Here is a 47,472-nt window from a genome sequence, read left to right as displayed (position 1 = left end):
CCGTCAATCTGGTCATACGCGCGGAACTCGCCGAAATACTTCGTGATCGCAGCCGTCAGCGTCGTCTTGCCATGGTCAACGTGGCCAATCGTGCCAATGTTAACGTGCGGTTTCGTTCTCTCAAACTTTGCCTTTGCCATCGCCCTATTGCCTTCTTGGGTGGGTCCGTATCGCGGCGCACCTAGGGCATCGGGCAGGGAAAATCAAGCGTCAGTTCGCCTCTTGCGCCGCCTCGGCGATATCCGTTGTCGAAGACGCGTCAATCTCCGGCGCGTCGACCGAGATATCATAGGGTACTCGAACCTGCCCTTCGCGGGGAGCGAACCAGGACGGATTTTCCCGGAGCCACTCCTCGATCGCCTTGGCGACCTCTTTAGCGAGGTTTTCCAACTGCTCGTCCGCGGACCGGACATAGCCCGAACCGATGATCGGGGCCGCGTTTCTCAGACCCTCGCTCGCGACGATGCGGAACGGCTCTTCGTTCAGCTTCTTGCGCGTGTCGTTGTCGAACACCGTGACGTCGACAATCATCGCGGAGCGCGGTGCATAGACGACGGGAATGCCTGGCGCTGCCAGGACGACGCCGCCGATAACGATCCCGAGATGGTACAGACCATCGCCGTCATAGCGGCGCAACCGCTCCGCCACGGCGTTCTGGACGGCGGCTTCAAGCTGATCCTCGGTGAAATCGCGCGAGAAGGGACCCTTGGTGACGTTGTCCGCAATCGCGATGTTATGGCCAAGGCGGAACTGGCCCAGTGGCTCGGGTGCAAGCGTCAGATCTTCCTCCGCCGCGCAAGCCGCCAGTACCAGAACGCTCATCGCTGCAAAAAGCTGCTGTCTCATATTGCCCCCTCGGATGCCCAACTTGGTGGTAGCGCGACGAAGAGAGGGCTGCAATGCCACTAATCGCCCCGGCAGCTGGCCTTCAGAGTCTCGAACTGCGCTTCCGTCAGAGCGGGAGACGGGTTGCCAACCCTTTCGCTCTGACGCCGTGCTTCGGCCATCCGCTCCGAGAGCGAGGGGTGGGTCACGATATGAGAGACCAACCCGTCGACATCCCCGTGGCGGTCACGCAAGCGCCCGAACAGATCGCCCAGCGCACCGGGATCGATACCTTCGGCGACCATGCGCTCGAAGGCGTACGCGTCCGCCTGCAACTCGGCCTCGCTGCTGTAGCTGGAATCGAGAAGCTGATCGGCGAGGATGACGATCAGGCCGCCTCCGGCGAAATCTCCCAGCAGCAGCCCCAGAAGTCCGACCGAACCGACCGAGCGCAGCATCAGCCGGGTCGGGTCCCGGGCAACGACATGTCCGACCTCGTGGGCCATGACCGCCGCCAGTTCATCCGGGCTTTGCGCCGCGTCGATCATTCCTCGGAAGAACACGATGTGACCGCCGGGTGCGGCGAAGGCGTTGACCATCGGATCGTCCAGCACGATCACCGTCAGCGGCGCGTCATATGCCGCACGGTCGACAAAGCGCTCGGCCAGCGCATTCCAGATCGCCAGCGCGTCCTGTGTCTCGCAGCGAGCAATGCCGCCGGAACCGCCGAAGACCATCTCGATCTGTCGCACTGTCGCTTTGCCCAGTTGGGCTTCGCGCTCGGCCGGGATCAGTCCGGCCAGCGTGTTGGCCATCTGCGGCAAGAGTACGAAAAGGATCACCAGGAAGGCCGCCAGCGCGCCGATCGCGCGTGTTGCCAGCCGGAACCGCGCGCCTTCGCGCAGATCACGGCGGAACAGGTCGGGACGCGAGGTGCGGATCCAGTCGCGAAGCGCCGGATCGGCGATGACAAGGCGCGCAGGATCCCGCGGGGCCTCGTCCTCGGTATCGGCGACGACCGTCACCACAAGCGTCTTCACGTCGGCCCGGTCCGAAAGCGCCCGAAGCCGGTCCAGCGGCCAGCGCCGCGGAAGGCCAGGCGTCGTGCCGTCAAGGATCAGCGCCGCCGGAGTCCGCCAGTCGACGCTGACCGAGACCTCGTGCCGCGAGGACGTCTGCCCGTCGAAGAAAACAGCGGCAACGGGTCCCTCGGGAGGGCGCATCAGATCGCGCCGCCCACATCCAGTGCGTCCGCGAAGCCCTCGGCATCGGCGCCGTCGTCATGGGCGCGCTGGCGGATGACGCCAAGACCTCTCGTGTCTGGCAGGCTCAGCGTTTCGACCACATGCCGGATGACCGGCTGGGTGACGAGGGCCAGAGAAAGCGCCCCGATGACAAGGAAAGCCGCGAGATAGAACAGCACCGCAAACACCGCGATCGCGCCCGAGGGAACGGCGCCATTCGACAAGGCAGCGCCGAAGATCACTGTTCCCGCAGCTCCGAAAAGAACGGCCGCGGCGACCCCGATCGCAAGGCCGCCAAGAAGGACGATTCCGATCAGGGTTCGGGTGCTGGGATTGGCGCGAAACTCGATTCCGCCACCAAGGGCCTTGTTGTCGGTCAGATAGGCGAAGGCCCGGACGCGGTAGTACACAAGTCCGACAGCACCCCAGATATACCCGACAACAAGGAGAACCACGCCAATGGCGGCGTTCTCCATGGCCAACAAGGCCCCCCCAAGAAGCACGATGCCGATGGCGATGAAAATATGCTTCATGGCAGAATAGAGAGCGGTCCACTTGCCGCCCTGCGTGAACTGTGCCGACCCGTACCAGCTGCGATCCGTCATGTACTTTTCGAGATAGAAGGTCTGTCGCGGCAGCAGGAGGCCAAGCGTCGATATCGTCAGGAGCCAGTGACCGATCGCACGAAACGCATAGCCCCATGCACCCTTTTCCATGCCAAAGCGGATGCTGCGCCAGCGGGTGCGTGCCAGCTTGTAGCGGCGTGCGCGATAGGTCGCGAAGAACCAGAGCGGAGCGACGGCGAAAATCGTCAGGTAGGTCGCGCCCATCTGGGCCACCATCTCCTCGATCGAGGCCGGCTCGGAGAACATGTTCATCCCGAAGAAGAACAGCACCATCTGGACCACCGCCAGGTAAAGCGCCAGGACAACGATGGCGACCAGAAAGCCCAGCAGCTTTTCAAGCCCGGTGCCGGTATATTCGAAGGAGTCGCCCTCCAGAGAGACGGAAGACCAGATGTACTTTCGGATCCGGGTCTTGGCCCAGAAACGGTAGATGCCGACCGTCAGCAGAGTTAGAAGCGAAGTCACGAAAGCGAGGCGAAAAATGCCCGGCCCGTCGCCCGAGTACTTGCCTGCGAGGGCTTTGTCGAAATTCTGATCCATAATGAAATTCCAGTCAAAATAGCTGTGCCAGACTACCTGAACGGGAAAATGCGGTCAAAATTTGTTGTTTTGAGGAAAGCCCCGTGGTGCCATGCGTCCGGCACTGGCGCGCGCGCCGGTCCACTCGTCCAGATCGGTGACAGTACGGGTCCGTCCCGCGGGATCGAGCCAGCTGAGGCCGTCGGCAAGCGTGAAGGTCCGGGCATCGGACAGCCCGCCGTCCTTGTATTTCTGAAGCCTGACACCCTTGCCGCGGCCCATTTCGGGCAGATCGGCGACCGGGAAGACCAGCATCTTGCGGTTCTCGCCCACGACCGCCACCTGGTCGCCATCGACCGGACGGCACACGGCGGCGCGCACGTCGTCCTTCACGTTCAGCACCTGCTTTCCGGCACGTGTCTGCGCCACCACGTCGTCCTCGGCAACGACAAAGCCGTCGCCGGCACTTGACGCGACCAGCAGCTTCGCACCGGGACGGTGGATGAACAGATCGACGATTTCGGCCTCGTTCGGCAGGTCGACCATAAGGCGCACCGGCTCTCCCATGCCGCGCCCTCCGGGCAGGCTGGACGCCGACAGCGTATAGAACCGCCCGTTCGAGCCGAACATCAGCAACCGGTCGGTCGTCTCGGCGTGGAAGATATGGCGCGGGCCGTCGCCATCCTTGAACTTCAGCTCGCGGGTCAGGTCGATGTGGCCGGTCATCGCCCGGATCCAGCCCATCTGGCTGCAGACAACGGTGATCGGCTCCCGTTCGATCATCGCTTCCAGCGGCACGTCCTCGACCTCGGCGGCTTCGGCGAAAGTCGTTCGCCGCGGATCTGCGAATTGCTTCTTCACGTCGCGCAACTGGTCGCCGATCGCCTTCCACTGGCGGTCCTCGCTTTCCAGAAGGTCCTGAAGATCGGCCCATTCGGCCTGCAATTCGTCGCGTTCGCGCTTCAGTTCCAGTTCCTCAAGACGGCGCAGCGACCTGAGGCGCATGTTCAGGATCGCGTCGACCTGAACCTCGGACAGTTCGCCATCGCCTTTGGGCGGCGAGACATAGTCGGCCTCCGAGGTGGCGCGCACGAAGTCGCGGCTCCAGTCCTCGCGCATCAGCGCGGCTTTCGGTTCGTCGTCGTAGCGGATGATGTCGATCACACGATCCAGGTTCAGGAAGGCTGTGATAAAGCCTTCCAGCACCTCGAGGCGGTGTTCGATCTTCTCGATGCGATGCTCGGAACGACGCCTAAGAACCTCGCGCCTGTGATCCAGAAACGCGCGCAGCACTTCTTTCAGCGAGCAGACCTTCGGCGTCACGCCGTCAATCAGCACGTTCATGTTCAGGCTGAACCGGCTCTCCAGGTCCGAGTTGCGGAACAGCATGTTCATCAGAACGTCCGGATCCACGTTCCGCGACTTCGGTTCCAGAACGATCCGGATGTCGTCGGCGGATTCGTCCCGCACATCGCCAAGGATCGGAACCTTCTTGGTCTGGATCGTCTCGGCGATCTTCTCGATCAGGCGGCTTTTCTGAACCTGGTAGGGAATTTCGGTGACGACAATCTGCCACTGGCCACGACCAAGATCCTCGACCTCCCAGCGCGCGCGCACCCGGAAACCGCCCCGTCCGGTGCGATACGCCTCGGCAACCGCCTCGGGCGGTTCGATGCAGATGCCGCCGGTCGGGAAATCCGGTCCCTTGACCATCTCGATCAGCGTGTCGTCGCGAACCAGTTCGCTGTTCTTGGCCTTCGCGAGGTGGATCGCCGCGTCACAGAGATCGCCGATGTTGTGCGGTGGAATGTTGGTGGCCATGCCCACGGCGATTCCCGAGGAGCCGTTGGCCAGGAGATTCGGAAAAGCCGCCGGCAATACGACCGGCTCGGTCAGGGTGCCGTCATAGTTCGGGCGGAAATCGACGGCGTTCTCGTCCAACCCTTCCAGCAACGCCTCGGCGGCTGCGGTCATCCGCGCTTCGGTGTACCGGCTGGCGGCCGGGTTATCACCGTCGATATTGCCGAAGTTGCCCTGCCCGTCCACCAGCGGGTAGCGCACGTTGAAATCCTGCGCCAGACGCGCCATCGCATCGTAGATAGCGGCGTCGCCGTGCGGGTGATAGTTGCCCATCACGTCGCCCGAGATCTTCGCCGACTTCCGGAAGCCTCCCGAAGAGCTGAGTCGCAACTCGCGCATGGCGTAGAGGATTCGCCTGTGAACCGGCTTCAGACCGTCCCGCGCATCGGGCAAGGCGCGGTGCATGATGGTCGACAAGGCATATGTCAGATAGCGATCGCCAATGGCCCGGCGAAGCGGCTCGCTGGTATCACGGGGCTCGATATTGGGGTCGTCACTGACTTCGGTCATAGATGATGTGATAGCGCCGTGATCGGACAGGGTAAAGCGGTCGTGGCATGAAAGACACTGCGAAAATTTCCCCCTCAACCGGGCTCTCGAATCTGATAGAAGCTCACATGCCCGGGGTGTAACCCCGCGGCAATTCCGGGGGGAATTTGATATGTTCAAGTATTTGGTGGCCTGCCTGGCCGCGCTCTATTGCGTTTTGATCCTTTTCGGCAACGAAAGCCGCAGACCCGAAGTCGCACGGCAGTCACAGGATGATGTGACGGGATTTTCGCTCGCGTCTTTCAAGCTGCCCGAAGTCGAGGCGCCCCGGCCCCTGCTTTCCAGCGGAATAACCGAAGCCCAGGCCGTTCAGATCGCCATGCAGGCCGGCCGCGATCACCGGGCGAACCGCGTGCCGTCAAACCTGCGTGGCGTGGTCGCCGCCATCGAGCCCCGGAATGACGTGAACGAAGCGGCGGCAGCGGAGACGGCCGAGCTTTGGTACGTGACGGGAACGCGCGTCAACCTGCGCTCGGGTCCGGGCACCGGGAATGCGGTCGTCGGCCAGATGGTTCTGGGCGACGCGGCCGAAGTTCTGGACGACCAGAACGGCTGGTACCAGGTCCGCGCCGAAGACGGCCGCGTGACGGGCTGGATCTTCGGCGAATTCCTGACGGACAGCCAGCCGGGCTGACGCCTAGCTCGGAGAGCCGGTCGGATAGCTTGGCCAGGTCTCGGGAAACGACACCCAATCGTGCTTTTCCTGCATCCAGATCGCGCGGATCGGATCCGGCACCGGCGTGTCGAAGCAGCCATAGGCTACACCAATGTGATCGGGCCGCATTTCCAGCGTCCAGTACAGGCTGGTGCCGCAGTCGGGGCAGAAATGGTTTTCCAGCATCCGGCCCGACTCGGCCTGCCGCGCCCAACTGTTCGACCGCCCGCCGATCGACAGCCCATCCTTGCGAAAATACATCCCAACCCCGAACGGTGCCCCAGTCCGCTTCTGGCAAGCCTTGCAGTTGCAGGCGATGACAAAATCCGGGTCGTTTTCCGCATCCAGTGTCAGTTGCCCGCATTGACATTGGGCGTGATGCTTCGTCATGTCGCCACTCCTTGCAATCAGGTTCAGCCTAGATGTCCGACACGCGAAAATCCATTCTCATCACCGGATGTTCCTCGGGCATCGGCTACGATGCCGCTCACGGGCTGGTCCGGCGTGGCTGGCGCGTCTTCGCGACCTGTCGCAAGCCAGAAGACAGCGCCCGGCTTGAAGGCGAGGGGCTGGAAAGCTTCCCGCTCGACTATGACGATCCCGACAGCATCGCCGCCGCGCTGGACGAGACCTTGTCCCGGACCGGCGGCACGCTGGACGCGGTGTTCAACAACGGCGCCTACGCGATCCCCGGACTTCTGGAGGATCTGCCCCGCGACGCCCTGCGCGCGATCTTCGAGACGAATTTCTTCGGCCAGCACGACCTGACGCGCCGCGTCATTCCCGTGATGCGCCAGCAAGGCCACGGCCGGATCCTGATGAACTCGTCGATCCTCGGCTTCGCAGCGCTGAAATGGCGCGGCGCCTACAATTCGACCAAGTTCGCGATGGAGGGCTGGGCGGACACGCTGCGCCTGGAGCTTCACTCCAGCAACATCAAAGTCATCCTGATCGAGCCGGGTCCCATCACCTCCGATATTCGCAAGAATTCCGTTCCGCATTTCGAGAAATGGATCGACTGGCGCAATTCGGCCCGCGCCGGACACTACGAGTCCCGGTTGAAACCGCGCCTCTACAGCACCGATGCAACGCGGGACCGGTTCGAACTGCCTGCCAGCGCCGTGACGGCGGTGGTGCACGACGCGCTTACGCTGCGCACCCCTAAGGCCCGCTATCGGATCACCACGCCCACCAAGGCCGCCGCGATCGGCAAGCGGATTTTCTCCACCCGGATCATGGACCGCATCCTTGCGAAGGTCTGACGCATTTCCTTTTTCCCTTTCCCGCCCTAGGTGACACGCCATGCTGAATGATCCGCTTTTCATAATCGTCGCCATCGCCGTCCTGATCGTGCTGGGCATCCTGCTGACCGGTATCGGCGGCTTTGCACGCGGCGGCGACTTCAACAGGAAACACGCCAACCGGATCATGCGGTACCGGATCTATGCGCAGGCAGTCGCGATCGTGCTGATCCTGATTTTCGTACTCGTGCGCCGGGGAGGCTGACATGGTAGTCCTGAACAAGATCTACACCAAGACGGGCGATGCAGGCGAAACCGCGCTGGGCAACGGCGCGCGGGTCGCCAAGCATTCCATGAGGGTGACGGCCTATGGCACGGTGGACGAACTGAACGCGACCGTTGGCGTCGCCCGGCTGGCCACCGAAGGCGATGTCGATACGATGTTGTCGCGAATCCAGAACGACCTGTTCGATCTGGGCGCCGATCTCTGCCGGCCCGACATGCACAAGGACGGCGAAGCCGGCTATCCCGTCTTGCGGATGGTTCCCGAGCAGACGAAACGCCTGGAAGCCGAGATCGACGCGATGATCTCCCGGCTGGAGCCGCTGCGCTCGTTCATCCTGCCCGCCGGAACGCCTCTGGCCACGCACCTGCATGTCTGCCGCACGGTTGCCCGCCGGGCCGAACGCCTGACGGTGGAGCTGGCGACCATGGAAGAAGTGAACGAGGCCGCCGTGACCTATCTGAACCGCCTTTCCGACTGGTTCTTCGTCGCGGCTCGCATTGCCAACGACGAAGGACGTGGCGATGTGCTTTGGGTCCCGGGAGCCAACCGCAGCTGAAGTCAGGCCGGCGGCTCCCACAGTTCGACCGGATTTCCTTCGGGATCGTGCAGGTGCGCGAACCTGCCGATCCCGTCCATCGTCTGCTCGTTGAAGATATCGATCCCTGCCGCCCGAAGCTGCGCCAGCATCGCATCCATGTCTGCGACCCGGAAATTCAGCATGAACGGCTTGTCCGCACTGAAATAATCCGTGTCTTCCTGGAACGGAGCAAAGACAGTGACCCCTTCCTTCGACACCCATGGCGGTGTCTCCATGCTTGTCGGTGCCTTCGGCACACCCAGATGCGTCTCGTACCATGCCGCCAGCGCGTCCGGATCCCGGGCCCGAAAGAAGAAACCGCCGATTCCCTGAACTGTTTCCATCAAAGCCTCCAATTTTTGGGATCATAACACGTAACGCGGCGTCCTTGAGCCAAGGCGCGTCGATTTTGCACTGTTTTCTGCGGCGCGGCTTCGCTATCCCTGCCCGGGAAACCGAGAGGGAGTTTGCGCAATGAAGGTGCTGGTGCCTGTCAAGCGCGTGATCGACTACAACGTGAAGGTCCGCGTGAAGGCGGACGGAACGGGTGTCGATCTCGCCAACGTCAAGATGTCCATGAACCCGTTCGACGAGATTGCCGTCGAAGAGGCGATCCGCCTGAAGGAGGCCGGAAAGGCCGAGGAAATCGTCGCCGTCTCGATCGGCGTGAAGCAGGCGCAGGAAACCCTGCGTACCGCGCTGGCGATGGGCGCAGACCGGGCGATCCTGATCGTCGCCGCCGATGACGTGCACACCGACATCGAGCCGCTCGCCGTCGCCAAGCTGCTGAAGGCCGTGATCGACGAGGAACAGCCGGGGCTGGTTCTCTGCGGCAAGCAGGCCATCGACAACGACATGAACGCCACCGGCCAGATGCTGGCCGCGCTGACCGGCTGGAGCCAGGCGACCTTCGCCTCGAAAGTCGAGATCGAAGGCGACAGCGCCACCGTCACCCGCGAAGTCGACGGCGGTCTGCAGACCATCAAGGTCACGATGCCGGCCATCGTTTCGGTCGATCTGCGCCTGAACGAGCCGCGCTATGCCTCGCTGCCGAACATCATGAAGGCCAAGAAGAAGCCTTTGGACGAAAAGACGCCCGCCGACTACGGCGTCGACGTCACGCCACGGCTGGCCATCGTCAAGACGACCGAGCCCGAAGCGCGCAAGGCCGGCGAAATCGTGGGCTCGGTGGACGAGCTTGTGGCGAAACTCAAGGAAGCGGGGGCTGTGTGATGGCTGTACTTCTTCTTGCCGAAGTCACCGATGGTGAGCTGAACGTCGATGCGACATCCAAGGCCGTGACCGCCGCCAGGATGCTGGGCGACGTCACCGTGCTCTGTGCGGGGGCCTCTGCCGCCGCTGCGGGCGGTGCCGCGTCGAAGATCGACGGTGTGTCGAAGGTTCTGGTGGCCGAAGACGCCTCGCTGGGTCATCGCCTGGCCGAGCCGACCGCCGCGCTGATCGTGTCGCTTGCCGGCGATTATTCCCACATCGTCGCCCCGGCGACGACCGATGCCAAGAACGTCATGCCGCGCGTGGCCGCGCTTCTGGACGTGATGGTCCTCTCGGACGTCTCCGGCGTTGTCGATGCCGACACGTTCGAGCGCCCGATCTACGCGGGCAACGCCATCCAGACGGTGAAGTCTTCGGACGCCAAGAAGGTCGTGACTTTCCGGACCTCGACCTTCGAAGCCGCAGGAGACGGCGGATCGGCTCCGGTCGAGACGATCGGTGCTGCCGCGAACCCCGGCCTCTCGGAATGGATCGAAGACAAGGTCGCCGCCAGCGACCGCCCCGAACTGACCAGCGCCGGCATCGTGGTGTCCGGCGGTCGCGGTGTCGGATCGGAAGAGGACTTCGCCCTGATCGAGAAGCTGGCCGACAAGCTGGGCGCCGCCGTCGGCGCGTCGCGGGCCGCCGTGGACTCGGGCTTTGCACCGAACGACTGGCAGGTCGGCCAGACCGGCAAGGTCGTCGCGCCCGATCTTTATATCGCAGTCGGCATCTCGGGCGCGATTCAGCACCTTGCGGGCATGAAAGACTCCAAGATCATCGTTGCGATCAACAAGGACGAGGAAGCGCCAATCTTTCAGGTCGCCGACTATGGCCTTGTTGCCGACCTGTTCCAGGCCGTGCCGGAACTGGTCGAAAAGCTCTGATCCGAGAGCAACTCGCCGAATGAACCGGCCTCGACCTTCGGGTCGGGGCCTTTTTTTCCGGCAAGGATCGGCAGCACGCTGTTGGCCAGCGCGTTCGCGACGGTTTCATGCAGTTCCGGATCGGCCGGGCCGCCTAATTCATACGCCACCTCGGTAACACCCGAAATGGCCGGGGCCAGTTCATCCAGCATTGCGCGCGTCACGAACATCGGTTCACGGCTGGATGTCGTCTCCGCGCAGTCCTGAGGACTGCGTTCGGATATCCAGAGCAAATGCACGTCACCACGGATACAGCTCACGATCCGTTGCATCCGCCGGACCCACGCCCAGCGCAATTCCTCGACGATAATTGAAAAGCGCTCCTCAGATGTCCGCTCTAGCGTCTCCAGAAGATGGCCCGTGAAATTGATCTCGGCGAAATCCACCTCGGGATAAATTGCCCTCAGCGCAGTGGAACTCGCCAGAAACCGGTCATTCCGTCGCGGGTGAACGTAATAAAGGCGATTCGACATGTTCTGCACGCCCATCACCTGGATCACGGTCAGATGCGCGTCCGAAGCGATATCCAGCAACCATCGCTCCTTGCTGAAAAGCGATGCCCCGGCGTGCATCACACCCAGATTGGCGACCGGCATACCGATGCGTTCGGCCAACAAGGCTGGATAAGGGTGTTCGACGAACTTGCCAAAGGTCTCGCTGCCGCCAAGAACTGCGACGAAGGGTCGGCCAGGATCGCATGCCGGCCCGCGAAGCATCAGTCGCGATCCCTCAATGCCCCAATGATCGTTTTCGTCGCGCCACAGCGCGTCTGAATCTGCATACATTTTCCCACCCCGGAAAACACTCTGCCCGCAGCTTGCCCGCTTCCGGTTTCGAAATGCCTAAGCTTCGAATTTTAACTGACCGCGAGGGCGCCTCGCCCCTTGCGCCGGAAAGCGGCCAGAGCCTATGGTCGCGCCGAACCGAAAGGATGCATCATGGACATCACCAAAGTCGGCGTTATCGGTGCCGGACAGATGGGCAACGGAATTGCACATGTCTTCGCTCTCGCGGGCTATGACGTGCTGATGACCGATGTCAGCCGCGACGCGCTGGACAAGGCGCGCGAACTGATCGAAGCCAACATGGACCGCCAGGTGGCACGCGGAAAGATCTCCGAGCAGGATCGCAACGCCGCCATTGGACGCATCTCGACGACCATGACTCTCGCGGATCTGGGAGCGACCGATCTCGTCATCGAGGCCGCAACCGAGCGTGAAACCGTCAAGGCCGCGATTTTCGAGGATCTCGTCCCGCATCTCGGCCCGAACACGATCCTGACCTCGAACACCTCCTCGATCTCGATCACGCGGCTGGCCAGCCGCACGGACCGGCCCGAGAAATTCATGGGATTCCACTTCATGAATCCGGTCCCGGTGATGCAACTGGTCGAACTGATCAGGGGCATCGCGACCGACGATCCGACGTATGAAGCGCTGAAGGGCGTCGTGGAACGGCTTGGCAAGACCTCGGCGACCGCCGAAGACTTCCCAGCCTTCATCGTGAACCGCATCCTGATGCCTATGATCAACGAGGCGGTCTATACGCTTTACGAAGGCGTGGGCTCGGTCGCATCCATCGACAGCGCGATGAAACTCGGCACCAACCACCCGATGGGTCCGCTGGAACTGGCAGATTTCATCGGTCTCGATACCTGCCTGGCGATCATGAATGTGCTGCACGACGGGCTGGCGGATACTAAGTATCGGCCCTGCCCGCTTCTGACGAAATATGTCGAGGCCGGCTGGCTTGGCCGGAAAACGCAGCGCGGGTTTTATGACTACAGGGGCGAGGTTCCGGTCCCGACACGCTGACCGGCTACATTCCCTCGCCGAACTTGTCAGCGACCAGCGCCTCGATCGCATCCGCCAATGCCTCGGCCTCGGCGCCGCGCGTCTCGACGTCGATGGACGTGCCCCGCGAGGCGGCCAGCATAAGCAGCCCCATGATGCTGTCGCCCGAGGCGGATAGCCCGTCCTTCGAGACTTCGGCCTCCGCGTCGAAGCCCTCGACAAGTTCGACAAGTTTGGCCGAGGCGCGTGCGTGCAGGCCCTTTTCGTTCACGATCTCAAGTCTGCGTGTCACCGTGCCCGCCATGTCAGCCTCCATCGAAAGAGTCGATATATTTGCGCCCGGCGGCCAGCGCCGCATCAACCGCCACATTCAGCGGCTTGTGACGCGACTTGGCCAGCTTGATCAGCATGGGCAGGTTGGCGCCATAGACGATCCTGCGATCCGACGGGTCACAGGCCCTCAAGCTGAGGTTCGATGGCGAACCGCCGAACATGTCCGTCACCACGACAACGCCATCACCGGAATCGACGCTGTCGGCGGCGGCGCAAATCTCTGCCTGCTTGGCAACGCGGTCATGGTCGGGATCGATCGAAATGGCCCGCATGCCTGACTGCTTGCCCACCACATGCTCGACAGCGGCCAAGTATTCCTTGGCAAGCCCGCCATGCGCGACGATCACGATTCCGATCAAACCCGCGTCCTCAATTCAATCGCTGCGTGATATACTGTCACGACGTTCCAGCTCCCGGTGGCGAGTTGACACCTGCCACCCGGTTTCTGCAAGTGCATTCGCCAGCTTTTCTGCAACGAAAACCGATCTGTGCTTCCCTCCGGTGCAACCGATCGCAACCGTCAGCGACGTTTTGCCCTCCTCCTGATACGCAGGAAGCAGGCTTTGGATCAGGCTCGATACGCGCTCGAAGAAATCGGCAAAGCGCGGATCTGTCTCGACATATGCCCCGACTGCGGGGTCCCGACCGTCCTTCGCCCTCAATTCTGCCTGCCAGTGAGGATTCGAAAGGAAACGGACGTCAAATACCATGTCGACACCGCGTGGCAGGCCGCGTTTGAACGAAAAACTCTCGACCGAGACACCGAGACGTCCCTTGGCGCCCTTCTCGAACAGCCGCTCGATTTCCGCCCGCAGATCGTGGGGCGTCATGTCCGAGGTATCGATCAGAAAATCGGCCTGAGCCCGGACCGGAACCAGCAATTCCATCTCACGCTCGATTCCGACAAGCGGACGCTCCGAAGGAGCCATCGGATGCCTACGGCGGGTCTCCGAGTAGCGCCGGACAAGAACTTCGGGCCGACAGTCCAGGAATAGCAGTTCAACATCCAGAGCCTCGTCCGCCGCCAGTCTGTTCAGCATGGAGATCATCGCATCGATCGAGAAGTCGCGGTTGCGCACGTCGATCCCAAGGGCCAGGGGTCGTTGCAGGGCGCGCCCGCTTATGACCCGGTCCACCAGTGACAAAGGCAGGTTCGCGATACTTTCAAAGCCGATATCTTCCAGGGCATTCGTTGCCGTGCTTCGCCCCGCTCCGGAGGCGCCGGTTACGAAAAGAATCCGGCCAGCCGACGATTCCCCGATTCCACTCATCGATCCACGCACCCCCCTTTCAGATATAGCAACAGAATAGACGGGAATTGGGGACCCTCAACCCTTCGGAAGAGCGGCAGTGTCTCGCCGGCGATCACGGTCTCGCGCGTTTCCGGCAGGCGCTCGGTCTCGGCCTCGTCCATGTCCACGACGGCAACTGCCAGCGCCCGGGTGCAGGGGACGGAAAGAAGTCCGAAACCGCGTGCTTCGATCATCCCCTTGATCGTGTCCGGCGCGGACAGGTGCAATCCACCCTCCGGGCGTCGCACGGCGACGACCCGGTCATCGGCGACCAGCGTCGCGCCCAGCGCGACAAGCTGCATCGCAAGGGCGGACTTACCTGAACCGGATGCACCGCGGATCAGAAGGCCGCGGTTTCCCAGGGCGACGGCGGATGCATGAAGGGTCTGTGTTGCTGCGCCGACGCTATTATCCGGCATCGCGGCTTGGCCTTAGACAGGCAGACCGACGACAAAGCGCGCGCCCAGCGGATCGGACGATACATCGGCGTCGGTGGGCCGGATGTTCTCGGCCCAGATCACGCCGCCATGCGCTTCGACAATCTGCTTGGAAATCGCCAGACCAAGACCGGAGTTGTTGCCGAAATGGCTGACGGGACGTTCTGTGTAAAAGCGATTGAAAATCTTCGTCAGAGCCTGCTCGGGAATTCCGGGGCCCGTATCCTCAACCACCACAAGGACGCGGTTCTCGCGCTTGCGCACCCAGACGCGGATTGCGTCGCCGTCTTCGCAGAACGAGATCGCGTTGGTCAGAAGGTTGACGAAAACCTGTGCCAGCCGGCTCTCCAGACCATCGATGACGATCGGGTCCTTGGGCATATCGGTGATGAACTCGACACCCTTTTCCCGGGCCTCGTTGCCCAGATAGTCGGTCAGGTTTCCGATCATCTTGATCAGGTCGAAGGGCTCTTCTTCCTCTTTCACCAGTTCGCTGTCCAGGCGAGAGGCGTTGGAAATGTCACTGACCAGTCGGTCAAGACGGCGGGTGTCGTGCTCGATCACGTCCAGAAGCTTGGTCTTCTGGTCATCGCGCTTGGCGAACCGAAGCGAGGCGACGGCCGAACGCAGCGACGCCAGCGGGTTCTTGATCTCATGTGCCACATCGGCGGCGAACTGTTCGTTCGCATCGATCCGGTCATACAGCGCCGCGACCATGCCGCGCAGCGCGCCCGACAACCGGCCGATCTCGTCGGGACGGGCCGTCAGGTCGGGGATTCGTACCCTGCTCGGGCTGAATTTCCGCGCGTTCCGTTCACGCCCGATCTCCGCCGCGGCGGCCAGGTCGGACAGAGGGTTGGCAATCGTCGAGGCCAGAACCAGCGACAAGCCGACTGACACGAGAATCGCGATCACGAACATCTGCAGGATCTGCTCTCGCTCGGCCCGGACCAGTTCGTCGATCTCGCCCGCTTCGCTGGCCACGGCCAGAATGGCAACGGGAATATCGCCCTCGCTAACCGGAGTGGCCACGGCGAAAATCGTGCTGCCGTTGATGTCGCGGGTCGTCTTGATCTGCGTCCCCGCCGAAAGCGTAACGGGCACAAGCGCCGAAAGCATCGCATCGGGCGCGGCGGCAACCGAAGTATCGTCAAAGGATTTCCCGAACAGGGTGGCCAGCCCGCCCCAGATCGCATCCAGTGTGTCGGTGATCATGGTCGACCGCCTGTCCGGCATCATCGCATCGGCGACAGACGGTGCGCGCGGTTGCCCGTTCGTCGTGGCCAGCAGGTTTCCACCCACATCGAACAAATACAGATCGGCGGATGTTGGGAGACCGAGATCGGACAGAAAACCCGAAGCTTCTTCCGCATCGAGGACCGGAGGCGAGTCCCCGGCACGCTCCGCAATGCGGGCCTCGAGGACAGCGGACACCAGTTCCGTCTCGATCACCAGCGCGCGCTCGCGCTGGAAGACCAGGCTGTCACGGAACGGATTCAGGAAAAGGACCCCCGCCACAAGGACGAGGATCGCAAGGAGGTTGAACGTGATGATCTTGCGGGCAAGCGGCGACCGGTTCATGGCAATGACGCCACGCCGGTCGCGCTTCGCGCGTGCTTCGCTTTCTGCGGCTGCGTCCGGGCCGATCCAGTCCTCTCCTAGGACGACATCGGTCTGGCGCGCCGGCTTGGCTCCCGCCACGTTGACCCCCTCGGCGGACATCTATTCTTCGTTGTAGCGATATCCGATCCCGTAGAGGGTCTCGATTGCCGAGAATTCCTCGTCGACCATCCGCATCTTCTTGCGCAGCCGCTTGATGTGGCTGTCGATAGTGCGGTCGTCGACATAGACCTGATCGTCATATGCCACATCCATCAGCTGATCACGGCTCTTCACGAAGCCGGGGCGCTGAGCCAGCGCTTGCAGCAGCAGGAATTCGGTTACCGTCAGCGACACGTCGCGACCCTTCCAGGTCACCGAGTGGCGCAGCGGATCCATGCGCAGTTCACCGCGTACCATGACCGTCGCCTGATCGACCTCGCCGTCGGCGTCGCCGGCAATCACTTCCTGGCGGCGCAGAAGCGCCCGAATGCGCTCGACCAGAAGACGTTGCGAGAACGGCTTCTTCACGTAGTCGTCGGCGCCCATGCGCAGACCCAGCACCTCGTCGATCTCGTCATCCTTGGATGTCAGGAAGATCACGGGCATCGAGGTCTTCTGGCGCACGCGCTGAAGAAGATCCATGCCGTCCATACGCGGCATCTTGATGTCGAAGACAGCCATGTCCGGCAGCTTCTTGTTGAACGCGTCAAGGGCAGCCTGCCCGTCGTTGTAAGTTTCGACCTCGAAACCCTCGGCCTCAAGAGTCATCGAAACCGACGTCAGAATATTCCGGTCGTCGTCGACCAGTGCGATCCTGGACATGAGATTATCCTTTTACTGCTCATGAACGCCTTATTCTTGGCGCATTATCCGTGTCATTTTTTGGGCATCATCGTGTCTGTCCTAAGGTAATTCAACAATAATGTGCGAATCATGGGTATTCGCCACGCAAGCGGAACGGTATTTTCCTTTCAAAATGGCTAAAAAGCCTCACTTCTGGGTTTCCCCTAGGTAAATTACCCCAACTGGTGGCGCTAACCGTTAAAATTCAATGACTTGATTGCGCTAACTGTGCGGATCAGTCCTGTTCAAGCCGCCAGAACCGGTCCTATAAGCAACATTATTGCTTACCAAACCCGGGTTTCGGCAGCGAGAGCGCCGTTGCTCAAATGAACCACGGACAAGGAGTTGAAGCGCATGACCACAGGGCGCGTGAACCCGACCCAGACACTCGAAACGCAGGGCATCAGCGGATTGGGGAATGTGTATTACAACCTGATCGAGCCCGATCTGATTCAGCACGCGCTTTGCCGGGACGAAGGTACCCTGGGTCTGGGCGGCACGCTTCTGGTCAGCACGGGCAAGTACACGGGCCGGTCACCGAACGACAAGCATGTGGTCCGCACCAAGTCCGTCGAAGACAAGATCTGGTGGGAAAACAACCGCGCCATGTCGCCCGAGGGCTTCGACCGTCTCTACGAAGACATGACCGCCCACATGCAGGGCCGCGACTATTTCGTGCAGGATCTCTATGGCGGCGCGGATCCCCAGTATCGTCTCGATGTCCGTGTCGTGACCGAACTGGCCTGGCACTCGCTGTTCATCCGACACATGCTGCGCCGCCCGGACCGTGAGGAACTGGACGATTTCGTTCCGGAATTCACGATCATCAACTCGCCCTCCTTCAAGGCCGACCCCAAGCGTCATGACTGCCGGTCCGACACGGTCATCGCCATGAACTTCGACCGCAAGCTGATCCTGATCGGCGGCACCGAGTACGGCGGCGAGAACAAGAAATCGGTCTTCACGCTGCTCAACTACATCCTGCCGCAGAAGGGCATCATGGCGATGCACTGCTCGGCCAACCACGCGCCCGGCAACCCGGTCGACACGGCCGTCTTCTTCGGCCTCTCCGGCACCGGCAAGACGACGCTTTCGGCTGATCCCGAGCGCGTGCTGATCGGCGACGACGAGCATGGCTGGTCAGATCGCGGCACCTTCAACTTCGAAGGAGGCTGCTATGCCAAGACTATCAACCTCTCGCGCGAGGCCGAGCCCGAGATCTACGACACGACCACCAAGTTCGGCACCGTGATCGAGAACATGGTCTTCGATCCCGAGACCAAGGAACTGGATTTCGACGATGACAGCCTGACGGCGAACATGCGCTGCGCTTATCCGCTGCACTACATCTCGAACGCCTCGTCGACCGGCATCGGCGGTCACCCGAAGAACATCATCATGCTGACCTGCGACGCCTTCGGTGTTCTGCCCCCGATAGCGCGGCTGACGCCGGCGCAGGCCATGTATCACTTCCTGTCCGGCTTCACCGCCAAGGTCGCCGGAACAGAACGCGGCGTGACCGAGCCGACACCGACCTTCTCGACCTGTTTCGGCGCGCCCTTCATGCCGCTCCGACCCGAAGTCTATGGCGAGCTGCTGCGCGAGAAGATCGCGACGCACGGCGCGACCTGCTGGCTGGTGAACACCGGCTGGACGGGCGGCGCTTATGGCACCGGCTCGCGCATGCCGATCAAGGCCACCCGCGCGCTTCTGTCGGCGGCGCTGGACGGATCGCTGGAAGATGCCGAGTTCCGCAAGGACAAGAACTTCGGCTTCGAAGTCCCGACCCGGGTCAAGGCCTCGGCCGTCCCGGACATCCTTCTGGATCCGCGCCGGACCTGGGACAACCCCGAGGCTTATGACCGCCAGGCTGCAAAGCTGGTCGCGATGTTCGCCGAGAACTTCGCCCAGTACGAATCGAATATCGACGCGGACGTACGGGCGGCCGCCATCGGCTGAAACACGTCCGCTGACGAATGACACAAGGCCGCGCCACAGGGCGCGGCCTTTTTTGTCCCCGATCATGCCCTCGACCGCGTATGTCTGTTTAATGGGCGCATGATCGTCCTTCTGATTCTCGCCTATCTCGCCCTCGCGCTCGCCCCGCTTGCCCTTTCGGCCGCGCAGGACCTGCCGCCCAGAGCCGTCACCGACGAACTTGCCTCGGGTCTCGGAATGGTGGCCCTGGCGATCCTGCTCGTCGAGTTCATCCTTTCGGGGCGGTTTCGATCCATATCGCGACCGATCGGCATGGACGTCACCATGTGGTTCCACCAGCTTCTGGCCCGTTCGGCACTGGTTCTCGTGCTCCTCCATCCGATCCTCTATTCCACATGGCAACGCGCCGAAGCGAACGATCCGACACGGCAGGGCTTCGTCTCGTTCGAACTTCACGGGCTGGTGCCCGGGATCATCTCCTTCTTGCTGCTGGGTGCGATCGTCGCCATGGCGATCGGACGCTCCGAGTTGGGTTACCGGTATGAGATCTGGCGCTTCCTTCATGGCATTAGTGCCGTCGCGATGGCCTTCTTCGGCGTCCTCCACGCAACCCGTCTGGGCCGCTACAGCCAGGAAAGCGCGCTTGAGTGGTTCTGGTGGGCCATGCTCGGGCTTGCGGTTCTGTCTCTGCTGTTCGTCTACATCGCCAAGCCGATCCGGAAGATGACCCGGCCCTGGAAAGTGGCATCGGTCGAGAAAGCCGCCGATCGCATGTGGCATGTCACGCTCGAACCGGACGGACACGATGGGCTGACGTATGAGGCTGGCCAGTTCGCATGGGCCAATTTCGGGCATAACGCGTTCAGCCTTCATGAAAACCCGTTTTCGATCACGTCTTCGCCAACCGCCGGCCCCGCCGTGTCCTTCCTGATCAAGGAACTTGGCGACTCGACCAACCGGATCGGCCAGCTTCGCCCCGGCACGCGCGCCTACCTCGACGCGCCTCACGGCAACATGACGACAGCCGGGCGCACCGAGCCAGGCATCGCCCTGATCGCGGGCGGCGTGGGCATCGCCCCGATGATCGGCATCCTGCGCGAAATGCGCGCCACTGCCGATACCCGGCCCAGCATTCTGGTCTATGGCAACCGCCATGAAAGGCAGATCGCCTGTCCAGCCGAACTGGAGCGCTTTGCCAGGACGCCCGGCACTGAAGTCATTCATATCCTGTCCGAGCCCGGTCCCGGCTGGACCGGGCTGACCGGCCACCCCGACCGCCAGACGTTGCAGGCCCTGTTCGACACACCGGACCGCAAACGCTGGCTCTATATCCTCTGCGGCCCGCCAATCATGCTGGATACGGTCGAGGACGCCCTGATCGGCATCGGCATCCCCTCCAGCCAAATCCTGTCGGAAAGGTTCGTCTATGAATGATCCAAGACACCGCCTGCCGCAACGCACCCGCATCACGCTGACATGGTGGGGCTTTCACGCGACCGTGGTGCTCGCGCTGGTTCTCTATGCGCTGCGCGCCTGACCGAAGCGCCGGAGCACGGCGGAAGGCGTGTTTCTCTGGGGCATTCAGACCTGGATCAGATTCGAAAAGTCATTTTCGAAAAGAATTTTGACCGTTGGAGAAATCTTCTTGCGCTGCGGTTGCAATACCCCTATTCCTTCGCAGGTGCAGAAACTTCGAGGATTCCCATGGCTCACGACGGAAGCGCGCCGATGACCGAAACGCCTGTTCTGAATGACCTGCTGGCCCTGACCGGCGCGGCGCTTGAGCCAGTGGCACAGGTGCTCGATATCGCGCGCGAACGTGTGCGGGCCACGGTCACGCGGGACGGCCGGATCGCGGGCGATCTGATCGAAGCCAACCAGACGGCCGCCCACGGGCTCGCCTGGTTCGCGACCTATGCCGAGGCGCTGCGCGAGATGCACGGCTGGGCCGAACGGCTACAGGCCGAGGGACGGTTCGGCGAACTGGAGCAGTTGATCCTTCAGATCACCTTCGGCGAATACCTCTGGCAGCTCTACGGCGGCATCCCGATGAGTCAGGGCGAAATCGTGCGCCCCCAGGACATGGGCCTGAGCCAGGACGACCAGCGCGCTCTGATGTCGCCCGCCGTAATGACGCTGACCCAGTCCGGCAACACCGAGACCGCGCGGATGCGACTGGTCGCCCTGATGTGCGACCGCACCGCCGACACGACCTTCGGCGCGACCGGGCTGGACGATGAGCTGGAGATGATCCGCGAACAGTTCCGCCGCTTCGCAAAAGAACGCGTGGAACCCGATGCGCATGAATGGCACCTGAAGGACGAGCTGATCCCGATGGAGATCATCGGCGAGATGGCCGAGATGGGCGTCTTCGGCCTGACCATTCCCGAGGAATACGGCGGCTTCGGCCTTTCGAAGGCCTCGATGTGCGTCGTGTCCGAGGAACTCTCGCGCGGCTATATCGGCGTCGGTTCCCTTGGCACCCGGTCCGAGATCGCGGCCGAACTGATCCTTTGCGGTGGCACCGAAGAGCAGAAGGCGAAATGGCTGCCTGGCCTCGCCTCTGGGGAAATCCTGCCCACCGCCGTCTTCACCGAGCCGAACACCGGCTCCGACCTCGGATCGCTCCGGACGAAGGCCGTGAAAGAAGGCGACGACTGGATCATCAAGGGCAACAAGACCTGGATCACCCACGCGGCCCGCACCCATGTGATGACCGTGCTGGCCCGCACCATCCCCGACACGACCGACTATCGCGGCCTGTCGATGTTCCTCGCCGAGAAGACGCCGGGCACCGACGAGACGCCCTTCGTCGATCCCGGCCTCTCGGGCGGCGAGATCGAGGTTCTCGGCTATCGCGGCATGAAGGAATACACCGTCAACTTCGACGACTTCCGAGTAAAAGGAGAGAACCTCCTGGGCGGCGAGGAAGGCCAGGGCTTCAAGCAACTGATGCAGACCTTCGAGAGCGCCCGCATCCAGACCGCCGCCCGCGCCATCGGCGTGGCGCAATCGGCGCTCGACGTCTCGATGCAATACGCCGAGGACCGCAAGCAGTTCGGCAAGTCGCTGATTGAGTTCCCCCGCGTCGCTTCGAAACTGGCGATGATGGCGGTCGAGATCATGGTCGCCCGCCAGCTGACTTATTTCTCGGCCCGCCAGAAAGACGAGGACAAGCGCTGCGATCTCGAGGCTGGCATGGCCAAGCTCCTGGGCGCGCGCGTCGCCTGGGCGGCGGCCGACAACGGGTTGCAGATCCACGGCGGCAATGGCTTCGCTCTGGAATACAAGATCAGCCGCATCCTCTGCGACGCCCGCATCCTCAACATCTTCGAAGGTGCCGCGGAGATCCAGGCGCAGGTGATCGCTCGCCGGCTCCTCGGCTGACGGTCAGGCCGCCGACTGACGTATGGCCCCCAATCGCGGATGCACGCGCGAGGCCAGCGCCCATGTCGCTCCCATCGCGAGGCCGCACACCGCGAACACCCCGGTCACCGGCGCGGCCAGCAGCACGAGCCACGCCACCCCCGGCGTGACGAACCCGCTGACGTCCCGGAAGGTGGAATAGACGGCCGCCATCTCGGTCCGCTCCGATGGCTTGACCGCCATCAGGAACGGCAGGCTTCCGGCGACATCCAGCAGGATCAGCGCAGCGCCAGCCGCGAACACGGCAGCCACCGCCATCCACGGCAAGGGCGCGACGGAAGCGAACAGAAGCATGACACAGGCCACCGCGAAGCCCAGGCGCACTGCGTACCGGACCGAAGCCCGCTGCACCCAGCGCAGGATCAGGGGCGCCGAGAACAGCAGCGCGTTGATCACCGACAGAACGGTACCGCCCAGCCGGTCACCCAGACCGCTCTCGATGCAATAGATCGGCAGGTAGACGACGATTACCCACCAGCCACAGGACCGGACGACCGCGAATGTCCATCCCGCGATCAGTCGGGGCTGCATCATGAACCGGTTCAGATAGGCCAGCGGGTTCGCCGCAGGTCCGCGTGCCTTCCGGATCTGCTTGCCGTCTCCCAGCCTCAGCCGCCAGAACGCGCCGATGATGCCCAACGCGAACGTCCCCGCCACGAGGAAGGGAGCAGGATACCACACGTCCAGAAGCCAGACGCCCGCCACCGGCCCGATCGTCCACATGGTGGCGCTATAGAACATGCGCCGGGATTCCGCCCGACCGATATCGGAGCGCACGAAGTAGTCCAGAAGATAGGCATTCAGACAGACCCAGAGCGTGATCGTGGCGACCGCGTTCGACATCAGCGCCAGCTGCAGGCCCGTCGGCCCGCCAGCGAGGGCCAGCCCCGCGCCCGCAACGTACAGGCTGGCACCGAAAGTCATCATCCACCGGCGCGGCACGAAACGTGTGCCCCACGGCACCAGCAGACCCGCGATCAGAGAAACGATGCCCACCATGAAATACAGCCGGCTGACCAGCGCCGCATCACCCACCTCGCGGTAGATCGCAAGCGGCATGACCGACAGGAGAATTCCGCGCACACCCGCCTCCAGCGACGCAAGGAAGGCAAACGCCGAAATCGACGGGGTCGGCGAATGCGACAGGTGCACGGGAACGCGAGGCGTAATCATGTTTCACTCCCTGCCCGCTCGAGAAGGGAGGTGTCAGACCGGATACCGACCTGATGGCCCATTCGCGACGAATTTCCTCACGCCGGGAAGAAAATTTTTCGATTTCCCACCCGGATTAATCCGCCCGGCGAGTCAGCCCGTACTTCTCCCTGATTGTTTTGGAGAAGTCATTGTCCCGCACCGTTCTTGTCACCGGAGCCACCGGCTATATCGCCCGGCACATCATTCGACGCCTTCTCGACCGGGGCCACACTGTCGTGGGCACGACGCGCGATGCGAGCCGGGACGCCGAGATGCGCGCCGCGCTGGAACCTGTTCTTGCCGATCGCTCATCGCTCGAACGCTATCGCACGGTGTCGCTCGATCTCCTGCGCTACAACGGCTGGGACTCCGCGATGGAAGGCGTCGATACGCTGATCCACACGGCCTCGCCCTTCCCGATCAGTTCGCCGAAGAATGCCGACGATGTTGTCCGGCCGGCCGTAGACGGCACCCTTCGGGCGCTGCGTGCGGCGCAGGCCGCCGGCATCGCGAACGTCGTCCTGACATCGTCATCCGTAGCCGTGACAGAGACCAGCGACCATCAGGACATCTACGATGAAACCTGCTGGACCGATCCCCAGAAGACCGGGCTTTCTCCCTATGCGCTCTCGAAAACGCTGGCGGAAAGGGCCGCGTGGGAATTCGTCTCCACCGAAGCAACGGGAATGCGGCTCTCGGTCATCAACCCGACCTTCGTGCTGGGTGCGCCGCTGGGTTCGGATTTCGGAACCTCGATCAAGGTGATCGAGCGACTGATGCGTGGAACGGACCCGATGCTCCCGCGATTCGGTTTCGCCTGCTGCGACGTCGGCGACGTGGCCGAGGCCCATGTTCGCGCGATGGACAGGTCCGAGGCTGCGGGACGCCGGCACATCATCTATGATCGCTTCATGTGGCTAGAAGAGATCGCCAGCGTGATTCGTGATGCGGCGCCCTCCGCCCGGCCGGCCCGCCGTGTCGCCCCCGACGTCCTGATGCGGCTTGTGGGTGTCTTCGATCCCGCGGTGCGCGGGATCGTCCCGCAGCTTGGCAAGATCACGCGCGCCGACAACAGCCGCATGCGCGAAGCCCTTGGGCTGGAGCCGCGTGACACCCGTGAAAGTGTCGCTGAAACGGCGCGCTGGCTGACCGACAGAAAGGCCGCCTGACATGCGATTTCGGACCGCCCTGCTCCTCCTGGCCCTCGCGGCCTGCACCGATGAAACCATCTCGGGCTACGCCGATCCGGACGCGGTTTACCGGCTGACCGAAATCGACGGCGCGCCCTACAAGGCCAACGCGACGATCTCCTTCCCCAAGGCGGGCACGGCGCGAGGCGAAGCGCCCTGCAACGCATGGTTTGCCAGCCAATCCGCGCCCTACCCCTGGCTTGAGCTTGGTCCGATCGCCGCAACCCGCCGCGCCTGCCCCGACCTCGATGCCGAACAGGCCTATTTCGAAGCCCTGGCCGCCGTGACACTGGCCGAGGTGCAGGGCCCGGTCCTGATCCTGTCGAACGACGCGGGCCGCGAAATGGTGTTCCGCGCCACGCCCTAGGTTAGGCATCCCGCGCCAGCAGATCGATCAGCCGGTTACGAGAGGCGGGCAGGGTTTTGTCTCCCAGCGATGGCGCCAGGTGATGCTCAAGAAAATGCCCTGTCACCCGCAAACCCTCGACCACCTCGCCCGCCGACCCCGCACCGCCACCCACCAGTGCTGGCGACAGGGGCAAAAGCCGGCCTGCCCACTCCCCGGCGCCGGCATCCGACACCGCGCGCCCCGTCCGGGGCGAGACATAGGAAAGTCCCTCGGTCGCCCCGGTCACGGCGCATGAGTCCAGGTCCAAGCCAAAGCCCAGTTCCTCCAGCACCGCCATTTCCCAGCGCAGATAGGCCAGCGTCCAGAACGGACCCTCCTCCATCATGTCCAGCACCGCCAGCGTCTTTCCGTATAGCGACGGATGCGGTTCACGCTCGGGCAGCGCGAAGGACAATAGTGCGGTCAGTGCATTCAGCCCGGCCAGCATCCGTCGGTCGCCCATCAGGAAGGCACGGCTCCTGACCGGCTCCACGGTGAAAGTCCCAAGGTGATCCTCCAGCCGTGCGCGCCACGACAGGTCCAGCTGCGCGCCGGGCTGCAGGACGGGCGCGATCTTGCGGCTGGCCCCGCCCCGCACGATCCCCGCGTGCCGCCCATGCCCTTCGGTGAAAACCTCGATGATCGCCGCGCTCTCACCGTGGCGGCGCTGGCTCAGAAGTATGCCCTCTTCTCGCCACTCCATCGCTCAGCCCTCGCCCAGCGCGGCGCGGCCGGCATCGGTCAGGCCATAGACACCCGTGTCCACGCGCGCGAACCAGCCATAGTGATTGTCGGCCATCATCCGCGTCGCCCGTGCCACCCCGGTCGCCTTCGCGACCAGGGCGCCTTTCGTCGGACCCGCCGCCGCCAGGTGTTCGGCGCAGCGCACCGCATCCTGACGATAGGCCGTCACGATGCCGCCCCGAGTGCCGCCCGTGTTCGGATCTCCATCGCGCCGCGCGAACTCGCGCAACAGCCTCTCGCGCTTCCCCTTCGATTGCCGCGTCCTGAACGGCGCCGGATCGCAGTGCACCTCGACCAGCGCATCGTCCATGCGCACCGTGATCAACCCCAGTCCAAGCCGGCGGCACAGCGTCGTCATGTTCTTCAGCGCCCCTAGGAAAGGCCGTCCCTTGCCACGCGGCGCGGCGATATACACCGCGTCCGTGATCGCCTGCCGCGCCACGGCCTGGTGAATCAGGGTCAGCGAAAAACCCGTCTTCAGCTCCACGACCACCGGATCCTCGTCACCGCGGCAGGCAACGACATCGGCAGGCCCGACCTCGGCCTTCACCTCGTAACCCTGCCCCTCCAGGAACGCCTTCACCGGCGGATATAGATCGGTCTCGCGCATGCCACTCCTGCCCTCAGGCTGCGACCTTACGGCGGCAGCCAGCCGGGTGACAAGGCAGAGGCGAGGCGCTATAGCGCGCGGAAACGAACCATCCCAGAGAGTATCCCGTTCCATGACCATCAAAGTTTTTGGCCACAAGTCTCCCGACACCGACTCGACCGGCTCGCCCATCATCTGGGCCTGGTACCTGAACGAATGCCGCGGCACGAAAGCCGAGCCGCGCCTGCTGGGCGAACCGAATACCGAGGCACTCTTCGTCCTGAACCGCTGGGATCTGGACAAGCCCGAGTTCCTCGAGGATGTCGATGCGAACGACACCTGCGTCGTTGTCGACACGAACAACATCGCCGAGCTGCCGGCCGGGATCAACGAGGCCAACCTGACCGAGGTCATCGATCACCACATGCTGCAGGGCGGCCTCAAGACGAAGGGGCCGATCAACATCACCGTCCGTCCCGTCGCCTGCACGGCGACCATCATGCATGACCTGATGGGCGACGACGCGGCGAAGATGCCAGTGGCGATCAAGGGCGCGATGCTCTCCTGCATCCTGTCCGACACGCTCGAATTCCGGTCACCCACCACTACCGACGTCGACCGCCAGCTGGCCGAGAAGCTGGCCCAGGAACTCGGCCTCTCGATCCCCGACTACGCGGCCGAGATGTTCGCCGCCAAGTCCGATGTCTCGTCCTTCTCGGACAGCGAGCTTCTGCGGATGGACTCCAAGGCCTACGAGGTCGACGGCACCCGGTTCCGCGTATCGGTTCTGGAGACCACCTCGCCTTCCACGGTGCTGTCTCGCAAGGCGGGCCTGATGGAGGACATGGCAACCGTGGCCGAGGAAGACGGCGTCGACCAGGTCCTGTTCTTCCTCGTCGACATCCTGCAGGAAGAGGCGATCCTTTTCGTCCCGAACGATCTCGTCAAAAACGTCGCCGAGAAAAGCTTCGGCGTCGAGGTCGAGGGCGACCTCGTCAGCCTGCCCGGCGTCGTCAGCCGGAAAAAGCAGATCATCCCGGCGCTCAAGGTCTGACGCGCATGATCCGCGTCGTCGAAAATCTCGCCGAGATCTCCAGCCAGTACGATGCGGTGTTCTGCGACCTCTGGGGGTGCCTGCACGACGGCGTGCGGGCGCTGCCCGAGGCGGTCGAGGCGCTTCGGGCCTTCAAGGCCAAAGGCGGCAAGGTGGTGCTCTTGACCAACGCGCCGAGACCCCGCGCCGACGTGGCGCGGCAACTCGACCGCTTCGGCGTACCAACCGACTGCTGGGACACGATCGCCACCAGCGGAGACAGCGCGCGCGTCGCGATGTTCCGGGGTGTGATCGGCGAGAAGGTCTGGTTCATGGGCCAGAATTACGACCTGACCTTCTTCGAGCCGCCGCATATCGTGGAAAACCCGGTCCCCATCGAAAGGGTCGACCTCGAAGATGCGACCGGCATTGCCTGCCTCGGCCCGTTCGAACCCCATGCCGACCCCGCCGTGAACCGGCCCGAGTTTCTCTATGCCAAGCAGAAGGGCCTCAAGCTTCTCTGCGCGAACCCGGATATCGTCGTCGACCGCGGCGGCGTGCGAGAATGGTGCGCCGGCGCGCTGGCCGAGCTCTACACCGAGATGGGAGGCACAAGCCTGTATTTCGGCAAGCCGCATCCCCCGGTCTACACACTCGCCCGCCAGCGCTTGACCGCACTCGGCGCAGACGTGCCGGACAGCCGCATCCTCTGCATCGGCGACGGCATCGGCACCGACATCAAGGGAGCGCTGGGAGAGGATTTGGACTCCCTCTTCATCACCGGCGGCCTTGCGCGAGAAGAGACGCGAACCGAGCTTCAGCCGGAAAGCCAGGCGCTCGAAGACTATGTGGCGAGCTTCCAGATCACGCCCACCTTCGCGATCGGCCACCTGCGCTGACCGGATCGCGGGCGCTCCTCATTATCGGCCCGAAAATATCCCAGGGGGTGCGGGGGACAGCGTCCCCCGCCAAACACAGGCAGCTTAAGACTCTCTTCAGATTCAGGGCGTGCGCCGGGTTAACCAAGAGAATGCGCCGACAGAGTGCCATACGTTTTGCCGACGTGACGCCGACCCTTTGCCGACCGGGCTTTTCGCTGATTTTCGGCGCGCCTTAAGGAAAACTCGCGCGAATCTGCCAACCACCGTACGCAGGGCGCCGAACGTTGCCTCGTCCGGGCAAAAAAAGACCCCGCGACAAGCGCGGGGCCAGGTCCGTCCTGCGGGCGGCCACAGGCACGGGCGGTAAGAGGGTTATCTACATTTCGCTCCGGATCTGCTGGCGGAACACGTCGATCGAGACAGGCTTCCCATCGCGCCGGATATGCCAGTAGGTCCAGCCATTGCAGGACGGCGCATTCTCCAGCGCCGCGCCCACCTGGTGGATGGACCCCGTGATCCCATCAGCCACAAGCGTCCCGTCGGCGCGCACCTTCGCCGCCTTTCCCGTGGGCGACACCAGCGTCTCTCCGGGGCGCAGCATCCCCCGTTCGACCAGCTGGCCAAAAGGCACGCGCGGCTCGGCACGCTTGGACTGGGTGACATCCAAAGCGGATTTATCGAACTTGCGGATCTTCGCCAGCCGCCGTTCGGCGACATCGCGATAAGCCTTTTCCCGTTCGATTCCAATAAAATGGCGCCCCAGCATCTTGGCGACAGCACCTGTCGTCCCGGTGCCGAAGAAGGGATCCAGCACCACGTCTCCGGGGTTGGTCGTGCCGAGCAGAACACGATGCAGCAACGCTTCCGGTTTTTGCGTGGGATGGGCCTTTTCGCCTTTGGCATCCTTCAGACGCTCGTGCCCGGTGCAGATCGGCAGCACCCAGTCGGACCGCATCTGGATACCCTCGTTCAGGGCTTTCAATGCTTCGTAGTTGAATGTGTATTTACTGGCTTCTTCCTTCGACGCCCAAATCAGCGTCTCATGGGCATTGGTAAAGCGCTTGCCGCGGAAATTCGGCATCGGGTTCGACTTGCGCCAGACCACGTCGTTCAGGATCCAGAATCCCTGGTTCTGCAACTCGGCACCCAGGCGGAACACGTTGTGATAGGAGCCGATCACCCAGATCGCACCGTTCGGCTTCAACAGCCGCCGCGCAACACTCAGCCATTCGCGGGTAAACTTGTCATAGACGCCCAGCGAGTCGAACTGGTCCCAATGGTCGTCCACCGCGTCGACCTTGGAATTGTCAGGCCGATGCAAATCGCCCTTGAGCTGCAGATTGTAGGGAGGATCCGCAAAAATCAGATCGACGGACGCCTCGGGAAGCGCGCGCATCACCTCGATGCAATCGCCATCCAGAATGGAGTCCAGCGGAAGCGATACCGCCCCCTTGGTGGTCTTGGTCGTCATCTGTCTGCCTCGTCCCGGAGCCTGTTCGGCCCACGTGTGATTTGACGTCCAAAATGATTCAGGACCGATTCGCCGTCAATTTCTTTTTTGAATCAGTAGGTTAAGAATTTCTCTTGTCACAAGATATTGTAGACGGTCTTGAACGAACGCCTATGGTGTGGGGTTACACCAAGAGAAAGAAGCGCCTCGCGATGCGCTTTCGTCGGGTATCCGGCGTTCTTTTCCCAGCCATAGCCGGGGTGCTGTTGCGCCAAATCCACCATGATGCGATCCCGCACCACCTTGGCCACGATCGAAGCAGCCGCGATCGAAACTGACCGCCCGTCACCCTTGATCAAGGCCACCCCATCGCAGCCGAGATCCCGCGGTATCATGTTGCCATCGATCAGCGCCTGATCCGGCGGGCGAGGCAGGCCGGACACAGCGCGGCACATCGCAAGATGCGACGCCCGCAGGATGTTCAGCCGGTCGATCTCCTCGACCGTCGCATGGGCGACGGAGACCTCGGCGACCGAATGAATCTCGTCGAACAGGCGGTCTCGGACCTTGGCACTCAGGACCTTGGAATCGTTCAGTCCCACAGGAATTCGGTTCGGGTCAAGAACGACGGCCGCTGCGGTCACAGGCCCCGCAAGCGGTCCGCGCCCCACCTCGTCGACACCCGCCACGAGGCGGGCACCGCTCGCGATCAGTTTGCGTTCTTCTGAAAAATCCGGCCCGGCCATGAACCCCTCAGAACATGACACGGGCCGGCAGGCAAGACATGGGGCGACGCCCCGCACGGCGCCGCCGAACTCGTACCCCACCCAACAGATCACTCGTCATTCGGGGTGGGCCAGGGAGGATGAGGCCCTGGCCCGCCGGCACGGATGGAGATGTGCGGGAACCCGCGCCGGTATCTCGAAGGTCTCAGCGCCCGGCAACGCGCCAGCCGTCGCGTGCAAGGCACCGCGCGCCATACACGGTCCGAAAGCCCCGCGGCGTCCGGACGACCGTCTCGCAGGATTGCGGCAGTTTGCTCGCGAACTTGTAGCGACGGTCGAGACAACGCGCGCCATAAGCCAGCCTGTCTCCGCGCCCGGTCTCGACCGTCACAAGGCACTGCTCGGGAAGCGCGAGTTGCTTGTAGCCTCTGCCGGGCTTGGGCCCATGGCGATCCTGATCCCGGTGATACGGCCGGATGGTGCCATCTATCGTGCGGCGGCGATCGTCACCGCTGCCCAGACGACCGAAGTCTGTGCCGGTTGCGGCACGCGAGGCTTCCTTCCGGTCCTTCCGATCGTCGATAGCCTTCGCGATGATGCCCACCACTGCAATGCCCGCGATAATCTTGGCGATATCCTTGCCATCGGCAGCGGCCGCAGGAGCGGGTGTAAATGCTATGCCTGCGGCGGCCACAACTCCAACGGCTAAAGCGGCAAATCTGTTCATGGGCTTCCCCCCGGGGTCTGGTGATCCTCTTGATCCGGCACGGGCCGGGTCGGCGTGATCCAGACTTGGGACAGGCTAACGCAGCCAAGCAATATCGCCCGTCTGATATGGGATATCAGGTCGCGAACCACCGCTTGTTATTGATTTTCGAAAACTTCGCTCGCAGGGTAACTTCCATGAAACGCATCGCTCTTCTCACAGTATTTCTTGCGTCCCTCGCTGCGGGCGAGCCGGCTCTTGCGGCCTGCTACGCAGACTACAAGGCCAAGCAGGACAATCCGCTCCGACTTCACTATGGCGTCATGCGGATCGACACGAACCCATGCGCCATGTCAGAAGGCGTGAAGGCAACTGTCGCCAGTCGGCTTGCCTCCGCGGGCTGGCAGTTGCTCCAGGTACAGTCGGTCTTCGACGACAGCGGACTTGAGAAGAGGAAATCCGATGCAGGCCAATACTTCCTCCGCTTCTGAAGTGCGCGCCGCCGGCGCGCGCGTCGTTCTGCTGGGTATCGTCGCCGTCGTACTGATCCTCGGCGCGGCGGGGGCGTTCCTGTTCCTGAACCTCCCCGACGCCAATGCGTTCAATGCCCGCGTCGAGCAACTGTTCGTCGAAAATACCGACCTGACGAGCGCCGCCGAGATCAAGCTTCTGGAGATCCTCGCCCAGTCGGGCACAGCCTTTTCCGAAGTTCTGTCCGGCTACCGGTTGGTTATCTTTGTCCTGATGCTGTTCGCCACCGGTTTGCTTGTGGCCTGTCTTGTCTTCGTGGTGACGATCATCCTTCTGAACCGCAGGATCGGCGCGATCGAGCGGCAGGGCATTCAGGTATCTTCCCTTAAGATCAACCGCGAAGAGAATCTCGTCACCCTTAACGATATGGAATTCAGCCTCACGGGCGCGGCAATCGAAACCCTGTCCGTTCTGGCCGAAGCCCGGATGGACGGCGACGTTCTGTCCGGTGCCGAGATCGAGGCGATGATTTCGGGCCGCAAGCCCGAGGACTGCGAAGAAGCCGCAGGCGCGACGCGAATCAAACGCCTCCGGGATGCCTTGGGCAACCAGATGATGGCGGAGCTTCTGATCAAGACGGTGGCGCGCCAGGGATATGTACTCGCCATCGACCAGCGCGCCATTCGCGTCGAGTGAAAACTCGAAATTTGAGACGTTAACTCACTTTTTCCCATTTTATGAGACACTCTGATTCCGTAAGGTAAACATGCCGCCGGGAGCTGACATCCCCGCTCCTGGTGGTGCTCCCGGTCGGGTACGGCTACCCCTGCATCCGGCCGGGAGATTTCCAGTGTGTTCGATTGTCTGGGTGTCCACGGCATACCTCGCCGTTGAACCCGGAGTAGGCGGTTAGTCAGTACAAAAGAGGGGGCAGAGGTGTGTTCTTGAGCGGTGCGTGCCTTACGCTTCTGGGAAGCGGATCAAATTGATACGGGCTGGAACCCTCATCCAGCCCTTTTTGATCGAGTGGGCCAACATCCCTCGCGGTATCGAATTTCGCGATGAGGGAATGCTAATTCGATTCTGACATCCTTTAAGGCGATCCGGATCGACGAACGAACTCGGAACAACCCTTGTTCTTTTCATTGTCGATACCCTCGACCCGGAATTCGTCATATAACCCGATGCCGCTTCTACCGGAGTTCTTGTGTTCTCAAGACTTGGTCTTGATCGATTTCACGCATGTTGACCCTGTATCGCCGGGAATAGGCGATCCTGCTGTTGCGGAACCCATCAAACCTGTTGGTCCTGAAGATGCAGCTTCATCTCGATCAGAACCTGCTGAAGCGCATTGGTCTCATCCAGAAGCCGTTTGGCCTCGTTCAGCGAAATCACGCCATCCGCAATGGAGTGATTGTACTCCGCCATCAGCGTCGCAAACCTTTGGGACAGCGCGATAACGTCAGAATTCAGCCCACCGGGCCGATCATTCGTGGTGTCGCCGGATTCGACGTGGAAGCCCTGCAATTCCGCCATTGCCTTTGTGACAAGCGGCGTACCCGCAATTGCCTCCAGTTCGACAGCAAGGTTGACAGGAATGAACCTGTCGGTGTCCTCTTCCATCATCGACGCGTAACGTCCCAGCGTTGCTTTCGATCTCCCGGAAACTTCACAGGCCCGTGCATATCCAAGTGATTTGATCAGGGCTTCGGTATGGCGTTTCAAATAATCACCACGAGCCCTGCGCGTACGCGCATCCTCGTTCATGAGTGTCCCTCTTACGACCCAGTCCAAATACCCCTGCCGAGGGGAGATACCAAATCATGCAGCTATTGAAAGGATTTATTTGGCGGCCCCGGAAGGAGTCGAACCTTCGACCTACCGCTTAGGAGGCGGTTGCTCTATCCTCTGAGCTACGGGGCCACAGGCCCCTTCTGTCCCGTAATCGCATTTGGATCAAGCCTCCGACCGCAAGGTGTTGCAACCTTGTGCGTTAGCGATAACCTGTCCATACCGGAAAGTAGACAAGCCAAAAGGGCGCGTGGGATAAGCGATGGACGACAAGAAAGTCATACCAATGTCCGATGACATCAAATTACCGCGCAGACCTCTGACCCTGAAAGACGTGTCGATCGAGTCGGGCGTATCGGAGATGACGGTCAGCCGGGTGCTCAGAAACCGCGGTGACGTATCCGAGGCGACTCGAGAAAAAGTTCTAAAAGCCGCCAAGGCGCTTGGCTATGTGCCAAACAAGATCGCCGGCGCGCTTGCCTCCAGCCGAGTAAACCTTGTGGCGGTCATCATTCCCAGCTTGTCGAACATGGTCTTCCCCGAGGTCCTGTCCGGCATCTCCGAGGTTCTTGACGAAACTCCGCTTCAGCCGGTCGTCGGCGTCACGAACTACCTGCACGAACGGGAAGAAACCGTTCTGTTCGAGATGCTGTCCTGGCGGCCGTCGGGCGTCATCCTTGCGGGCCTGGAACATTCGGATGCCTCCCGCGCCATGCTGGCGGCGGCAGGCATTCCCGTTGTCGAGATCATGGACACCGACGGCGAACCGATCGACTCGGTCGTCGGTATCAGCCACAGGCGCGCCGGACGCGAGATGGCACGCGCCATCGTCAAGCACGGCTACAGGAATATCGGTTTCCTTGGCAGCAAGATGCCGCTGGACCACCGGGCGCGGAAGCGCTTCGAAGGCTTCACCGAGGCGCTGGCGAAGGAAGGCATCGAGATCATGGACCAGGAGTTCTACTCGGGCGGCTCCAGCCTCGTGAAAGGCCGCGAGATGACCGAGCGGATTCTTGAACGGTCACCAGAGATCGATTTCCTTTACTATTCGAACGACATGATCGGAGCCGGTGGACTTCTCTATCTCCTCGAAAAGGGCATCGACGTTCCGGGGCAGATCGGTCTGGCGGGATTCAATGGAGTCGAGTTGCTCGACGGGCTGCCCAAAAAGCTGGCCACGATGGACGCGGGACGCAGGCAGATCGGACGCGAGGCCGCCAGGATCATCGCAGGCTGTACCGACGGCACACTGGAAGGCGGACAGCGGATCGAACTCACGCCCAAACTTCAGTACGGCCAGACGCTGAAACGTCGCTAACTGACTGCAGGTTACCTCTTGGAAAGGAAATCCGGCTAGCTTCCGCACCAGATCTCGCGGACGCGATGGGATGGCATGTTCCTTCTGCGCTCTGCCTTCGCCTTCACAGTGGAGCGAGCCGCCATGTGCCTGATGTGCCAAACCTTTCAGCCGTGGGCCGATGACTGCGCTTATGCGTTGGTCGGGAAAACCGAAGCCACGGGAACTTCGGTCTCGGCAGCGACGACGGCGTATTCCTACGATCAGATCGCGACACAGCTCACCGAGGGATTCTGGAACCACCTCGGCAGTGGATCGCGGGCTTTCGATACCTCCGCCAGCAAGACGCTTTTTGTCGATGTGACCGCTCTGACCATCAACGGACAGGCGATGGCACGGCAGGCTCTCGATGCGTGGTCGTTAGTCACCGGGCTGACCTTTGTCGAGATCGACTCCAGCAGCCCACCCAACACCACATGGTCCGAAGGCACCGACGCTGCCGAAGGCGTCACAACCGTCTATGCCATGTCGGTTGGCGACGATTTCACAGGAACACTTGCGCCGGGTGGAGATCGGGACGCCATCGGAATCTTCCTTACCGCGGGGCAGACCGTCGAGATCCACTTGTCCGGCGATCCGTCGGGCGGCAACGCCACCGCCGACCCTTATCTGTGGCTTCTGAATGGCTTCGGCACCGTCATAACCCAGAACGACGACGCCTTGGACAACGACAGCGCGATCATCTACCAGGCGACGGCAACGGGCACCTACTATATTCGCGCCGGCTCGTTTGCAGACAGCAGCCCCGGCGACTACCGCGTATCAGTGAGAGAGACGTCGGCAACCGTCGACATCGTCTTCGACGATGAACAAGCTGGTGCCTTCGCGACATCGTCGATCGTCAACGGCGTGATCCAGAGCTCCTTCGTGAACATCAATTCGAACTGGGCGGGTGGTTCGGCCCGGACAGACGGCTATTTCTTTCAGACCTACCTGCACGAGATCGGGCATGCCCTCGGCCTTGGCCATGCCGGAAACTACAACAACTCGGCCAGCTACGGCACGGACGCGCTCTATCTGAATGACAGCTGGCAAGCGAGCGTGATGTCCTATTTCCACCAATCCGCGAACAACTGGCTGGATGCCAGTTTTGCCTATGCCGTCACGCCCATGATGGCGGACATCATCGCAATTCAGAACTTCTACGGCGCGCCCGAGACAAATCCCGGAAACACGACCTATGGCAACGGTTCGAATACGGGCACCTATCTCGATGCCGCGCTCGGACTGTCCAATCCTGTTACCTACACCGTCTTCGACTCCGGCGGCACCGATACGTTCGACTTCTCCGAATACACCGCGCATCAGCGACTGGACCTTCGACAGGAGACCTATTCGGATCTCGCCGGGCTGGACGGCAATATCGGTATCGCGCGTGGCACAGTTATCGAAAACGGCCTGACGGGGGGCGGAAATGACACGATCACCGGAAACGATGCCGACAATGGCCTCTCTGCCGGATTCGGCAACGATTCCGTTGACGGTGGTGCCGGCAACGACGCTATTCGGGGCGGATCAGGCCTGGACAGCCTGAGCGGTTCCGACGGATTCGACCTGATCGAGGGCGGAACAGGCGACAATCTGATCTCGGGCGATGCGGGGGCCGATCTGCTGATCGGTGGCGACGTGACGCTGTCGATGCTGATCCTCATCTACCCCGACTGGACACCTCGCGCCGATGCGCAGGACTTGCTGGACGACGGCGATCTTATCGCCGTCTGGCTGGATATTCTCGACGATATTGCAATCGCCTGACAACTCTTCATGCCCCCATGCAGGCGTAATCGTCACCATAGAGGATATCGTCGCCGCCGCCTCCGACCAGCAAGTCGTCGCCGCTTCCCCCCACAAGCAAATCTTCACCGGTCTCACCCGACAGGGTGTCCTGACCGGATCCGCCATCAAGTGTATCGTTGCCAGCTCCCCCGATCATCGTGTCGTTGCCACCCTGACCGGTCAACACGTCGCCGCCGCCGCCTCCCGAGATCGTGTCGTCTCCCGCAGCGCCATTAAGGGTGTCCGCCTCGATGCCACCGACAAGGCTTTGCGCGAATGGCACAAGGGGCGGTCGATCCACATTCAGGATCGTGGCATTCGAGAAGTCTCCGGCGGTCAGGGTGGCACCGTCGGCGGTGCTGATCACCAACGTCTCCGCGCCGTGGCTGACCAACGCGCCATTTGCCGTGGGGGCGACGGAAAGCTGACTGACGTCATACAGAAAATCCCATGCCGACAGATCAAGCCTGTCCTCAAACCGATCATAATCCGAAATGAAATCCTGCTGCCCGTCAGGATGCAGAACGAACAAATCTGCCCCCGGCCCGCCGCTCATCAAGTCCTCGCCCGCACCGTCGGCGATCGTATCATCGCCTGCAGCCCCGAGCAGGGTGTCATCCATGCTGGAGCCCGCAAGCTGGTCATCCCCTGAGGACCCGGTGACGGTGCCGCCCCCGCTCTCCACGATCAGAACCGACCCCAGCGTGGACAGGTCATAGCCGATACGTGTCAGCCCCGGCTCCCAGAGCGATGACACCAGAAGATCCAGCCGGTCACCCGAAATGGCGAGCTCGATGTCGCTGACACGATACAACGTGGTCGCCGCATTATCGGCGAGGCTGGCTACATGCACCAGCCGCCCGCCCGGCAACACGGTAAAAAGAGAGACGCCACCGTCCGCTCCACCTGCTGCTGCGAAAGCGAAATCGCCATGATCGATCGTCGCCAGCGCGCTGAGCGCCTGAAAATGGGTAGTCGTCGAATCCAGGATATGATCCGCAATCTGCATCTGCCCTTCGTCATCCACCCGGACAACGGATATCGAGGACGTACCAAAGGAACCAATGACAAGCAGCGTTTCATCCAGCCGCTGAACGACATCAACGGCCGTAGGCGTATTGATCGGCAGCCCCTCGACAACGCCAATCGCGTCGCTCTGGCTCAAACTCCCGACCGACACTTCAACGAGGTTCACTCCGTCTTCCAGGGCTGAAGTCGTTGCTACGAACTGAGTTCCGAAGACCTCGAAGCCCACACTTGCAGAGACATCCGCGAGGTATCTGTCGACTGTGTCGCTGAACGAAGCGGCAAAGCCGAAACCGGATCCGGCATCTGTCAGAAGGTCCAGTCCACCTGCCCCCTGCCGCCCGGTTACAAGAACGGGAACGCCGTCGATCACAAGCGACAGCGGCGCGACAAGCACATCTGCAGCGGCAAGCGGACCCTGGAGGCCAAGCGCGCCGGACCCGGAAAGCGCAACCGTCTGCCCCGACGACAACGGCAGGCCTGACAAAACCAAAGTGTCCGCGCCATTTGCATATGACGCCTTGCCAAGTTCCGGCGTGCTGCCAGCAACGAAGCTGCCAGACAAGGCAAGGCTGCCTGCGAAAGAAAGCGTTCCATCGCCGCCGATATCGACCTCGACCAAGGTCATATCGTTTCGGCCGAGAGCATAAAGGACCCGCCGGTCTCCAAATTCGAGAACAAGCAAATCGGAAAGACCGAACGTCAACCCAAGCTGCCCGCCTGTCAGCACATCCTCGACCGTGAAGACTGGCATGTCACGCCCCGCTTTTCGCTGACCGGCAACCGGTCGCATCGAACGGGAAGAGAAATCCGAAATTAGAGTTAAGACTTGGTTTCCGCTTTTCCGATTTGCCGGATCTGGCTCAATGTCTGCCGAGGCGTCAAAGCCTCGATGGCGATCACCAGGTCCAGAACGGCTCCGGTCGGTGATGCCATCGCCCGCTCGAAGGCGGCGGCAAAATCCTCGGTTCGCTCGACCCGCTCTCCATGAAACCCGTAAGCGCTGGCAAGTGCGGCGAAGTCCGGGTTGACCAGGTCCGTTCCCGACACGCGTTCCGGAAAATGGCGTTCCTGATGCATACGGATCGTCCCGTATGTCCCGTTATTCAGGATCAGCACGACCGGCGTCGCTCCGATCTGCATGGCGGTCCCAAGTTCGACCGCGTTCATCTGAAAATCGCCGTCACCGGCAATGCAAACGACTGGCCGTTCCGGATGCGCGACCTTGGCGGCAATCGCCGCGGGCAGCCCATAGCCCATTGCACCCGATTGCGGTGCCAAAAGGCGCTGCCCCGGGCCAAAGCGGAAGTACTTGTTCGGCCAGATGGCGAAGTTGCCAGCGCCGTTTGTCAGGATGGCATCCTCCGGCAGATGCTCGCGCAGATAGGCGATGACCTTGGACATGTCGACCGGCCCCGGTTGTTCCGGAAGATCGAACGTCGCTTCGTAGCCTTCCCGCGCAGTCTTGCGCCACTCGGCCCAGTCGCCTTTCACGGGCTGAGCCGCAAGCGCGCGTGCGAACCCGTCGGCCGATGCGTGCACGGCGATGTCGGGCTGATAGATCTTCCCGAGCTCACGGTCGGAGCCATGCACATGAATCAGGGTTTGCGCCATGTCGGGAAGATCGAAAAGGGTATAGGCACCCGTCGTCATTTCACCAAAGCGTACACCAAGGGCAAGGATCAGATCGGACCGGGTCAAGGTCTCGCGTATGGCAGGCAGCATCCCCACGCCTGCGTCACCCGCATAGGTAGGCGAGTGATTGTCGTATCGATCCAGATACCGGAACGCGACAATCACTGGGATGTCCGAAGCTTCGGCAAAGGATTTCAAAGTTGCGGAACCCTCTGCCGTCCAGCCCCCACCACCCATCAGGATTACAGGCCGGCGCGCCGCGGCGAGAGCATTCCGGACGTCCAGAAGCGTCTCTGCCGATGCAGCGGGTGGTGTTACGGTAACGGCCCGGGAAAGCGCCGGAACACTTGGCATACTGGCCAGCATATCCTCTGGCAAGGCAACAACAACGGGGCCGGGCCGCCCGCTGATCGCCGTCGTCCAGGCCCGCGAGAGAATCTCGGGGATGCGGTCGACATGATCGATCTCTGTCGCCCATTTTGCGATCGGACCAAAGAAGGCACGGTAATCGACCTCCTGAAACGCCTCGCGCTCGCGTGTCGCCGTGTCGATCTGGCCGACAAACAGGATCATGGGAGAGCTGTCCTGCATTGCCGTGTGCACGCCGATCGAGGCATTTGTGGCTCCCGGCCCACGTGTGACGAAACATAGGCCCGGCTGCCCAGTCAGCTTGCCATAAGCTGCAGCCATGAACGCGGCACCGCCCTCGTTCCTGCAAAGGACAAGGTCCAGTTCACCCTTGGTGTCATAAAGACCATCCAGCACCGCCAGATAGCTTTCGCCCGGCACGCCGAAGCCCTTTTTCGCCCCCAGAGCCCGGAGGCATTCGACCAGTAGGTGTCCACCGTGTTTTTTGCCCATGAGCGCTCCATCCCCCAGTTTTGAAATGCATAGGCTGCCGCATCGAACGAAATCAAGGTGAGGCGGAAAGAATGGGTATTATCCCCGGGAATATCGGGGTCCTACGCTCCGGACGCCGGATTGTTCGCCCCAAATTCAAAACTAACCCGGCAGTTCGTGCGTGATTGGTTGCCGATACAGAAACACTCCGTTGAGAGTTGCGAGATTGGCGCCAGCTCCGAAGTCGCCGCTAGTCCACGTCTTATAATTTCCGTTAATTACATGTTTTTAAATAAATTTTCAAATCTCCAAATCTCTTCTTCAGAGCCTGGAAAATCCCCCTAACCCGCACCCCGAAAATCTGGAAATCCGCCTCAGGAAGCCGACGCCACATATTTGTCCCAGCCTCGCCATCCTGTAACCGCCGTTAACCTTAATACCCGCTCCCTGAGAAGGTCGCCCGCTGCTGGGATGTACCGAGAAGTGCAAGCTGCCGTGTGAATTCGCGGACATTGAAGACGAGGGATGCAAGACAGAAGCCTTAGCTGTCGCTGCATTCTTGAGTGAGTTGGGAAGTAAAAGTCATGCCGCCATTCAATAATCCGAATTTCAGCTTTCCTGAGACTTTCAACCAGGATTCCGACGTTCCACCGGGACAAATCATTTCCGAGGCGGCGAAAAACTCGCCGGTTGATCTTTCCAACCTGCCAAATCAACTGGTTGTTGTTGAAGATGCGCCAAGTGCTCTTGACCTCTCTTCGGTCGAATGGAAGGCCAAGGCGCAGGGCAACAAGAACATCGTTGTCGAGTTCGCGGCAAGCGCGGGAACCTTCGAGGCACTCTCGACCGACAAGGTACAGGTGATCGGCAACGGATCCGGTGCTATCCAACTGATCGGTAAACTGCCGCACATAAAGAACTTCCTCGAGAACACACAGGCGATCCTTTACACTGGCGCAGCCAACGACTTTGGCAAAAGGGACCTGAACATCAACGTGATCGAGGATCAGGTTTCTTCAACCGTCACCAGCACGACGATCCTGATCGAGGAAGCGCCCGACGAACAGATCGGCACACCGCAAGACGATGTGCTGACCGGCGACGATGGCCGCGACATTCTGATCGGTCTTGGGAGCAACGATCTGCTCATCGGCAATGCGGGCGACGACACCATTCAAGGTGACGACGGAAAGGACACCATCATTGGCGGCGCAGGCGCCGATAGTCTCGACGGTGGCGCCGACGAAGACGTAATTCAATACCTGGGTTCGAATGCAGGCGTGCAGATCGACCTCAACCTTGGCGCGAACGGAACGCAGCAGGCCTCCGGCGGCCATGCTGAAGGCGACACGATCGTGAACTTCGAGCACGTCTATGGCTCTGATTTTGCGGACACAATCACCGGAGACGACGGTCGGAACATCCTGTTCGGCTACGATGGCGACGATATCATCAATGGCGGCGGCGGAGATGACGTCATTCGCGGCGGCGAAGGTGCCGACACGATGGACGGCGGCGAGGGCATCGACTGGCTTCGGTATGTCGAGTCCGTGGAAGGCGTCACAGTCGATCTCTCCGTTTCCGAGCAAGTGTCCGGTGGCGATGCCGATGGCGACGTGATCAGCGGCTTCGAGAACGTCCAGGGCTCGGATCACGGCGACATCATTACGGGCGATGACGCCGCGAACTACCTCATCGGTTTCGGTGGAGACGACATGATCTCCGGTGGTGCCGGACGCGACTCAATCCGTGGCGGCGAAGGCGCCGATACCCTCGATGGCGGGGCGGACGTGGACACGTTGCAATATACCGACTCTGCGGACGGAATCGTGATCGATCTCAATGCCGATGCGTCTGGCTTCCAGTCGGCCTCCGGCGGCGACGCGGAAGGGGATGTCATTTCCGGCTTCGAGAACGTCCTTGGCACGAACTCCAACGACATCATCACCGGCGACGCAGGTCGCAACATCCTCAATGGGTACGCCGGCGACGACATTCTCAACGGCGGCGATGCGAAAGACGCGCTTCTTGGCGGTGCAGGTGCCGACCAGTTCGTCTTCGACACAGCGCTTGCGGCATCGAATGTGGATCGCATTCTCGACTTCGAAGCCGGCATCGACATGCTCATGCTCGCAGGTGAAATCTTTACCGGGCTTGTTCAAGGTGCGTTGAGTGCAAGCGCGTTCCACGTCGCGGCAGGCGGGATCGCGGATACCGCCGATCAGCGGATCATCTACGACACCGGCAACGGAAATCTCTACTTCGACGAAGACGGAAACGGCACCGGGGAAGCGATGCTCTTCGCCAGCCTGACATCCACGCCGGATCTCGAGGCAACCGACATCTTCATCTTCTGAGGAAGAATCCAGGGGCCGGACGCAGCGCTGCTCGTTCGGTCCCTTTCAAGTCACTTCAGTCATCTCCCTCGAATCAAAGCGACTCTCGACAGAAAGTGTCGATGGCAAACCGGGAAAAGCCGCGAATTGTGAGGAGATTTCGGGCCATGTTTGACCAGAACATGCCGAAGAGGTCACCTGAGCCGGCTCGCCGGTGAATTTCAAGGATTTCCCGGGGATTCGGCACTTCTCTCAAGTCGCGCCAGAAATCTTTATTTGTGCACATTTGGGCCACAATCGACCGTTAACCCTTCCTTAAGTTTGCTGCTTAGTGGAGGGACAGATGTCCACGCATACTCTAAACGATCATGGCCTCGCCAACGCGATTGAGGTCAGACGTGCAGAGAAACAATCCCGGAAAGTCTCGCGACGGCCAAGAAGGAAGGCAACCTTCGAAGACATCGCGCTGGTCGGTCTGGGATACGTAGGCCTGCCCTTGGCCGTGCACCTCGCCAACAAGTTTGAGCGCGTCGTAGGCTTTGACATCTCCCAAAAACGTGTCGCTGAAATCAACAAGGGTTACGACGCGACACACGAAATCGGAAACCTCGCACTGCAGCGGTCCGGTCTCGTAGCTACAACCGATATTTCTGCTGTCGCTGATGCCACTTTCTATATCGTCACGGTTCCAACGCCTATCAACGACGCGCGCCAGCCGGATCTCTCCCCACTGAAATCGGCTTGCGAAGCGATCGCGCCCGTTCTTCAGCCAGGCAATGTAGTTGTCTTCGAGTCCACCGTTTACCCTGGTGTAACCGAGGAATTCTGCGCGCCCATTCTGGAACGCATTTCCGGACTGAAAGCCGGCGCCGATTTCGGGCTTGGCTATAGCCCCGAACGGATCAATCCAGGCGACAAGGTCAATACAATCGAAAACGTGACCAAGGTGGTTTCCGGCGACACACCCGAAACACTGGAGCGGGTCAGCGCGGTCTACGACCTCGTCGTCTCGGCCGGGCTTCATGCCGCCGAAAGCATCAAGGTAGCCGAGGCTGCAAAAGTGCTCGAGAATACTCAACGCGACATCAACATCGCTCTGATGAACGAGATGTCGCTGATCTGCGACAAGATCGGCATCAACACTCGAGATGTGATCGACGCGGCCGCCACCAAGTGGAACTTCCTTCCTTTTACGCCGGGTCTCGTCGGAGGACACTGCATCGGGGTGGACCCCTACTATCTTTCGATGCTGGCCGAAAAGGTTGGCCATCATCCGCAGGTCATTCTTGCCGGACGTCGCACAAACGATGGCATGGTACGCCACGTGGCAAATGCCGCCTTGCGCCTGATGATCGAGCGCGGCGGTTCGGTGCGCGACATGCGCATCGGCATCTGCGGCATCACCTTCAAGGAAGACGTACCGGACATTCGCAACTCAAAAACGTTGGAACTGGTGGAAATCCTTCGCGGGTACGGCATGACCCCCCTCGTGCACGATCCGCATTGCGACCCCGCCGAAGCGAAAGCGCTTGGGTTCGAACTGTGTGAAACGGAAGATTTCGTCGGGCTCGACATGATGATCCTGTCGACACCGCATCGCAAATACATCGAGGACTCGCATTTCCTGAACCGGATCAAGTCCGGTGGCATCCTGATGGATGTGAAAGGTTTCTACCGCCATTCGGAAACTGCAAAGGCTCTCACCTACTGGTCACTCTAGGAACACTGTTGAGGGGGCTCACAGAGATGTTCACAATTTCGCCTATCGGATCCTGTCGGATCACGACACCTTTGAAAAACGGCCAATCGCGGCATGGCTTCCGGCTGAACCTCAGCCGGTGTTATGGCTATTGCCATTCTCCTGCCGAGGCCGTTCAACTGGCGCGCTTCATGCGCGGCGAAATCGAAATCCCTGCCGATATCTGGCCGCTGATCTCCCGATCCCATGACCTTGGAGCCATCTCAGCCCAGCGTCACGATCCGTCGCATCTCTACGTCGTCGAGCTTGCCTCGGCGAAGGAAATCACCGTCGACGGCGTTTCGATTCAGCTCAACTATCTCAGGCTGGCATTCAACGAGTTCTTTTCGGATGGGAACCGGGCCCAGGAGTTCTGGTCTCATGCCGCTTCAGATGACCGCGACGCGCTGCCCGACTTCCTGGCACGAGAATGGGCCGCAACAGAGCAGCAGCAAGACGAGTCGGCAACGCTGGGTCGAATCCACCTGAGGATTGCCTGCCGCGAGAGCCTGCGCCGCGACATTCAGGAACTTCATGGTATTCTGCCCGAAGTCCTCTTTATCTCTCATGTCGACGCGCGAAAGCCGGACGGCATCACCATCGGGTCTCGCTCCAGCTTCATCAAACTGGTGCGCGAAGAAGTCATGGCACAAGGCCTGAACTTCTTTGATCCGACGGACCTTATGGAAGAACACGGCCAGTCCGCCGCGATCGAAGATGAAAGCACCAGCCTTGCGCATTTCACAGCTCCGTTCAGCGACGCGCTGATGGATGAATGGATGCACCACTTCGTTGCGCCTTCGACAGTAAGCTACATCAGCCAGAACCGCGACATTCCGGCAGAGGAACTGTTGAAGCCACAGGTCAACGCGGCGCTGTCGCGCGGCGAGTATCAGCGTTTGCTGGGAAGGCTTGAGCTTCTTCAAGCTCAGTGTGAAACAACGAGAGAGCTTCTCTCGGGCGTATCGGAGAAGCGAGACGAGGCACGAAAAGCCTTTCTTGAAACCGCTCTGTCGACAGAGCCGGAACTCCTCTCAATCGACGAGATCTCGGAACTTGTAACAAAGGCGGGCAACCTGGGTCTTTTCGATCTTGCCTTGGATTTCGCGGCAAGCGCGCCCCAGGGCTTCCAGTCCCTCCCTGCGAAACAACTGATCCAGATCGCGCTGCTGGCGACCGAAGCGGGCGAGTTCGACGACGCGTTCGAGTTCGCTCTCGCCGCTTTCTGCCAGAACAGCGCGCTCCTGCGGGCACGCGCCCTAATAGTCGACATTGCACTGACCGAGGAATTCAACCTGCTTGCAGTGCTGACCTCAGAACAAGCCGCCGACCTTCTCTCGAGCTTGCCTGCTGCCGATCGGCTTCGGCTCATGGAGTTGAACGGAACCGCTCCATGGCATGCAATCACGCAGGACTGGACAGCGTCCGAAATCCTCGAGGCCGCATCTTTCCTTTCCGAGCGCGGCGATCTCGACCAGGCTGCCAGGGTGCTCGGAACATGGCGAGAACTCCATGAGCAGGATCGCATCCGGGACGAAGCACTGGTCTCCCTGATCGGCCACTGGGTCGCATGCGCCCGCGAACTCGAACACACGGCCGAACGTATTCAAGCGCTCACCATGCTGACCGACGCGTGCCCGCGCCATCCCGAGCTGCGCAACGCGGTGCGCGATTTTCGGGTAGAACTGGTCGAGCGGGTTCGCGAGGCGGGGCGCAATGGCGATCTCGAACAGCTGGAATCTCTGGCGATCGAAGCAAATCTGCTTCCGACGCCGCTTCCCGAGTTCGACCTCTGGCGCGCGCGCGTGCTTTTTGACCGGGGCGAGTTCGAAGAGGTTCTGAAACTGGGACCGATAGCGACCGACTTCCTCTCTGAAAGGATCGGGGTCTGGGCTCTGCTCATGCGTGCTGCCCTCAAGGCCAACGACACGGGCCAAGCGATGGAATTCGCACGCCGCGTGATCGATCTGGCCTGCGGCAAGACGCAGAATTTGAGGGTTGAAGCCGAAGCGGTGCTGAATGCCGAGCCGGCGGGGACGTAACCATGCGGGCACTTTCCGACCAGCTGAACTTCTCGCCCGAAGCGGCCCCGCTGCCTGACGGTTTCTCCGAACAGGTCTACGAATGCAGCCGCAAGATCGCTGATGCGGGAACGGCGCGGCATCTTTATGACGAACTGCGCCCGCTGCTGTCCAAGTACCGGGCGGACCGGGCCATCGCCGTGGCCTGCGGCCTCCTGCTTGAAAAACAGCGTACAGGCTCAGGCATGCGCGAAGTTTGGCATGACCTTCAACGGCTGTACCCCAAGGATTCCACCTCTCTGCGTATGCTCATGCGCTGGTATCGCCGCGAGGGACGCGTCGAGGCGGGAATTACGCACCTGAAGGAACTGTTCCCCCGGTCGTGGCATAACCCGGCTCAGGCTTGTCAGGCCATTCTCGGACTCAGCGAGCTGCGGGCCTGGGACGAAATCGACCGGATCATGGAGACAATCCTCTTCCTGCACCCGGATGATCGCAGAAGCCGCATGGCCTATATCAAGGCCCTGAGCGAACAGTGCCGCTTCCTCGACGCCGCACAGGTAGCGGAGTCCGTCTCGTACCGGGACCGCATGGGCAAGGCATCGCAGGATCTTCTGGCACAGGTCGAACGCAACGCAGCGACACTGAACCGCTACGGCCGCATCGACACTCCCTCGATCATCAACGATATTCTTGCGAAGGCCGCACCGCCGCGTCGCTTTACGGGCGCGGATCGCGTTGTTCTCTTTTCGGGCCAGCTTGGCACTGGCGGCGCTGAGCGCCAGATGACCCGGATCGCCTGCGCGCTCAGGAAACGCCTCGACGAAGGCTCCAGAACCAGCCCGGCGCCCGAGGTCTGGGTCAAACACACGAATGCCGCCACCGGCGGCGATTTCTATGTTCCCATGCTTGCCGCAGCGGGTGTTCCGACGCGTGTGATGACGGAGGAGACAGAGACCTCGCCCGCAGATCTGGAGTCGTTGTCCGATGAAGCGAAGGCACTGATCGAGCTTCTGGCGCCCGACATCAGACGCCACACTTGCCAGCTGGTCCGGCTTTTCGAGGAACACCGAACCGATGTCGCCTATCTCTGGCAGGACGGCGGTATCGTGCAATCGGCAATCGCTGCCGTGCTCGCAGGAGTCCCCCGCATCGTCACGTCTTTCCGGGGCCTTCCTCCGAACCTGAGACCGAATTTCTATCGTGACGAAATGCCGGTCCTCTACGCAGCCTTGGCCAAGCTGCCGCATGTCACCTTCACGGCGAACAGCCAGAAAGCCGCGACCGCTTACGAGGAATGGCTCTCGCTGCCGCCAGGCAAAGTCATCGTGATCCCG

Annotated in this window: 45 protein-coding genes and 1 tRNA gene (1 of these 46 cut by a window edge); 22 read left to right on the top strand and 24 right to left on the bottom strand. The window is 61.6% G+C overall.

Features of this window, described 5'->3' with window-relative positions:
• The 5 genes from ACKLNI_RS10980 to ACKLNI_RS10960 all read right to left on the bottom strand — a co-directional run.
• The coding region (locus ACKLNI_RS10980; protein WP_413717734.1) for a GTP-binding protein at positions 1-140 on the bottom strand (140 nt) is incomplete at its 3' end.
• A gap of 70 nt (positions 141-210) precedes the next feature.
• Positions 211-846: a hypothetical protein gene (locus ACKLNI_RS10975; protein ID WP_413719107.1), complete on the bottom strand. Its 636-nt coding sequence runs from the start codon at positions 844-846 to the stop codon at positions 211-213.
• A gap of 59 nt (positions 847-905) precedes the next feature.
• The gene (locus tag ACKLNI_RS10970; protein WP_413719106.1) at positions 906-2,048 is read right to left on the bottom strand and encodes a M48 family metallopeptidase; all 1,143 of its coding nucleotides are present in this window, start codon (positions 2,046-2,048) and stop codon (positions 906-908) included.
• Complete coding sequence (locus ACKLNI_RS10965; protein WP_413719105.1) at positions 2,048-3,235, bottom strand: YjgN family protein; 1,188 nt, start codon at positions 3,233-3,235, stop codon at positions 2,048-2,050. Before ACKLNI_RS10965 ends, ACKLNI_RS10970 begins: the two co-directional genes overlap by 1 nt.
• A 54-nt stretch (positions 3,236-3,289) precedes the next feature.
• On the bottom strand, positions 3,290-5,584 hold the full coding sequence (locus tag ACKLNI_RS10960) for a DNA topoisomerase IV subunit A (protein WP_413719104.1): 2,295 nt from the start codon (positions 5,582-5,584) through the stop codon (positions 3,290-3,292).
• 151 nt (positions 5,585-5,735) lie between these two features.
• Between ACKLNI_RS10960 and ACKLNI_RS10955 the strand changes: the two genes are divergently transcribed.
• Positions 5,736-6,257, top strand: coding sequence for an SH3 domain-containing protein (locus ACKLNI_RS10955; protein ID WP_413719103.1), 522 nt, complete (start codon positions 5,736-5,738; stop codon positions 6,255-6,257).
• A gap of 3 nt (positions 6,258-6,260) precedes the next feature.
• Here ACKLNI_RS10955 and ACKLNI_RS10950 read toward each other — a convergent pair whose 3' ends face one another.
• Positions 6,261-6,668, bottom strand: coding sequence for a GFA family protein (locus tag ACKLNI_RS10950; RefSeq protein ID WP_413719102.1), 408 nt, complete (start codon positions 6,666-6,668; stop codon positions 6,261-6,263).
• A gap of 32 nt (positions 6,669-6,700) precedes the next feature.
• Here ACKLNI_RS10950 and ACKLNI_RS10945 point away from each other — a divergent pair, with 32 nt between their 5' ends.
• From ACKLNI_RS10945 to ACKLNI_RS10935, 3 genes are read left to right on the top strand one after another with little or no spacing between them, the layout of a single operon-like run.
• Positions 6,701-7,540 (top strand): SDR family NAD(P)-dependent oxidoreductase, encoded by an 840-nt coding sequence (locus tag ACKLNI_RS10945; protein WP_413719101.1) that lies wholly within the window; start codon positions 6,701-6,703, stop codon positions 7,538-7,540.
• Between the two features lie 40 nt (positions 7,541-7,580).
• Positions 7,581-7,784: a twin transmembrane helix small protein gene (locus ACKLNI_RS10940; protein WP_413719100.1), complete on the top strand. Its 204-nt coding sequence runs from the start codon at positions 7,581-7,583 to the stop codon at positions 7,782-7,784.
• Position 7,785: 1 nt separating this feature from the next.
• Entirely contained in the window at positions 7,786-8,361 is a 576-nt protein-coding gene (locus ACKLNI_RS10935) for a cob(I)yrinic acid a,c-diamide adenosyltransferase (protein WP_413719099.1), read from the top strand.
• Between the two features lie 2 nt (positions 8,362-8,363).
• Here the strand turns inward: ACKLNI_RS10935 and ACKLNI_RS10930 are convergent, their stop codons facing one another.
• Positions 8,364-8,726 carry a VOC family protein gene (locus ACKLNI_RS10930; protein ID WP_413719098.1) on the bottom strand — a complete coding sequence of 121 codons (363 nt, stop codon included), beginning with the start codon at positions 8,724-8,726 and terminating at the stop codon, positions 8,364-8,366.
• Between the two features lie 130 nt (positions 8,727-8,856).
• Between ACKLNI_RS10930 and ACKLNI_RS10925 the strand changes: the two genes are divergently transcribed.
• Positions 8,857-9,615 (top strand): electron transfer flavoprotein subunit beta/FixA family protein, encoded by a 759-nt coding sequence (locus tag ACKLNI_RS10925; protein ID WP_413719097.1) that lies wholly within the window; start codon positions 8,857-8,859, stop codon positions 9,613-9,615.
• Positions 9,615-10,541 carry an electron transfer flavoprotein subunit alpha/FixB family protein gene (locus ACKLNI_RS10920; protein WP_413719096.1) on the top strand — a complete coding sequence of 309 codons (927 nt, stop codon included), beginning with the start codon at positions 9,615-9,617 and terminating at the stop codon, positions 10,539-10,541. Before ACKLNI_RS10925 ends, ACKLNI_RS10920 begins: the two co-directional genes overlap by 1 nt.
• Here ACKLNI_RS10920 and ACKLNI_RS10915 read toward each other — a convergent pair.
• The gene (locus ACKLNI_RS10915) at positions 10,484-11,365 is read right to left on the bottom strand and encodes a DUF6473 family protein (protein ID WP_413719095.1); all 882 of its coding nucleotides are present in this window, start codon (positions 11,363-11,365) and stop codon (positions 10,484-10,486) included. The two genes, ACKLNI_RS10920 and ACKLNI_RS10915, sit on opposite strands and share 58 nt — an antisense overlap.
• A gap of 153 nt (positions 11,366-11,518) precedes the next feature.
• Here ACKLNI_RS10915 and ACKLNI_RS10910 point away from each other — a divergent pair, with 153 nt between their 5' ends.
• Complete coding sequence (locus ACKLNI_RS10910) at positions 11,519-12,394, top strand: 3-hydroxybutyryl-CoA dehydrogenase (protein WP_413719094.1); 876 nt, start codon at positions 11,519-11,521, stop codon at positions 12,392-12,394.
• A gap of 4 nt (positions 12,395-12,398) precedes the next feature.
• Here the strand turns inward: ACKLNI_RS10910 and ACKLNI_RS10905 are convergent, their stop codons facing one another.
• Genes ACKLNI_RS10905 through ACKLNI_RS10880 form a run of 6 tightly spaced genes read right to left on the bottom strand, consistent with a single transcriptional unit; the run spans position 12,399 to position 16,859 of the window.
• Complete coding sequence (locus ACKLNI_RS10905; RefSeq protein ID WP_413719093.1) at positions 12,399-12,677, bottom strand: HPr family phosphocarrier protein; 279 nt, start codon at positions 12,675-12,677, stop codon at positions 12,399-12,401.
• Between the two features lies 1 nt (position 12,678).
• Complete coding sequence (locus tag ACKLNI_RS10900; RefSeq protein ID WP_413719092.1) at positions 12,679-13,065, bottom strand: PTS sugar transporter subunit IIA; 387 nt, start codon at positions 13,063-13,065, stop codon at positions 12,679-12,681.
• Between the two features lie 15 nt (positions 13,066-13,080).
• Positions 13,081-13,977 (bottom strand): RNase adapter RapZ, encoded by an 897-nt coding sequence (gene rapZ, locus ACKLNI_RS10895; protein WP_413719091.1) that lies wholly within the window; start codon positions 13,975-13,977, stop codon positions 13,081-13,083.
• Positions 13,974-14,417 (bottom strand): HPr kinase/phosphorylase, encoded by a 444-nt coding sequence (locus ACKLNI_RS10890; protein ID WP_413719090.1) that lies wholly within the window; start codon positions 14,415-14,417, stop codon positions 13,974-13,976. The genes rapZ and ACKLNI_RS10890 overlap by 4 nt, the downstream gene beginning before the upstream one ends.
• Positions 14,418-14,429: 12 nt before the next feature.
• On the bottom strand, positions 14,430-16,157 hold the full coding sequence (locus ACKLNI_RS10885) for a sensor histidine kinase (RefSeq protein WP_413719089.1): 1,728 nt from the start codon (positions 16,155-16,157) through the stop codon (positions 14,430-14,432).
• Positions 16,158-16,859: a response regulator transcription factor gene (locus ACKLNI_RS10880; RefSeq protein ID WP_413719088.1), complete on the bottom strand. Its 702-nt coding sequence runs from the start codon at positions 16,857-16,859 to the stop codon at positions 16,158-16,160. It abuts the gene before it with no gap.
• Positions 16,860-17,234: 375 nt separating this feature from the next.
• Between ACKLNI_RS10880 and ACKLNI_RS10875 the strand changes: the two genes are divergently transcribed.
• From ACKLNI_RS10875 to ACKLNI_RS10865, 3 genes are all read left to right on the top strand, one after another.
• Positions 17,235-18,839, top strand: coding sequence for a phosphoenolpyruvate carboxykinase (locus ACKLNI_RS10875; protein ID WP_413719087.1), 1,605 nt, complete (start codon positions 17,235-17,237; stop codon positions 18,837-18,839).
• Between the two features lie 99 nt (positions 18,840-18,938).
• Entirely contained in the window at positions 18,939-20,252 is a 1,314-nt protein-coding gene (locus tag ACKLNI_RS10870) for a ferredoxin reductase family protein (protein WP_413719086.1), read from the top strand.
• Positions 20,253-20,522: 270 nt separating this feature from the next.
• Positions 20,523-22,205, top strand: coding sequence for an acyl-CoA dehydrogenase family protein (locus tag ACKLNI_RS10865; RefSeq protein ID WP_413719085.1), 1,683 nt, complete (start codon positions 20,523-20,525; stop codon positions 22,203-22,205).
• A 3-nt stretch (positions 22,206-22,208) separates the two neighbouring features.
• Here ACKLNI_RS10865 and ACKLNI_RS10860 read toward each other — a convergent pair whose 3' ends face one another.
• The gene (locus ACKLNI_RS10860) at positions 22,209-23,417 is read right to left on the bottom strand and encodes an MFS transporter (protein ID WP_413719084.1); all 1,209 of its coding nucleotides are present in this window, start codon (positions 23,415-23,417) and stop codon (positions 22,209-22,211) included.
• Between the two features lie 170 nt (positions 23,418-23,587).
• On the opposite strand from ACKLNI_RS10860, the gene ACKLNI_RS10855 reads away from it, so the two are divergent.
• On the top strand, positions 23,588-24,607 hold the full coding sequence (locus ACKLNI_RS10855; protein WP_413719083.1) for an NAD-dependent epimerase/dehydratase family protein: 1,020 nt from the start codon (positions 23,588-23,590) through the stop codon (positions 24,605-24,607).
• Between the two features lies 1 nt (position 24,608).
• Entirely contained in the window at positions 24,609-24,995 is a 387-nt protein-coding gene (locus tag ACKLNI_RS10850) for an META domain-containing protein (RefSeq protein WP_413719082.1), read from the top strand.
• Between the two features lies 1 nt (position 24,996).
• Here the strand turns inward: ACKLNI_RS10850 and recO are convergent, their stop codons facing one another.
• Entirely contained in the window at positions 24,997-25,719 is a 723-nt protein-coding gene (gene recO / locus ACKLNI_RS10845) for a DNA repair protein RecO (RefSeq protein WP_413719081.1), read from the bottom strand.
• A 3-nt stretch (positions 25,720-25,722) separates the two neighbouring features.
• Complete coding sequence (locus ACKLNI_RS10840; RefSeq protein ID WP_413719114.1) at positions 25,723-26,370, bottom strand: DUF2161 domain-containing phosphodiesterase; 648 nt, start codon at positions 26,368-26,370, stop codon at positions 25,723-25,725.
• Between the two features lie 112 nt (positions 26,371-26,482).
• Between ACKLNI_RS10840 and ACKLNI_RS10835 the strand changes: the two genes are divergently transcribed.
• Complete coding sequence (locus ACKLNI_RS10835) at positions 26,483-27,403, top strand: manganese-dependent inorganic pyrophosphatase (protein ID WP_413719080.1); 921 nt, start codon at positions 26,483-26,485, stop codon at positions 27,401-27,403.
• Positions 27,404-27,408: 5 nt separating this feature from the next.
• Complete coding sequence (locus ACKLNI_RS10830) at positions 27,409-28,281, top strand: TIGR01459 family HAD-type hydrolase (protein ID WP_413719079.1); 873 nt, start codon at positions 27,409-27,411, stop codon at positions 28,279-28,281.
• Between the two features lie 358 nt (positions 28,282-28,639).
• Here the strand turns inward: ACKLNI_RS10830 and ACKLNI_RS10825 are convergent, their stop codons facing one another.
• The 3 genes from ACKLNI_RS10825 to ACKLNI_RS10815 all read right to left on the bottom strand — a co-directional run bounded on the left by ACKLNI_RS10825 (position 28,640) and on the right by ACKLNI_RS10815 (position 31,165).
• Positions 28,640-29,734 carry a site-specific DNA-methyltransferase gene (locus ACKLNI_RS10825; protein ID WP_413719078.1) on the bottom strand — a complete coding sequence of 365 codons (1,095 nt, stop codon included), beginning with the start codon at positions 29,732-29,734 and terminating at the stop codon, positions 28,640-28,642.
• Between the two features lie 116 nt (positions 29,735-29,850).
• Positions 29,851-30,459 (bottom strand): ribonuclease HII, encoded by a 609-nt coding sequence (rnhB, locus tag ACKLNI_RS10820; RefSeq protein ID WP_413719077.1) that lies wholly within the window; start codon positions 30,457-30,459, stop codon positions 29,851-29,853.
• A 184-nt stretch (positions 30,460-30,643) separates the two neighbouring features.
• The gene (locus ACKLNI_RS10815) at positions 30,644-31,165 is read right to left on the bottom strand and encodes a hypothetical protein (RefSeq protein ID WP_413719076.1); all 522 of its coding nucleotides are present in this window, start codon (positions 31,163-31,165) and stop codon (positions 30,644-30,646) included.
• Positions 31,166-31,341: 176 nt separating this feature from the next.
• Here ACKLNI_RS10815 and ACKLNI_RS10810 point away from each other — a divergent pair, with 176 nt between their 5' ends.
• Positions 31,342-31,635, top strand: coding sequence for a hypothetical protein (locus ACKLNI_RS10810; RefSeq protein ID WP_413719075.1), 294 nt, complete (start codon positions 31,342-31,344; stop codon positions 31,633-31,635).
• Positions 31,607-32,311 carry a winged helix-turn-helix domain-containing protein gene (locus ACKLNI_RS10805; protein ID WP_413719074.1) on the top strand — a complete coding sequence of 235 codons (705 nt, stop codon included), beginning with the start codon at positions 31,607-31,609 and terminating at the stop codon, positions 32,309-32,311. The genes ACKLNI_RS10810 and ACKLNI_RS10805 overlap by 29 nt, the downstream gene beginning before the upstream one ends.
• Positions 32,312-32,908: 597 nt before the next feature.
• Here the strand turns inward: ACKLNI_RS10805 and ACKLNI_RS10800 are convergent.
• Together ACKLNI_RS10800 and ACKLNI_RS10795 are read right to left on the bottom strand one after the other, a co-directional pair.
• Entirely contained in the window at positions 32,909-33,382 is a 474-nt protein-coding gene (locus ACKLNI_RS10800) for a phage regulatory CII family protein (protein WP_413719073.1), read from the bottom strand.
• A gap of 80 nt (positions 33,383-33,462) precedes the next feature.
• Positions 33,463-33,538: transfer RNA gene (locus ACKLNI_RS10795), tRNA-Arg, on the bottom strand.
• Between the two features lie 154 nt (positions 33,539-33,692).
• Between ACKLNI_RS10795 and ACKLNI_RS10790 the strand changes: the two genes are divergently transcribed.
• Together ACKLNI_RS10790 and ACKLNI_RS10785 are read left to right on the top strand one after the other, a co-directional pair.
• On the top strand, positions 33,693-34,724 hold the full coding sequence (locus ACKLNI_RS10790; RefSeq protein WP_413719072.1) for a LacI family DNA-binding transcriptional regulator: 1,032 nt from the start codon (positions 33,693-33,695) through the stop codon (positions 34,722-34,724).
• Between the two features lie 75 nt (positions 34,725-34,799).
• Positions 34,800-36,518: a M10 family metallopeptidase C-terminal domain-containing protein gene (locus tag ACKLNI_RS10785; RefSeq protein WP_413719071.1), complete on the top strand. Its 1,719-nt coding sequence runs from the start codon at positions 34,800-34,802 to the stop codon at positions 36,516-36,518.
• 7 nt (positions 36,519-36,525) lie between these two features.
• Here the strand turns inward: ACKLNI_RS10785 and ACKLNI_RS10780 are convergent, their stop codons facing one another.
• Positions 36,526-38,319 (bottom strand): calcium-binding protein, encoded by a 1,794-nt coding sequence (locus ACKLNI_RS10780; protein ID WP_413719070.1) that lies wholly within the window; start codon positions 38,317-38,319, stop codon positions 36,526-36,528.
• A gap of 68 nt (positions 38,320-38,387) precedes the next feature.
• Positions 38,388-40,061 (bottom strand): thiamine pyrophosphate-binding protein, encoded by a 1,674-nt coding sequence (locus ACKLNI_RS10775; protein WP_413719069.1) that lies wholly within the window; start codon positions 40,059-40,061, stop codon positions 38,388-38,390.
• Between the two features lie 563 nt (positions 40,062-40,624).
• Between ACKLNI_RS10775 and ACKLNI_RS10770 the strand changes: the two genes are divergently transcribed.
• The 4 genes from ACKLNI_RS10770 to ACKLNI_RS10755 form a co-directional block, all read left to right on the top strand.
• Positions 40,625-42,397, top strand: a complete 1,773-nt coding sequence (locus tag ACKLNI_RS10770) for a calcium-binding protein (RefSeq protein WP_413719068.1) — start codon at positions 40,625-40,627, stop codon at positions 42,395-42,397.
• Positions 42,398-42,719: 322 nt separating this feature from the next.
• Positions 42,720-44,096 carry a nucleotide sugar dehydrogenase gene (locus tag ACKLNI_RS10765; RefSeq protein WP_413719067.1) on the top strand — a complete coding sequence of 459 codons (1,377 nt, stop codon included), beginning with the start codon at positions 42,720-42,722 and terminating at the stop codon, positions 44,094-44,096.
• Positions 44,097-44,122: 26 nt separating this feature from the next.
• A complete protein-coding gene (locus ACKLNI_RS10760; protein WP_413719066.1) occupies positions 44,123-46,156 on the top strand; it encodes a hypothetical protein in 2,034 nt (677 codons plus the stop codon).
• Positions 46,157-46,158: 2 nt separating this feature from the next.
• A protein-coding gene (locus ACKLNI_RS10755; RefSeq protein ID WP_413719065.1) for a glycosyltransferase crosses the window boundary here: on the top strand, positions 46,159-47,472 show its 5' portion. The gene runs 636 nt beyond the window's last position; 1,314 of the gene's 1,950 nt are visible here — the first part of the coding sequence; it begins with the start codon at positions 46,159-46,161; the stop codon falls past the right edge of the window.

Source organism: Silicimonas lutimaris, assembly GCF_047314965.1.
Classification (GTDB): domain Bacteria; phylum Pseudomonadota; class Alphaproteobacteria; order Rhodobacterales; family Rhodobacteraceae; genus JAVJUV01.
Note: the sequence above shows the minus strand (reverse complement) of the source record. Positions and strands in the feature narration are given on the sequence as shown.

Coding starts and splice junctions, on each gene's coding strand:
- ACKLNI_RS10975 (WP_413719107.1), bottom strand. CDS start 846: ATGAGACAGCAGCTTTTTGCAGCGATGAGCGTTCTGGTACTGGCGGCT.
- ACKLNI_RS10970 (WP_413719106.1), bottom strand. CDS start 2,048: ATGCGCCCTCCCGAGGGACCCGTTGCCGCTGTTTTCTTCGACGGGCAG.
- ACKLNI_RS10965 (WP_413719105.1), bottom strand. CDS start 3,235: ATGGATCAGAATTTCGACAAAGCCCTCGCAGGCAAGTACTCGGGCGAC.
- ACKLNI_RS10960 (WP_413719104.1), bottom strand. CDS start 5,584: ATGACCGAAGTCAGTGACGACCCCAATATCGAGCCCCGTGATACCAGC.
- ACKLNI_RS10955 (WP_413719103.1), top strand. CDS start 5,736: ATGTTCAAGTATTTGGTGGCCTGCCTGGCCGCGCTCTATTGCGTTTTG.
- ACKLNI_RS10950 (WP_413719102.1), bottom strand. CDS start 6,668: ATGACGAAGCATCACGCCCAATGTCAATGCGGGCAACTGACACTGGAT.
- ACKLNI_RS10945 (WP_413719101.1), top strand. CDS start 6,701: ATGTCCGACACGCGAAAATCCATTCTCATCACCGGATGTTCCTCGGGC.
- ACKLNI_RS10940 (WP_413719100.1), top strand. CDS start 7,581: ATGCTGAATGATCCGCTTTTCATAATCGTCGCCATCGCCGTCCTGATC.
- ACKLNI_RS10935 (WP_413719099.1), top strand. CDS start 7,786: ATGGTAGTCCTGAACAAGATCTACACCAAGACGGGCGATGCAGGCGAA.
- ACKLNI_RS10930 (WP_413719098.1), bottom strand. CDS start 8,726: ATGGAAACAGTTCAGGGAATCGGCGGTTTCTTCTTTCGGGCCCGGGAT.
- ACKLNI_RS10925 (WP_413719097.1), top strand. CDS start 8,857: ATGAAGGTGCTGGTGCCTGTCAAGCGCGTGATCGACTACAACGTGAAG.
- ACKLNI_RS10920 (WP_413719096.1), top strand. CDS start 9,615: ATGGCTGTACTTCTTCTTGCCGAAGTCACCGATGGTGAGCTGAACGTC.
- ACKLNI_RS10915 (WP_413719095.1), bottom strand. CDS start 11,365: ATGTATGCAGATTCAGACGCGCTGTGGCGCGACGAAAACGATCATTGG.
- ACKLNI_RS10910 (WP_413719094.1), top strand. CDS start 11,519: ATGGACATCACCAAAGTCGGCGTTATCGGTGCCGGACAGATGGGCAAC.
- ACKLNI_RS10905 (WP_413719093.1), bottom strand. CDS start 12,677: ATGGCGGGCACGGTGACACGCAGACTTGAGATCGTGAACGAAAAGGGC.
- rapZ (WP_413719091.1), bottom strand. CDS start 13,977: ATGAGTGGAATCGGGGAATCGTCGGCTGGCCGGATTCTTTTCGTAACC.
- ACKLNI_RS10890 (WP_413719090.1), bottom strand. CDS start 14,417: ATGCCGGATAATAGCGTCGGCGCAGCAACACAGACCCTTCATGCATCC.
- ACKLNI_RS10885 (WP_413719089.1), bottom strand. CDS start 16,157: ATGTCCGCCGAGGGGGTCAACGTGGCGGGAGCCAAGCCGGCGCGCCAG.
- ACKLNI_RS10880 (WP_413719088.1), bottom strand. CDS start 16,859: ATGTCCAGGATCGCACTGGTCGACGACGACCGGAATATTCTGACGTCG.
- ACKLNI_RS10875 (WP_413719087.1), top strand. CDS start 17,235: ATGACCACAGGGCGCGTGAACCCGACCCAGACACTCGAAACGCAGGGC.
- ACKLNI_RS10870 (WP_413719086.1), top strand. CDS start 18,939: ATGATCGTCCTTCTGATTCTCGCCTATCTCGCCCTCGCGCTCGCCCCG.
- ACKLNI_RS10865 (WP_413719085.1), top strand. CDS start 20,523: ATGGCTCACGACGGAAGCGCGCCGATGACCGAAACGCCTGTTCTGAAT.
- ACKLNI_RS10860 (WP_413719084.1), bottom strand. CDS start 23,417: ATGATTACGCCTCGCGTTCCCGTGCACCTGTCGCATTCGCCGACCCCG.
- ACKLNI_RS10850 (WP_413719082.1), top strand. CDS start 24,609: ATGCGATTTCGGACCGCCCTGCTCCTCCTGGCCCTCGCGGCCTGCACC.
- recO (WP_413719081.1), bottom strand. CDS start 25,719: ATGGAGTGGCGAGAAGAGGGCATACTTCTGAGCCAGCGCCGCCACGGT.
- ACKLNI_RS10840 (WP_413719114.1), bottom strand. CDS start 26,370: ATGCGCGAGACCGATCTATATCCGCCGGTGAAGGCGTTCCTGGAGGGG.
- ACKLNI_RS10835 (WP_413719080.1), top strand. CDS start 26,483: ATGACCATCAAAGTTTTTGGCCACAAGTCTCCCGACACCGACTCGACC.
- ACKLNI_RS10830 (WP_413719079.1), top strand. CDS start 27,409: ATGATCCGCGTCGTCGAAAATCTCGCCGAGATCTCCAGCCAGTACGAT.
- ACKLNI_RS10825 (WP_413719078.1), bottom strand. CDS start 29,734: ATGACGACCAAGACCACCAAGGGGGCGGTATCGCTTCCGCTGGACTCC.
- rnhB (WP_413719077.1), bottom strand. CDS start 30,459: ATGGCCGGGCCGGATTTTTCAGAAGAACGCAAACTGATCGCGAGCGGT.
- ACKLNI_RS10815 (WP_413719076.1), bottom strand. CDS start 31,165: ATGAACAGATTTGCCGCTTTAGCCGTTGGAGTTGTGGCCGCCGCAGGC.
- ACKLNI_RS10810 (WP_413719075.1), top strand. CDS start 31,342: ATGAAACGCATCGCTCTTCTCACAGTATTTCTTGCGTCCCTCGCTGCG.
- ACKLNI_RS10805 (WP_413719074.1), top strand. CDS start 31,607: ATGCAGGCCAATACTTCCTCCGCTTCTGAAGTGCGCGCCGCCGGCGCG.
- ACKLNI_RS10800 (WP_413719073.1), bottom strand. CDS start 33,382: ATGAACGAGGATGCGCGTACGCGCAGGGCTCGTGGTGATTATTTGAAA.
- ACKLNI_RS10790 (WP_413719072.1), top strand. CDS start 33,693: ATGTCCGATGACATCAAATTACCGCGCAGACCTCTGACCCTGAAAGAC.
- ACKLNI_RS10785 (WP_413719071.1), top strand. CDS start 34,800: ATGTTCCTTCTGCGCTCTGCCTTCGCCTTCACAGTGGAGCGAGCCGCC.
- ACKLNI_RS10780 (WP_413719070.1), bottom strand. CDS start 38,319: ATGCCAGTCTTCACGGTCGAGGATGTGCTGACAGGCGGGCAGCTTGGG.
- ACKLNI_RS10775 (WP_413719069.1), bottom strand. CDS start 40,061: ATGGGCAAAAAACACGGTGGACACCTACTGGTCGAATGCCTCCGGGCT.
- ACKLNI_RS10770 (WP_413719068.1), top strand. CDS start 40,625: ATGCCGCCATTCAATAATCCGAATTTCAGCTTTCCTGAGACTTTCAAC.
- ACKLNI_RS10765 (WP_413719067.1), top strand. CDS start 42,720: ATGTCCACGCATACTCTAAACGATCATGGCCTCGCCAACGCGATTGAG.
- ACKLNI_RS10760 (WP_413719066.1), top strand. CDS start 44,123: ATGTTCACAATTTCGCCTATCGGATCCTGTCGGATCACGACACCTTTG.